The sequence below is a fragment of the Streptomyces sp. NPDC003011 genome (assembly GCF_053591515.1).
Map to the genome: position 1 here is coordinate 56,664 of NZ_JBSFTY010000002.1, position 56,532 is coordinate 113,195.

Consider the following 56,532-nt stretch of genomic DNA (forward strand, 5'->3'; position numbering starts at 1 on the left):
GCCCGCCGGCACCCCCATCCGGCTCGTCCGGAAGCACAGACAGACCGCCGCGAGACCGACCAGCCACACCAGGTACTGCGGGCTGATCACCCGGCTGGTGGTGGTGAACATCAGCACCGCCACGAACGCGGCGTCGGCCGTGGTGTGCGCCTCGAACCGGGTCGCCAGCAGCCGCCACAGCAGCAGCCAGCCGAAGGCCATGCCGGTCAGCGCGAGCGCGGCCGTGCTCACGATGTCCACCCACGGGCCGAGGAACTCGACCGAGCCGTAGTTCAGCAGCACCTCCCCGCTCCAGCCGTGGTGCCGGGCCACGTGGAAGACCAGGGCGCCGAGCGACTCCACCTCGGTGCCCCGGTCCCGCTGGAAGGTCAGGAAGGCGAAGGCGCCGGGCATGGTGACCGCGAACAGCGCGGCCAGGGCGGAGCCGGTCACCGCCGCCGCGGCCCAGCCGCGGCGCCCGCGGACGCCCAGGAGCAGCAGCGCCGGCCAGACCTTCAGCATCGCCCCGAAGCCCGCGAGGGCGCCCATCAGCCGGGGGTGCCGGGACCCGGCGAGCAGGGCGGCGACCGCGACCGCGGTGACCATCACGTCGTAGCGGGCGTACACGGTCGGGCCGAGCAGCGGGACGCCCGCCGCCCACACCCAGGCGCCGCGCAGCCGCTTGCCCGGGCGCCGGCCCGCGTACACCAGCAGGGCGAGGGCGGCCAGGTCGGCGAGGAACGCCAGGACGAAGAACGCCGACGCGTAGTCCAGGCCGGGCAGCAGCGCGGGGGAGAGGATGGCGAGGGCGGCGGCGGGCGGGTACTGCCAGGTGACGTCGTCCAGCGGGAAGGTGCCGGTGCGCAGCACGTCGTACCAGCCCTGGTAGATGACGGACACGTCACTGGTGACGTCCGGGCCGGGGAAGACGTACACCTTGAACACGAAGAGCAGCAGCAGCAGCCTGGTCACGCCCCAGGTGAGCAGCAGGCACGTCAGTGACCGCCTCGCGCCCGTCGTCTCCACGTGAACCCCTGCCGTTCGATTTCCGTCTTGAGGGGAACATGATGTACCGCCCTCCTGTGAGCGTGCCACACACGCGGCCGGGGGGCCGCTGTGAGCAGGCGGTTCGGTAGGGTCGGCGGCGATGCACAAGACCCTGATCGTGACGAACGACTTCCCGCCCCGGCCGGGCGGGATCCAGGCCTTCCTGCACAACATGGCACTGCGGTTCGACCCGGACCGGCTGGTCGTCTACGCCTCCACCTGGAAGCGCGGCCGGGAGGGCGCCGAGGCGACCGCCGCGTTCGACGCCGAGCAGCCCTTCACCGTCGTACGGGACTCCACGACGATGCTGCTGCCGACGCCCGCGGCGACCCGGCGGGCCGTCGGGCTGCTGCGGGAGCACGGGTGCACGTCGGTGTGGTTCGGGGCGGCGGCGCCGCTCGGGCTGATGGCGCCGGCGCTGCGGAGGGCGGGCGCCGAGCGGCTGGTGGCCACCACCCACGGGCACGAGGCCGGATGGGCGCAACTGCCCGCCGCGCGGCAGCTGCTGCGGCGGATCGGGGAGTCCACCGACACGATCACCTACCTCGGCGAGTACACCCGCGCGCGGATCGCCGCCGCGCTGACGCCGGAGGCGGCCGGGCGGATGACGCAGCTGCCGCCGGGGGTCGACGAGAAGACCTTTCACCCCGGGTCCGGAGGCGACGTGGTCCGGGCGCGGCTCGGGCTGACCGAGCGTCCCGTGATCGTGTGCGTGTCACGGCTGGTCCCGCGCAAGGGGCAGGACACGCTGATCCTGGCCATGCCCCGGATCCTGGCGGCCGAGCCGGACGCCGTCCTGCTGATCGTGGGCGGCGGGCCGTACGAGAAGGAGCTGCGCAGGCTGGCGCACGAGACCCGGGTCACCGGTTCCGTCCGCTTCACCGGCTCGGTGCCCTGGTCCGAGCTGCCCGCCCACTACGGCGCCGGGGACGTGTTCGCGATGCCGTGCCGGACCCGTCGGGGCGGACTCGACGTCGAGGGGCTCGGGATCGTGTACCTGGAGGCGTCGGCGACCGGGCTGCCCGTCGTCGCCGGTGACTCGGGCGGCGCCCCGGACGCGGTGCTGGACGGCGAGACCGGCTGGGTGGTGCGCGGGGGCTCGGTGGAGGAGAGCGCCGAGCGGATCGTCGTCCTCCTCGGGGACGCCGCGCTGCGCCGCCGGATGGGGGAGCGGGGGCGTGCGTGGGTGGAGGAGAAGTGGCGGTGGGACCTGCTGGCGGAGAAGGCGAAGACGCTGCTGTAGCGGAGTCTTTTCGCTCCGTGCCCTAGGCGGAGGGAGATAATCCGCCGATGCTGCGCGCATGACAGCAAAACTGATACAGCGTCAGCTGACCAGACGCAGAATCCTCGGTATGGCCGCCCTCCAGACGGCCGCCGCGGCCGGTTTCACCCGGATCGGCCTCCAGTCGGCCACGGCCGTCGAACCGGCCGCCGTCGAAACCGCCCCCGCCATCGTCGTCGGTTCCGGCTACGGCGCCGCCGTCGCCGCCCTCCGCCTCGGCCAGGCCGGCATCCGCACTCTCATGATCGAGATGGGCCGCCTGTGGAACACCCCCGGCTCCGACGGCCAGGTCTTCTGCTCCACCGCCGCCCCGGACGAGCGGTCCATGTGGTTCCGCGCCCGCACCGAGGCGCCGCTGGCCACCTTCCTGTGGCTGGACGTCGTCAACCGGGACATCGGCCGGTATCCCGGAGTCCTGGACCGCGTGCACTTCGACCACATGTCCGTGTACGTCGGCCGGGGCGTCGGCGGCGGCTCCCTGGTCAACGGGGGGATGGCGGTGACGCCGCCGAAGGCGTACTTCGCCGAGCAGTTCCCCGCCGTGGACGCCGACGAGATGTACGGCACGTACTTCCCGCGGGCCCGGTCCGTGCTCGGCGTCAACACCGTCGACCCGGCCTGGTTCGAGTCGACCGCGTGGTACCGGTTCGCCCGGATCTCCCGGGCCCACGCCCAGAAGGCCGGCCTGCGGACCACCTTCGTGCCGAACGTCTACGACTTCGGCCACATGGAGCGCGAGGCGGCCGGTACGGCCGCGAAGTCCGCGCTCGGCGGCGAGGTCATCTACGGCAACAACCACGGCAAGCGCAGCCTCGACAAGACGTATCTCGCCTCCGCGCTCGGCACCGGGAACGTCACGATCCACACCCTGGAGAAGGTCACGGCGGTCAGCCGGGCCGCCGACGGCACGTACGTCCTGACCGCCGACCGGATCGACCTCACCGGCCGGGTCGTGGAGACCAAGCAGTACGGCTGCGGGTATCTCTTCCTCGGCGGCGGCAGCCTCGGCACCACCGAACTCCTCGTCCGCGCCCGGGAGACGGGCACCCTCCCGGCGCTGAACGCGAGCGTCGGGGCGGGCTGGGGGACCAACGGGAACGTGATGCTGGGCCGCGCCAACCACCTGTGGGACACGGTCGGCGCCGACCAGTCCACCATGCCCGTCCTGGGCATCGACGACTGGGCCAACACCGCCAACCCCGTCTTCGCCGAGATCGCCCCGCTGCCGACCGGCCTGGAGCACTGGGTCAGTCTGTATCTGGCGATCACCAAGAACCCGCGGCGGGCGTCGTTCTCGTACGACGCCTCCACCCGCACGGTGAAGCTCGGCTGGACCGCCGCCCACAGCGCGGTGTCGGTGGGCATGGCCAAGAAGCTGTTCGACCGGATCAACGCGGCGAACTCGACCATCTACCGGTACGACCTGTTCGGCGCGGCCGACAAGGTCTTCGCCGACGACTTCACGTACCACCCGCTCGGCGGCTGCGTACTGGGGAAGGCGACCGACGACTACGGCCGGGTGAAGGGGTATCCGAAGCTGTACGTCACCGACGGCTCGCTCGTGCCGGGCTCGATCGGGGTGAACCCGTTCGTGACGATCACCGCGCTCGCCGAACGCACGATGGCGCGGGTCCTCGTCGAGGACACCGCGCCATGACGCACCGTCAGGGGCCGCTCTACTTCTGGTAGATGGCCTCGATCTCGGCCGCGTAGTCCTTCGCGACCACGTTGCGCTTCAGCTTCAGGGACGGCGTGAGGTGGCCCGAGTCCTCCGTGAATTGGGAGGGGAGAATGCGGAACTTCCGCACCGATTCCGCCTTCGACACCGCGGCGTTGCCGTCGTCGACCGCGGCCTGGATCGCCGCGTTCAGGTCCGCGTCATCGCGCAGCGACGCCGCGGTGGAGCCCGCCGGCTTGCCGTGCTCGGCGGCCCAGCGGCCGAGGAACTCCTCGTCGACGGTGACCAGCGCGCCCACGAACGGCCGCCCGTCGCCGACCACCATGCACTCCGCGACCAGCGCGTGCGCCCGGATCCGGTCCTCGATCACGGCCGGGGCCACGTTCTTGCCGCCCGCGGTGACGATGATCTCCTTCTTGCGGCCGGTGATCCGGAGGTAGCCGTCCTCGTCGAGGGTGCCGATGTCACCGGTGTGGAACCAGCCGTCGGCCAGCGCCTCGGCGGTCGCGGCCTCGTTGTTCCAGTACCCCGTGAACAGGTGCTCGCCGTGCAGCAGCACCTCGCCGTCGTCCGCGATCCGCACGACCGAGCCGGGCAGCGGCTGGCCGACCGTGCCGATCTTCTGCCGGTCCCAGGGGTTGAAGGCGGTCGCGGCGCACGACTCGGTCAGGCCGTAGCCCTCCAGGACGGTGAAGCCGATACCGCGGAAGAAGTGCCCCAGGCGCTCGCCCAGCGGGGCGCCGCCGGAGATGGCGTACTCGCCCTTGCCGCCGAGCACCGCGCGCAGCTTGCTGTAGACGAGTTTGTCGAAGGTCCGGTGTTTGATCCGCAGGCCCAGGGACGGGCCCGACGGGGTGTCCAGCGCCTTGCTGTACGCGATCGCGGTGTCCGCGGCCTTGTCGAAGATCCTGCCCTTGCCGTCCGCCTGGGCCTTGGCCCGCGCCGAGTTGTAGACCTTCTCGAAGACGCGCGGCACGCCCAGGATCAGCGTCGGCCGGAACGAGGCCAGCTCGTCGGTGAGGTTCTTGATGTCCGGGACGGTGCCCAGCTTGATCGGCGCCATCATCGGCGCGACCTGGACGAGGCGGCCGAAGACGTGCGCGAGCGGCAGGAAGAGCAGCACGGAACACTCGCCGGTGCGGAACAGCGGCCGCAGCCGTTCGACGACGTTGCCGCACTCGGCGAAGAAGCTGCGGTGGGTGAGCACACAGCCCTTGGGGCGCCCGGTGGTGCCGCTGGTGTACACGATGGTCGCCGGGTCGTCGGCCTTGGCGAGCGAACCGCGCTCCTCCAGGGCCTCGTCGGTGACGTCCTGCCCCAGGCGCCCCAGCTCCTCCACCCCGCCGGCCTCGATCTGCCAGACGTGCTTGAGGGCGGGCAGACCGTCGCGCACCGACTCGACGGCCGCCGCGTGGCCGTCCAGTTCGACGACGCAGGCGGTGGCGCCCGAGTCGCCGAGGATCCACTGGACCTGCTCGGCCGAACTGGTCTCGTACACCGGCACGGTGACCGCGCCCGCGCACCAGATCGCGAAGTCCAGCAGGGTCCACTCGTAGCGGGTGCGGGACATCAGGCCGACCCGGTCGCCCGGCTGCACACCGGAGGCGATGAGGCCCTTCGCGGCGGCCTGCACCTCGGCCAGGAACGCGGTGGCCGTCACGTCCTGCCAGGCACCGCCCACCTTGCGGGCGATGACGGCGACGTCCGGGTGCTGCGCGGCGTTTCTGCGGACGATGTCGGTGAGGTTGCCGTCCGCAGGGACCTCGTACAAAGCCGGAAGGCTGAACTCGCGCAAGACTGCTGCTCCTCATAGGGCGCCGGCGCCACGACGTGGTGTGATGCGACGGTCGGTCCACGGCTCGGGCAGGTGCTCAAGGGCTTCACCCCCGGGCCTCGGACCCGGTGGTTGAATCCTGAGCACGACTGGACTGCCCGGACGTTACCCGCCGGTATGGGTTCTTCGACAGGGGGGTCCGGCGAGATGTTCGCTGCGTCACACGGATGGGACTTTCTTCGCGCACAGTAGTCCACGGGCTAAGTGACTGGCCAGTAACCGCAAGTCCGGCCGCCACTGTTCACGTATGCCGCACACCCCTACGCTTGATCGTCATGGCACCCACACCGGCCGGTGACGGCAGGACCCGCGTACATGTGGTCAGCGACGTGCACGGCAACGCCCGTGACCTGGCCAGAGCCGGCGAGGGCGCGGACGCCCTGATCTGCCTGGGCGACCTCGTCCTCTTCCTCGACTACGCCGATCACTCGCGGGGGATCTTCCCCGACCTCTTCGGGGCCGAGAACGCCCACCGCATCGTCGCACTGCGCACCGCCCGCCGTTTCGAGGAGGCCCGCGCGTTCGGGACCCAGCTGTGGGCGGGGATCGGCGGCGACCGGGCGAAGGTGATCGAGAAGGCGGTGCGCAAGCAGTACGCCGAGCTGTTCGCGGCGTTCCCCACCCCGACGTACGCCACCTACGGCAACGTCGACATCCCCGCGCTCTGGCCGGAGTACGCCGGTCCCGGCACGACCGTGCTCGACGGGCAGCGGGCGGAGATCGGCGGCCGGGTCTTCGGCTTCGTCGGCGGCGGACTGCGGACGCCGATGCGGACGCCGTACGAGATCAGCGACGAGGAGTACGCGGCGAAGATCGAGGCGGTGGGCGAGGTCGACGTGCTGTGCACGCACATCCCGCCGGAGGTGCCCGAGCTGGTCTACGACACCGTGGCGCGCCGCTTCGAGCGGGGCAGCCGGGCGCTGCTGGAGGCCGTTCGCCGGACCCGGCCCCGGTACGCGCTCTTCGGCCACGTCCACCAGCCGCTGGTGCGGCGGATGCGGATCGGGTCGACCGAATGCGTGAACGTGGGGCACTTCGCCGGCAGCGGGAAGCCCTGGGCGCTGGAATGGTGAGTGTTTCCCGGCGGTGGCCGGACGGCGGTGAACTCGGCTGGTCGGGCGCGCGGTAGCCTTCACGCTGCACACACCTGCACACACCTGCGCAGGCCGGCCTGCGCACGGGACCTGAGTACCGGCCCGCTTCTGGAGGAGCCACGGCGATGGCGGAACACACCAGTTCGAGCATCACGATCGAGGCGGCACCGGCCGAGGTCATGGGGGTGATCGCCGACTTCGCCCGCTACCCGGACTGGACCGGCGAGGTGAAGGAGGCGGAGGTCCTGGCGACGGACGGCCAGGGGCGCGCCGAGCAGGTCCGGCTGGTCATGGACGCCGGGGCGATCAAGGACGACCAGGTCCTCGCCTACACCTGGACCGGCGCCCACGAGGTCTCCTGGACCCTGGTCAAGTCCCAGATGCTGCGCTCGCTCGACGGTTCCTACCTCCTCAGGCCGGCGGGCGCGGGAGCGACCGAGGTCACCTACCGGCTCACGGTCGACGTCAAGATCCCGATGCTCGGCATGATCAAGCGCAAGGCGGAGAAGGTCATCATCGACCGGGCCCTGGCGGGACTGAAGAAGCGCGTCGAGTCCGGAGAGAAGTAGGGACCGGAGCGGGGACAGAAGAAGCAGGGACGGCAGAAGCAGGGACGGAAGCAGGGGCCCGCTGCGCCCGGTGTCCGGCAGTACGCGTCGGTGCCCCCGCCTCGGTTACGGTTCACCCCCATGCGCACCATCCTGATCACGGGCCCCGGCGGCAGCGGTCGTACCACCGTCGCCGCCGCCACCGCACTCGCCGCCGCCCGCGCGGGCACCCGCACCCTCGTCCTCGGTGCCGACCGCACCGACACGCTCGGCGCGGCCCTGGGTACGGCGACGGGCCCGGCTCCCCGGCAGGTCGCGCCCCACCTCACGGCCTGGCGCCCGGACGCGGCCGCCCGCTTCCGGGACGACCTGACCGCGTTCCAGTCCCGCGCCACCGCCGCCCTCGACCTGCTCGGCGCCTCCCGACTGGACCCCGAAGAGGTCACCCCCCTGCCCGGCGCCGAGGAACTCTCGCTGCTCCGCGCCCTGCGCGACGCCGCCCTCGCCGAGTCCCACGACCTCGTCGTCGTCGACCTTCCGCCCAGCCCGCACGCGCTCGCCCTCCTCACCCTCCCGGAGGAACTGCGCCGCTACCTGCGCCGGCTGCTCCCGCCCGAGCGGCAGGCGGCCCGCGCCCTGCGTCCCGTCCTCGGCCGGCTGGCCGGCGTGCCCATGCCCGCGGAGTGGCTGTACGAGACCGCCGCCCGCTGGGACGTGGAGCTCGCGGCCGTCGAGGCGGTCCTCGCCGACCGCGACACCGTCGTACGGCTGGTCGCCGCACCCGGTCCGGCCGGCGCCGACGCGGTCCGCGAGGCCGGCCTCGCCCTCGCCCTGCGCGGCCTGCGCCCCGACGTGCTGGTCGCCAGCCGGATCCTGCCCGAGGCCGCGCGGGACACCTGGTCGGCCGGCCTGATCGCGCAGCAGCGCAAGACCCTGGACGAGTGGCGGGGGTCGTACGACGTGCGGACCGTCGCTCATCTCGGCCACGACCCGCGCGGCACCGACGACCTCACCGCGCTGGCCGTCCCCGCGGTCGACGGCACCACCTCCACCGTCGAGTGGCCCGTCACCGACCGGCTCGCCGAGGACGGGGTGCTGGTCTGGCACATCCCGCTGCCCGGCGCCCTGCGGGACGAACTGGACCTCGTCCGGCGCGGCGACGAACTCGTCGTCGGCGCCGGCCGGTTCCGCCGGATCGTCCCGCTGCCGTCCGCCCTGCGCCGCTGCACCGTCGCGGGCGCCGCCTTGCGCGAGGACGAACTGCGCGTCCGGTTCGCGCCGGACCCGGATCTCTGGCCGCGGACACGATGAACCCGGTGCGCCCGTTCGGGTAACGTCGTAGGGACGAACCGTAGTCAGGAGTCCGTCATGAGCGAAGAGCTCCCTCCGTCCGAGGCCGGCGAGCAGGAGGCCGGCGACGAGGTGCGGGCGACCGACGCCGACGCCTGGGCGACGGCGTGCGCCGAGGACCTCGCGGCGGAGAAGGCCCGCCGCCGCACCGAGCAGGGCTCGCCGCCGGGCTCGGCGGCCGAGGAACTGCGCAGGCTCGTCGACACCGTCGCGGACAGGCTGTCCGGTTTCCAGTCCCCGCTGCTCGGGGCGGTCGCCGGGCCGGCCGCCCAGCAGGTGGTGAAGCAGGTCGTCCAGCAGGCCAAGGCCGCCGTCGAACCGGTGATCGAGCGCAATCCGGACATCTTCGACCATCTGGCCGCCGCGGGCAACGAGCTGCTGGCCGCGTACCGGTCGGCCGTCCAGGCGCAGGAGCGACGCTGGACCAGCCGGGAGAAGGACCTGCGTGACCTGGACGAACGCCCCGACGACAAGGGCGACGAGCCCGGCCCGGGGGAACGCATCGACGTGGACTGACGGCCCCCTCGGGTACGGTTGGCCGTAGCGGGGCTCGACCGAAACTGAGGGATTCATGGGACTCACCATCGGCGTCGATATCGGCGGCACGAAGATCGCGGCCGGTGTGGTCGATGAGGAAGGCAACATCCTCTCGACCCACAAGGTGCCGACCCCGGGCACGCCGGAGGGCATCGTGGACGCCATCGCCTCGGCGGTGGAGGGCGCGCGCGCCGGGCACGAGATCGTCGGCGTGGGCATCGGTGCCGCCGGATACGTCGACCGTCAGCGCTCCACGGTCTACTTCGCGCCGAACATCGACTGGCGCCAGGAGCCGCTCAAGGAGAAGGTCCAGGCCCGCGTGGGCCTCCCGGTGGTCGTGGAGAACGACGCCAACGCCGCCGCGTGGGGCGAGTACCGCTTCGGCGGCGGCAAGGGCCACCGCAACGTCATCTGCATCACGCTCGGCACCGGCCTCGGCGGCGGCATCATCATCGGCAACAAGCTGCGCCGCGGCCACTTCGGCGTGGCCGCCGAGTTCGGCCACATCCGCATGGTGCCGGACGGGCTGCTGTGCGGCTGCGGCTCACAGGGCTGCTGGGAGCAGTACGCCTCCGGGCGCGCCCTCGTCCGGTACGCCAAGCAGCGCGCCAACGCCACCCCCGAGAACGCGGAGACGCTCCTCGGCCTGGGCGACGGCACCCCCGACGGCATCGAGGGCAAGCACATCTCCATGGCCGCCCGCCAGGGCGACCCGGTCGCCGTCGACTCCTACCGCGAGCTCGCCCGCTGGGCCGGCGCCGGCCTCGCGGACCTGGCCTCCCTGTTCGACCCGTCCGCCTTCATCGTCGGTGGCGGCCTCTCGGACGAGGGCGAACTGGTCCTCGACCCGATCCGCAAGTCGTACAAGCGGTGGCTGGTCGGCGGGAACTGGCGCCCGGTGGCGGATGTCATCGCCGCCCAGCTGGGCAACAAGGCGGGCCTGGTCGGCGCGGCCGACCTGGCCCGCGAGCCCGACCCGGTCATGTAACGGCACCTTCGCGAGATACGCGGGTTCCCCGCGCCCGAAAGGGCGCGGGGAACGGCGCGCGCGACCACGACGCACTCGCACGCGCAGCCGCAAACGGACAATTGCCCCCGTGCCGTCGGCGTACATTGATCCACATGACGCCGCTCCCCAACTCCCGTACCGAGCCAGACGGTTCGGCCGTCCTCCGCGTCCTCAGCTACAACATCCGCTCGATGCGCGACGACACCGACGCCCTCGCCCGGGTCATCACCGCCTGCGAGCCCGACCTGGTCCTGGTCCAGGAAGCCCCCCGTTTCTTCCGCTGGCGCAAGAAGCTGGCCCGGCTCGCCGCTGCGTCCGGCCAGGTGGTCCTCTCCGGGGGCGGCACGGCCGCGGGACCGGCGCTCCTGTGCACGCTCCGGGCCACCGTCGAACGCGCCGAGGACGTGCTGCTGCCGCTCACCCCCGGCCAGCACCGACGCGGTTTCGCGACCGCCGTCGTCCGGTTCGGCGGCGTCCGGGTCGGCGTGCTGAGCTGCCACCTCTCGCTGCGGAAGGACGAGCGGTACGCCCAGGGCGGCATGCTCCTGGACCGGCTCGCCGGGATGGGCGTGGAACACGCCGTCGCGGGCGGCGACCTGAACGAGCCGCCCGGCGGTCCCACCTTCGCCCGGCTCGCCGAGAGCCTCCAGGACTGCTGGGCCACCGCCCCCTGGGGCAGTGAACACACCTGGCCCGCCGAACCCCGCCGCCGCATCGACGCGATCTTCGCGACGAAGGGCGTCGAGGTGCTGGGGTGCGGGGTGCCGCTGGGCCACCCCGGGGTCACGGAGACCGACCTGAGGGCGGCCACGGACCACCTTCCGGTGCTGGCCGCCCTCAGGATTCCGGCGCTCTGAGCCGACCCGGGCGGCGGTCCATACGACCGACCCGGGCGACGGTCTATACGACGGCTCCGCGTCCCGGGTCGTCGTCCTCGTCGTCCGGGCGCATCCGCATCACCAGCGTGGCGAAGCCGCCCAGGAAGCCGCCGATGCTGACCGTGGTCAGCCACCAGGTCATCTCCCAGCCGAGCAGGACCGCCAGCAGGAGCAGCACCGGCCCGCCGAGCACCCCGAGCCAGGCGAACTTCGCGGTGGTGTCGCCGGTGGGCAGCGGTGGCGGCTCCGGCGGGACGAAGTGCCCCTCGTCGTCGTCCTCGGCGTCCTCGTCGTCCTGGGCGCCCTGGGCGTCCCCGTCGGCCGGCTCCGGCAAGCTGTAGTCCCGCGGGCCGACGCCGGGCGCGAAGGAGACGGAACCGCCCAGCGGCTTCGCGGGCCTCTCCTCCCCGGGCCCCTCGGACTCGGGCTCCTTCGGCCCGGGCTCCTTCGGTCCGGACCCCGTCGCCTCGGACGCCGTGGCCTCCTTGGACTCTCTGGTCTCCGTGGCCTCCAGGGTGTCCCCGGCCCCCCGGGGACCGCTGTCGTTGGTCTCGGTCTCCAGCAGGGCCAGGTCCTCGACCGACTTGAAGGGCTTGGCACCCGGCGGGTCGGGCGGTTCCTCGCCGTATCCGGCGACGATGGCCGCCCACGCGGCGTCCTCGTCGAACGGGACGTTCTGCTCCTCGGGCTCGCGCTCCTCGCGCTCCTCGCGGTCGGAGTCGTGCTCAGCCACGTGCGACCGTCCCTTCGTTGGCGCTGCTGGGGGCGAGCCGGCCGATGAACGCGTAGCTCTCCTCGAAGATCCGGTCCGCCTCGTGGTCCAACGTCGCGACGTGGTAACTCTGTTCCAGCACGATCTCCTGTACGTCCGTGGACGAGACGCGGCTCAGCACCCGGGCGGAGTCGGCCCCCGGCACCACGTGGTCCTGGGCGCTGCGCAGGAGCAGCAGCGGCTGGGTGACCTGCGGAAGCTCGCCGTCGACCAGCCGGAAGAAGGTCCGCAGGGAGTGCGCGGCGTGCAGCGGCACCCGGTCGTACCCCAGCTCGGTGCTGCCCTGCTTGGCGATGTCGCTCGCGATGCCCCTCGTCGTGCGGACGAGGTGGCGGACCACCGGGAGGGAGTGCGCGGCCAGGCCGTGCATCCGGTTCGCCGGATTGACGACCACGACACCGCTGACCGCGTCCCCGTGCCGGGCGGCCAGCCGGAGCGCCAGCGTGGCGCCCATCGACAGGCCCGCCACGAAGACCCGCGGGCAGCGCTCGCGCAGGGCGCGCAGCTCGCGGTCCACCTCGGCGTACCAGTCCTGCCAGCCGGTGAGCTGCATGTCCTCCCACCGGGTGCCGTGGCCGGGCAGCAGGGGCAGCGAGACGGTCAGACCGCGCTCGGCCAGATACTCCGCCCAGGGGCGCAGCGACTGGGGGGAACCGGTGAAGCCGTGACAGAGGAGGACCCCCGTCTCCCCGCCCTCGTGGCGGAACGGCTCGGCTCCAGGGAGGACCGGCACCTTCGGTCTCCTGTTCATGAGAAGGGCGTGAACGAGTCCAGGTGTGCTTCACCGTACGCGACCGCACTGACACCGACCAGGGCCGTCGGAGCCTTTGACAGTGCCCCGGGTTAAGGTCTGACCGACATACACAGGAGGCACTCGGTTGTTGTACGGCACGATGAAGGTCGCCATCGGAGGGCCGCTGAAGGTCGCCTTCAGGCCCTGGGTGGAAGGCCTGGAGAACATTCCCGCCGAGGGCCCCGCCATCCTGGCGAGCAACCACCTGTCGTTCTCCGACTCGTTCTTCCTGCCCGCGGTCCTCGACCGCAAGGTCACCTTCATCGCGAAGGCCGAGTACTTCACCACGCCCGGCGTCAAGGGGCGGCTGACGGCCGCGTTCTTCAAGGGCATGGGGCAGCTCCCGGTGGACCGCTCCGGCGCGCGCGGCGCCGGTGAGGCGGCCATCAGGAGCGGCATGGAGGTGCTGGAGCGCGGTGAGCTGTTCGGGATCTACCCGGAGGGCACCCGCTCGCCCGACGGGCGTCTGTACCGGGGCAAGCCCGGCGGCCTGGCGCGGGTGGCGCTGGCCAGCGGCGCGCCGGTGATACCGGTCGCCATGATCGACACGGAGAAGATCCAGCCGCCCGGCCAGGTCGTGCCGAAGCTGATGCGGCCGGGCATCCGCATCGGCGAGCCACTGGACTTCAGCCGCTACCAGGGCATGGAGCACGACCGCTTCGTGCTGCGCGCCCTGACCGACGAGGTCATGTACGAGATCATGAAGCTCTCCGGCCAGGAGTACGTCGACATCTACGCGACCGCCGCCAAGCGGCGGATCGCGGACGCGGCGAAGGCGGCGAAGGCGGCCCGGGCCGCACTGGCGCAGGCGGAGAAGGAACGGGCGGAGAAGGAGCGGTCCGAGCCCTAGGGTGGGGCCGGACCGGGGGGTGGGGGAGTTGGCCGAGCGCGAGCGGGTCATGAGGATGTCGGTCGAGCTGCCGCTGTGGCGCGCGCTCACGGCGTACCGGGTGCTCACGATGCTGTACGCGGTCGGCCTGTTCGCCACCGCGTACGACGAGTTCACCCGCCCCGAGGTGGCCATCGCGTACTACGTCGTGCTGTGCGGCTGGACCCTGGCCACCCTGCCCCGGCTCGCGAACGCGCAGGCGTGCACCAAGCGGTTCCTCGCCGCCGACCTCACCGTGGCGCTCACCGGGATCCTGCTCACGCCCCTCGCCGACGCCCCCGCGCGGATCGAGGAGGGCGGCCCCACCCTGCCGTCGATATGGACCGCGGGCGCCGTGCTGGCCTTCGCCGTCAAGGGCGGCTGGCGCTGGGCGGCCGTCGCCTCCACCGCGGTCGCCGTCGCCAACCTGATCGAACGCGGCGCCCCCGCCCGCGACACCGTCCACAACGTGATCCTCGTCTGGGTCGCCTCCATCGCGATCGGATACGTCGTCGAGGTCGCCCGCGCCTCCGAGCGCACCCTCGCCCGCGCCCTGGAGATCGAGGCCACGACGCGGGAGCGGGAGCGGCTGGCCCGGGACATCCACGACAGCGTGCTCCAGGTGCTGGCGATGGTGCAGCGGCGCGGCGCCGTCATCGGCGGCGAGGCGGCCGAGCTGGGCCGGATGGCCGGCGAGCAGGAGGTCGCCCTGCGCACCCTGGTCTCCGGCGGGCTGGTTCCCCCCTCCCGGGTGTCGGAGGACCAGGCCCAGGGAGCCGTCGTCCGCACGGTCGAGGAGCCCGACGACGACGGGCCGGTCGACCTGCGTTCCCTGCTGGCCCGGTACGCCGCCGCGAGGGTGAGCCTCGCCGAGCCCGGCGCCCCCGTGCCGCTGCCCCCGGCCGCGGCGAGGGAGCTGGCCGCCGCGGTCGGCGCCGCCCTGGACAACGTACGCAGACACGCGGGCGAGCAGGCGCGCGCCTGGATCCTCGTCGAGGACGAGCCGGACGAGGTGATCGTGACCGTGCGGGACGACGGACCCGGCATCCCCGAGGGCCGGCTCGCCCAGGCCGAGGGCGAGGGCCGGCTCGGCGTGGCCCTGTCGATCCGGGGCCGGCTGCGTGAACTCGGCGGCAGCGCCGAACTGATCTCGGTGCCCGGTCAGGGCACGGAGGTCGAACTGAAAGTACCGAAGGAGACACGCTCCTCACGGGGGAAGGCGGAGCAGCGATGACGGACGGCAACGAGGGCCGGCGGGGACCGATCAGGGTCATGGTGGTCGACGACCACCCCATGTGGCGCGACGCCGTCGCCCGCGACCTGGGCGAGTCGGGCTTCGACGTGGTCGCCACCGCGGGCGACGGCGAGCAGGCGGTCCGCCGCGCCAAGGCCGTCGCGCCCGACGTGCTGGTGCTCGACCTGAACCTGCCCGCGAAGCCCGGCGTCCAGGTGTGCAAGGAACTCGTCGCGGCCAACCCGGCACTGCGGGTCCTGGTGCTGTCGGCGAGCGGCGAGCACGCCGACGTACTGGAGGCCGTGAAGTCGGGCGCGACCGGCTATCTGCTGAAGTCGGCCTCCACGGAGGAACTGCTCGACGCGGTCCGCCGTACGGCCGTCGGCGATCCGGTCTTCACGCCGGGCCTGGCCGGACTGGTCCTCGGCGAGTACCGGCGCCTGGCGTCCGAGCCCGCCCCCGCCCCCACGGACACCGACCGGCCCAAGGCCCCGCAGCTCACCGAGCGCGAGACCGAGGTGCTGCGCCTGGTCGCCAAGGGCCTGAGCTACAAGCAGATCGCCGAACGCCTGGTCATCTCCCACCGCACGGTCCAGAACCACGTCCAGAACACCCTCGGCAAGCTCCAGCTGCACAACCGGGTGGAGCTCGTGCGGTACGCCATAGAACGCGGACTCGACGACGAGTAGATCAACCCCCCGATGTTTCAACGGAATTGACCGTCCCACCCATGCCGAAGTGACCTGCGTCACCATTAGCGTGACCTGCGGCAGGCAACCCTGGCGAAGGGACAATTCCATGCGCGTCGGAGTACTGACCGGAGGCGGCGACTGCCCCGGGCTCAACGCCGTCATCCGGGCCATCGTCCGCAAGGGCGTGCAGGAGTACGGCTACGGCTTCGTCGGCTTCCGGGACGGCTGGCGGGGGCCGCTCAAGAACGACACCGTGCGCCTCGACATCCCCGCGGTGCGCGGCATCCTGCCGCGCGGCGGCACCATCCTCGGCTCCTCGCGCACCAATCCGCTCAAGCAGGAGGGCGGCATCCGCCGGATCAAGGAGACCCTCGCCGAGCAGCAGGTCGAGGCGCTCATCGTGATCGGCGGCGAGGACACCCTCGGCGTCGCCGGCCGGCTGTCCGACGAGTACGGCGTGCCCTGCGTGGGTGTGCCGAAGACGATCGACAACGACCTGTCCGCCACCGACTACACCTTCGGCTTCGACACCGCCGTCGGCATCGCGACCGAGGCAATCGACCGGCTGCACACCACCGCCGAATCGCACATGCGGGTCCTGGTGTGCGAGGTGATGGGCCGGCACGCGGGCTGGATCGCCCTCCACTCGGGCCTGGCCGGCGGCGCGAACGTCATCCTCATCCCCGAGCAGCGCTTCGACGTGGACCAGGTCTGCGCCTGGGTGACGTCCCGCTTCAGGGCGTCCTACGCCCCCATCGTGGTCGTCGCCGAGGGCGCGATGCCGAGGGACGGCGACATGGTCCTCAAGGACGGGTCGCTGGACTCCTTCGGGCATGTCCGGCTGTCCGGCGTCGGCGAGTGGCTGGCCAAGGAGATCGAGCGCCGCACCGGCAAGGAGGCCCGCACCACGGTCCTCGGACACGTCCAGCGCGGCGGCACCCCCAGTGCCTTCGACCGCTGGCTCGCCACCCGCTTCGGCCTGCATGCCATCGACGCCGTCCGGGACGGCGATTTCGGCATGATGGTCGCCCTGCGCGGCACGGACATCGTGCGCGTCCCGATCGCGGAGGCCACGGCCCGGCTGAAGACGGTCGACCCGAAGCTGTACGAGGAGGCCGGGGTGTTCTTCGGCTGAGCCCTCGCGGACCGGGCGGACCCGACGGACCGGACGGACCGGACGGACCCGGCGGACCCGGCGGACCGGCCCCGACCGGCCGGGCCCTGGGCCGGACACACCGTGTGTTCGGCCCAGGGCCCGTACACACGACGGGCAGCGACCTCGCTACAGGCGCTACAGGGACGGCCGCCGCGGCGAGAGCGCGCCGCTGCCGCGGAGCCCGCCCATCAGCTCCCGTACGGTCGCCGCGCCGTTCAGGGTGAGCACCGACTCCGGGTGGAACTGGACCGACGCGAAGCCGGGGCCGCGCAGCGCGTGGACCTCGTGCGAGGGACTCCGGCTCACCTCCACGCCGCGCGCGGCCAGCTCCGCCGCGTTCTCGTCGTCGCAGCGCGCCACGAAGCTGTTGTAGAAGCCGACGGTCTCCCGCCGCCCGAACAGGTCGATCTCCGTCTGCGCGCCCTGGTGGGGGACCGCCTTCCGTACGATCTCCAGGCCCAGCTCGGCCGCGAGCAGCTCGTGCCCGAGGCAGACGCCGAGGACGCCGTGCCGTCGCTCCCGGATCACCTCGGCGGTCAGGGCGCGCAGGAACCGCATCCTGGCATCGGCGGTGTCGGACGGGTCGCCCGGACCGGGGCCCAGCACCACGGGCCCCTCGTGCGCGAGCGCCGTCTCCCGCAGCCCCGGCTCGTCGTAGCGCCGTACGGACACCTCCAGGCCGCTCGACCGCAGCACGTGCGCGAGCATCGCCGTGAAGGTGTCCTCCCCGTCGACGACCAGGGCGTGGCCGGTCAGCTCCCCGGAGCGCTCCTGCATCCGCAGCCAGAACGGGGCCAGCGAGGCCCGGCGCCCGTCGAGCGCCGCCCGGACCCGGGGATCGTCGGCCAGCCGGGGGCGCCCGTGCTCCGCACGCGGCCGTGCCGGACGGACCCCCAGCGCCGCCAGTACTCCCGCCGCCTTCGCGTGGGTCTCCGCCACCTCGCCCGCCGGGTCCGAGCCGCGCACCAGCGTGGCGCCGACCGGCACCCGCAGCCGTCCGCCGGCGTCGATGTCGGCGGTGCGGATGAGGATGGGGGAGTCCAGGGTCTGGGCGCCGCCCGGGTCCCGGCCCAGCAGGGCCAGCGCTCCGGCGTAGTAGCCGCGCCCGCCGGCCTCGTGCCGCTCGATGACCCGGCAGGCGTTCTGCGCCGGCGACCCGGTGACGGTCGCCGCGAACATGGTCTCCTTCAGCACCTCCCGCACGTCCAGCGAGGACTTCCCGCGCAGCTCGTACTCGGTGTGCGCGAGGTGGGCCATCTCCTTCAGCCGGGGCCCGATCACCACCCCGCCCATGTCACCGACGGTGCACATCATCTTGAGCTCCTCGTCGACGACCATCGACAGCTCCTCGACCTCCTTGCCGTCGGCGAGGAAGTCCAGCAGGTGCTCGGGCGTCGGCCCCTCGGCGGGATAGCGGTACGTCCCGCTGATCGGGTTCATGACGACCGTGCCGCCGGACATCCGCACGTGCACCTCGGGACTGGCACCGACGAGTGTCCGCTCCCCGGTGTGCACGACGAACGTCCAGTACGCGCCTCGCTCGCCCACCAGCAGCCGGCGGAACAGGGCCAGGGCGTCGGCCCTTCCGAACCCGGGGATCGCGCCCTCGTACGTGCGCCGGATCACGAAGTTGGCGCCCTCGCCGGCGCCGATCTCCTCCCGCAGCACCCGCCCGACGATCTCCGCGTACTCCTCGTCGGCCACGTCGAAGCCGCTGTCCTCGACGCGGACGTCGTGCGCGGGCAGTTCCGCCAGAGCGAGGTCCAAGGGCAGTTCGTACCTCTCCTCGGGCGTGAGCACGGCCAGCGGTGTCCCGTCGTCCCGGACGTCGAAACCGCGCTCGCGGATCTGCCGGAAGGGGACGAGCGCGAGGCCCTCGTCAGGCAGGTCGGCCAGGAGGTCGTACGGGGTGACCGGGCCGATCAGCAGCTCGACCGTGTTCTCGTCGTGGCCGGGGGTGCGCCTGCGGAGCAGGGCGAACGGGCGGGGGTCGGCCAGTAGATCGCGCAGATGCATGGTCCGTTTCCTTCTCGTGGAGAGAGGAACGACCCCCGGACACACCGAAGGCCGCCCCTCGGGCGGCCTTCGCGACGTCTTGGGTACGCGCAGTCAGTGGGCCGCCGGATGAGCGGTCCACCACCAGTTCCTGGTCGAGTGCGCGAACATGCGGCGTACCATACACGCCCGCCGGGGGTCGCGCACGGTGACGACGTACGAGCGGAATGCGTCTCACTTGATGAGCAGACGGAGGAACGCGCGACACGACCCCGTAATGTTGGACGCGTGACCGTGAACGCTAAGACCAGCGCGAGCGCTGGCAACACCTGGCGAGACCTGCCCGCGGCGCAGCAGCCCGAGTACCCCGACCCCGAGGCTCTGCGCGCAGTGATCGCGGACCTCGAGTCGTATCCGCCACTCGTCTTCGCGGGCGAGTGCGACCAGCTGCGCGCCCGGATGGCGGCCGTCGCCAAGGGACAGGCGTTCCTGCTCCAGGGCGGCGACTGCGCCGAAGCCTTCGACGGGGTGTCCGCCGACCAGATCCGCAACAAGCTCAAGACGCTGCTCCAGATGGGCGCCGTGCTGACGTACGCCGCGTCCGTGCCCGTGGTGAAGGTGGGCCGGATCGCCGGCCAGTACTCCAAGCCGCGCTCCAAGAGCACCGAGACCCGCGACGGCGTCACCCTGCCGACGTACCGAGGTGACTCGGTCAACGGCTTCGACTTCAACGAGGCCGCCCGGATCCCGGACCCCGAGCGGCTGAAGCGGATGTACAACGCCTCCGCCTCCACGCTCAACCTGGTCCGCGCCTTCACCACCGGCGGCTACGCCGACCTGCGCCAGGTGCACGCCTGGAACCAGGACTTCGTGAAGTCGTCCCCGTCCGGCCAGCGCTACGAGCAGCTCGCCCGCGAGATCGACCAGGCACTCAACTTCATGCACGCCTGCGGGGCCGACCCGGAGGAGTTCAAGACCGTCGAGTTCTTCTCCTCGCACGAGGCGCTGCTGCTCGACTACGAGGGTGCCCTGACCCGGGTCGACTCCCGCACCGGGCAGCTGTACGACGTGTCGGCGCACATGGTGTGGATCGGTGAGCGCACCCGGCAGCTGGACCACGCGCACATCGAGTTCGCCTCGCGGATCCGCAACCCGATCGGCATCAAGCTCGGCCCGACCACCACGGCCGAGGAGGCGCTGCAGTACATCGAGCGCCTCGACCCGGACCGTGAGCCGGGCCGGCTGACGTTCATCGTCCGCATGGGCGCCGACAAGGTCCGCGACAAGCTGCCCGAGCTGGTGGAGAAGGTCACCGCCTCCGGCGCGACCGTCGCCTGGATCACCGACCCGATGCACGGCAACACCTACGAGGCGGCCTCCGGTCACAAGACCCGCCGCTTCGACGACGTGCTCGACGAGGTCAAGGGCTTCTTCGAGGTCCACAAGGCCCTCGGCACCCACCCCGGCGGCATCCACGTCGAGCTCACCGGCGACGACGTCACCGAGTGCGTCGGCGGCGGCGACGAGATCTTCGTCGACGACCTGCACCAGCGCTACGAGACGGCCTGCGACCCGCGTCTGAACCGCAGCCAGTCCCTCGACCTGGCGTTCCTCGTCGCGGAGATGTACCGCGACCAGTAGCAGGCCAGTAGCAGGCAATTGAGCGGTTCGCCTGTTACCGGGGCATGGAGTGGGGCGTGGATCACATACGATCCACGCCCCACTCCACTTTTGCGGGTCCTGTGCGACGGGTAAGGTTAGGTTAGCCTCACCGACCAGGGTCGGGATGGCGCGACCACGAATCCCGTCCGGAGGTGCACCGCGTGTACGTCTGCAACTGCTTCGGTGTGACCGAGGCGCAGGTCAAGCACCACGCGGACAACGGTGCCTGTACCCCCCGCCAGATCGCCTCGGCCTGCAAGGCGGGCACGGACTGCGGGTCGTGCGTACGGCGCATCCAGGCGATTCTGGGCAGGGGCGCGTGCCCGAGCCGCGACCTCGCCGACCAGGGGAAGTCCGTGCTCTCCGACCTCAAGGAAGCCGCTTAGCCCTCCGGGTTGCGATCAGCCCTCCGGCTGCTCGATCAGCTGGGCGATGTAGAGCGCGTCACCGAGCTTCTCCAGGAGCTCCAGCTGGGTGTCGAGGTAGTCGATGTGGTGCTCCTCGTCCTCCAGGATCGACTCGAAGATGTTCGCGGACGTGATGTCGCCCTTCTCCCGCATCACCTGGATGCCGCGCTTGAGCCGGTCGATCGCCTCGACCTCGATCTGCCGGTCGGCCTCGAACATCTCCCGGACCGTCTGTCCCACGCGCACATGGAAGAGGCGCTGGTAGTTCGGCAGCCCGTCCAGGAAGAGGATCCGGTCGGTGAGCACTTCCGCGTGCTTCATCTCGTCGAACGACTCGTGCCGCGTGTACTTCGCGAGCTTCGTCCAGCCGAAGTTCTCCTGCATCTTGGCGTGCAGGAAGTACTGGTTGATCGCGGTGAGCTCGGCGGTGAGCTGCTCGTTGAGGAATTCGATGACCTCGGGGTCGCCCTGCATCGCAGAGGCTCCTTCCAACCGGGGGAAACTGGCGGGTTGCGCCGCATGATTGCATCGGCGACGAAGATCGTCCAGTAAGTCTTCACTTAGTAAGTAAGGGCATGCTTAGTTCGCATTGCCCGATTTGGGCAGGGGTTGGTCCTGTGCACAGGCCCGGGTCTGTCAGGATGGAGTCATGGGTCAGCCGGTGGAACGCGAGTCAGGAGAACGCGATTCTTCAGCAGCCGCGCACTCCGCGCTTCCGCCGGGGCAGCGAGTGCAGCGCGGCTGGCCGGTCACGCACTACGGCCCGGTCCCCAAGTTCCGGCCCGAGCGCTGGGAGTTCCGGGTCTTCGGCGCCACCGCGGACGGCGACAAGCACTGCTGGAACCACGAGGAGTTCACGGCCCTGCCGTACACCAGCGTCATGGGTGACCTGCACTGCGTCACGAAGTTCAGCATGCTCGGCGCCGAGTGGGGCGGCATCCCCGCCCGGACGATCCTGGAGATCGCCCCGCCCGCGCCCGCGGTCACCCATGTGATGGTGTGGGCGGAGTACGGCTTCAGCTCCAACCTGCGTCTCGCGGACTTCGCGGCCGAGCGCACGATCTTCGCCACCCACAAGGACGGCGAACTGCTGACGGCGGAACACGGCTTCCCGCTCCGCCTCGTCGTCCCCCACCTGTACGCGTGGAAGGGCCCCAAGTGGGTCCGCGGCATCGAGTACATGACCGCCGACCGCCGCGGCTTCTGGGAGGAGCGCGGCTACCACAACGTCGGCGATCCGTGGCGGGAGCAGCGCTACTCCTACCAGGAAGGCCCGGGGGAGGGCCCCGAGCTCTGAGGGCCCGGTCCCTCGGCGCGCGACGGACCCTCCGGCGTGTGAACCCTTCGGGGCACGACGAAGCCTTTGGCGCGTGCCGCAGACCGATCCGGCGTCCGGTGCGTCCGGTGCTAGGCGTCCCGGAGCTTCTTCAGCCGCTCCACGTCCGCCGCGTGCCCCTCCTTGCCGCCGGGCGTCTCGATGATCAGCGGTACGCCCTCGGTGGCGGGGTGGGTCATCAGCGCGCGGAACGGGTCCTCACCGATGTGACCGGAGCCTATGTTCTCGTGCCGGTCCTTGTGCGCGCCGACCACGTCCTTGGAGTCGTTGGCGTGGATCAGCTTCAGCCGGCCCTCGCCGACCGTCTCCACCAGCAGGTCCAGCGTCTGGTGCATGCCGGCGGGGCCGGTCAGGTCGTGGCCGGCCGCGTAGACGTGGCAGGTGTCCAGGCACACGCCGAGCTTCGGATGGGCGTCCAGCGCCTCGAAGTAGGGCCCGAAGTCCCAGGTCCGCGAGCACAGCGAGGCGCCCTGCCCGGCGGTCGACTCCAGCAGCAGGTACGGGTCGTCGTCATGGGTCAGCTCGTCGAGCAGCGGCAGCAGGTGCTCCCGCACCTGCCGCAGGGCCACCGACCGGTCCCGGCCGCCGGTCGCGCTGCCGGTGTGCACGACCACACCCGACGCCCCGATCTCCCGTCCGCGCCGCAGCGAGTGCCGCAGCGACTCCACCGACCTTTCCACCGTCGCCTCGGTGTGCGAGCCGAAGTTGATCAGATACGGGGCATGGACGTACGCCGGGATCGACTCGGCCGCGCACACCGCGCGGAACTCCTCGTCCTGCCGCGGGTTCCCGGCGGGCGTGGCCCAGCCGCGCGGGTTGGCGACGAAGACCTGCACGGCCTCGGCCTTCAGGTCATGGGCGTACGTCAGACCCACGGAGTGCAGACCGCCGGCCACGGGGACATGGCTGCCGACGGGATTGCGCACCGGGCCGGGGATCCCAAGGGCTTCTGGGGCTCCGGTGGTGGTGCCGGGCTGTTGACTCTTCACCCGTCAAGGGTGTCATGCGGAACGGGCCCGCCCGCCCGGGAATCCGGTGGTGAGCGTCACCATCGCCGTCACCGCCGTCAGCGGATCGTGACCGTGATCGTCGACCCCTTGGGCGCGCTCTCCCCGCCCCGCACGGACTGGCTCTTGACGGTGTCGCCGAACAGCCCCAGCAGCCCGCGGTCCTCGTCGACCTCGAAACCGGCGCCCTCCAGCGCGGCCTTCGCGTCGTCGACGCTGTCGCCGACCACGTCCGGGACCTCGACCATCTCCGGGCCCTTGGAGAGCGTCAGCGTCACGGTGTCGCCCTCGGCGGCGGTGCTGCCGTTCCGCGGGGTCTGCCGGGCGACCTGGCCCTTGCCGAACTCGGCGGAGGTGACCTCCTGGGAGGCGACCTTCACGTTCAGTCCCGCCTCCTCCAGGTCCGCCTTCGCCTCGTCCAGGGACTCGCCGGTGACGTCCGGGACGTCGATCGGGCTGCCCTTGCTGACGACGAGCGCGATCGCCGACCCCGCGCGCCGCTCGGTGCCGCCCGCCGGGTCGGTGGAGATCACGAAGCCCTTGTCCACGTCGTCGCTGAACTCCCGGGTGACCATGCCCGGCTGCAACCCGTCCTGCTTCAGCACGGTCCTGGCCCGGTCCAGCCGGTAGCCCCGCACATCGGGCACCTTCACGGTCTGAGGGCCGTCGGAGACGACCAGCCGCACCGAGTCGTTGTCCCGGATCCGGGTGCCCGGTGCCGGGTCGGAGGTGATGACGGCGCCCCGCTTCACGGTGTCGCTGTAGGCGTGCTCGACGGTGCCGACCTCCAGCCCGGCCGCCTCCAGCCGGTCCTTGGCCTGTGCCTCGGTCTTCTCGATCAGCAGCGGGACCTTGGTGAACTGGCCGGAGTTGATGTACCAGACGCCCGCGCCGACCCCGAGGACCAGCAGCACGGCGGCCACGATCGTGACCAGCCGGCGCGGCGGGCGGGTGCGGCTGCGCGGGGGCAGTGGCGGCCCGGACTCCAGACGGCTGGTGCGGTGGACGCCGGCCTCGGCGTCCCCGGCGGCCTCGTCCCCGTCGACCGGCAGCGACCGCGGCACCGTGAGCGAGCGCGGGATCACACTCGTGCGGTCGTCGGCGTTGTCGTGCGCCGCGGAGACCGCCTGCGGCGGCACCGCGTCCAGCTGGTCCAGGCTCAGCCGGGCGCGCGCCTCCCGCGCCTGGGCGAGCAGCGCGACCGCGTCGTAGGGCCGGATCCCGGGGTTGCGGGCGGTCGCGGAGGCGACCAGTTCGTCCAGTTCGTACGCCATGCCCGGGACGATCGCCGAGGGCGGCGGGACGTCCTCGTGGAGGTGCTTGTAGAGCACCACCGCGGGGGAGTCCCCGTCGTGCGGCTTCTCGCCGGTGAGCATCTCGTAGAGGACGACACCGCACGCGTACACGTCGACGCGGGGATCGGCGGTGCCGCTCTCGATCTGCTCGGGCGCGAGGTACGACACCGTGCCGAGCACGGTTCCGGAGGTGTTGGTGACCGTGTCCACGGACCGTACGAGCCCGAAGTCGGCGACCTTGACCCGGCCGTCGTCCCCTATCAGCACGTTCTCCGGCTTCATGTCCCGGTGCACGAACCCGGCGCGGTGCGCGGCGCCGAGCGCGGCCAGCACGGGCTCCAGGATGTCGAGCGCGGCCCTCGGCTGCAGCGCGCCGCGGTCGCGCAGCACGTCACGCAGGGTGCAGCCGGAGACGTACTCCATGGCGAGGTAGACGTACGACCCGTCGGTGCCCTGGTCGAAGACCTGTACGACGTTCGGGTGCGCGAGGCGGGCGACGGACTTCGCCTCCCGGATGAACCGCTCGACGAACGACCCGTCCACCGCGAGCGCCGGGTGCATCACCTTGAGCGCGAGTACGCGGTCCAGGCGGGTGTCCACGGCCCGGTAGACCGTGGCCATCCCGCCGACGGCGATCCGCGCGTCGACGCGATAGCGGCCGTCGAGCACCTGCCCGACGAGAGGGTCCTGAAGGGTCGTATCCACGCAGGTGAGTGTACGAGCCGCCACCGACACGGCCTCCGGTTCGGCCAGGATCGGGGCGGGACTGAAGCGGACCTGTGACGCAACCCACAAGGCGGCACCCGCCGACGCCGGACGCGTGCCGGCTCAGAACGCGGGGCGCTCCGGGTCCAGCGCGGCCAGCCCCTCCCCGGGAGACGACGCCTGCGCGAAGTGCCGTCGCGGAATCCGCCCCGCCAGCCGGGCCAGCCGCCCCGCCTCCACCGCGTGCCGCATGGCCGCGGCCATCCGCTCCGGGTCCTGCGCCCGCGTCACGGCGGACGCGAGCATCACCCCGGCACACCCCAGCTCCATCGCCAGCGCCGCGTCCGACGCCGTACCGGCCCCCGCGTCCAGGATCACCGGCACGCGCGCGTGCTCGACGATCAGCTGGAAGTTGTGCGGGTTGCGGATGCCCAGCCCCGACCCGATCGGCGAGCCCAGCGGCATGATCGCCGCACATCCCACGTCCTCCAGCTTCCGCGCGAGCACGGGGTCGTCGTTCGTGTACGGCAGCACCGTGAACCCGTCGTCCACCAGCGTCTCGGCGGCGTCCAGCAGCTCGATCGGATCCGGCAGGAGGGTCCGCTCGTCGGCGATGACCTCCAGCTTGACCAGGTCCGTGCTGAGCGCCTCGCGCGCGAGACGGGCGGTGAGGACGGCCTCCCCGGCGGTGAAGCAGCCGGCGGTGTTCGGCAGCACCCGGATCCCGAGCTTTCCCAGCACCGACAGGACCGAACCGTGCACGTCCGGAGCGACCCGCCGCATCGCGACCGTGGTCAGTTCCGTGCCGGAGGCGACCAGCGCCCGCTCCAGCACCTCCAGGCTGGGCGCACCGCCCGTGCCCATGATCAGACGGGACGTGAAGGACGTACCGGCGATGACAAAGGGATCGTCGGCCATGGTTCAGCCTCCTTGGACGGCGGTGAGGACTTCGACGCGGTCCCCCTCGGAGAGGGACGTCGACGGCCACTGCGCGCGCGGGACGACGGTTTCGTTGAGGGCGGCGGCCACTCCGGAGGGCGCCGCGGTGAGGGAGCGGACGAGCGTGTCGAGGGCGGTGCCGGGGTCGACCTGCCGCCGCTCGCCGTTGACCGAGATGTTCATACGGGCTGCTCCGTGCGGACGGCGCCGAAGCGCCTGGGGGTGAAGGGGCGTGCTTCCTCCGGGAGTTCACCGGTGACGAGGGCGTGCGCCAGGGCGTCGCCGGTGACCGGTGTGAGCAGCACGCCGTTGCGGTGGTGGCCGGTGGCCAGCAGCAGCCCGTCCAGTCCGGCCGGGCCGAGCAGCGGCGCGTTGTCGGGGGAGGCGGGACGCAGCCCGGCCCGCGTCTCCGTGAGCGGCAGCTCGGTGATCCCGGGGACCAGCTCGTGCGCGTCCCGCAGCAGCTCGTACACCCCGCCCGCGGTCACCGTGGTGTCCCAGCCCAGTTCCTCGCTGGTCGCGCCGACGACGAGTTCGCCGTTCACGCGCGGCACCAGGTAGACCTGGCTGCCGCGGACCACGGCCCGCACGGTCCGGCTCAGGAACGGCGCGTACCGCTCGGGCACGGTCAGCCGCAGCACCTGCCCCTTCACGGGCCGTACGGGCGGCACTACGTCGTCCGGGACGCCCGCGAGCCGCCCGCTGAGGCTGCCCGCGGCGAGCACCACCTGCCCGGCGCCCAGGGCGGCCCCCTCCCGCGTGACGACACCGGCCGCCCGCTCCCGTACCACCGACAGCCGCTGGGCCCAGGACCGGTGGAAGACCACGCCGGTGCGCTCGCACGCGGTGACCAGCGCGGCGGCCAGGCGGCGCGGGTCGATCTGGTGGTCCCCGTCGACTCTGAGCCCTCCGCGCACGCCCGGCGCGAGCATCGGCTCCAGGCGCCGGCACTCCCGTCCGGACAGCCACTCGGAGTCCAGGCCCGACTGCCGCTGCAAGGCGTGCAGTTCGCGCAGATGGGCGCGGTCGTCGGCGTCCAGTGCGACGGCGAGCGTGCCGCTGCGGCGGTAGCCGAGGTCCTGGCCGGTGAGGTCGGTGAGTTCGGCCACGAAGTGCGGGTAGCGGCGGGCCGACTCCAGGTTCAGGCCGAGCAGGGTCTGCTCGCCGTAGTGCAGCTCGGTGACGGCGGCCAGCATCCCGGCCGCCACCTGGGCGGCCCCGCCGCCCGGCTCGGGGTCCACGACGGCGGTGGCGAACCCGCGTTGAGCGGCCCGCCACGCCGTGACCAGGCCGATGATCCCGCCCCCGACGACCAGGACGTCGAAGGTGTCGGGCAGATCCGACGTACGCGACATGGGTGTCCAGCTCCTCCCTTCGCCGGCATGACCCGGATCAGGTTCGTACGGTCGGAGGCCGCCAGCCTCCCTCTCAGCCCGGTGCGCCCGGGCTCCCGCGAGTGCTCTACGTTGGCCACCCTAGCCCGATGCCGCACGTCTCAGTAAGGGAGCCTCCGCCCGTGGCCCGTTCACTCGACGGACTCGTCCTCGCCCCGGTCGCCGATCAGGCACCCGGCCAGGTCGGGACGCGCACCCGGTTCGCGTACCACGAGGACAACGGCGAGATCTGGGCCGAGTACGCGGGCGGCGACGTGGTCCGCGGGCACCTGGTGGGCACCCGCGAGGGCGACCGGCTGGACTTCCGGTACGTACAGCTCAAGCATGACGGGACGACGTCCTCGGGGCACTGCGTGTCGACGGTCGTCGACCTGCCCGACGGTCGCGTGCGGCTGGAGGAGCGGTGGGCGTGGGAGTCGCAGCCGGGCAGCGGGACGAGCGTCGTCGAGCAGGTCACCGAGCGGGACGGCTGACTGACTGATGGTCAGGTGTCTATGGTGATCAGGTGAGCGAGCAGACGCGGGAACGGGGAGACTCCACGCCACGGCGTGTCGTCGTGGTGGGCGCGGGCATGGCCGGGGTGCAGACCGCGGTCGCCCTGCGGGAACAGGGCTTCACCGGCACCGTGACGCTGATCGGCGCGGAGCCGCACCAGCCCTACGACCGGCCGCCGCTGTCGAAGGCCGTGCTGCTCGGCACGGCGGAGGGCTCCGCCTTCGACGTGGACTTCGAGGCCCTCTCCATCGAACTGCGGCTCGGCCGCGAGGTCCTGGGCGTGCGCCCCGGGGAACACCAGCTGGACACCGCCGAGGGGCCGGTGCCGTACGACGTCCTGGTCCTGGCGACCGGCGCCGAACCGATCCGGCTGCCGGGCGCGCAGGGCGTGCCAGGCGTGCATCTGCTGCGCACCCTGGACGACGCCGAGCGGCTGCGCCCGGTGCTCGCCCGGCAGCACGACATCGTGGTCGTCGGCGCGGGCTGGATCGGCGCCGAGTTCGCCACGGCGGCCCGCGAGGCCGGCTGCGCGGTGACGGTCGTCGAGGCCGCGGACCGGCCGCTCGCCGGCGCGCTGCCCGCGGAGGTGGCCGCCCCGATGGCCGCCTGGTACGCCGACGCCGGCGCCGTCCTGCGCACGCACGCGCGCGTGGAACGCGTCGAGCCCTCGGCCGTGCTCCTCGACGACGGTTCGCGGCTGCCCGCGGACGCGGTGGTCGTGGGCATCGGCGCCCGGCCCGCCACGGGCCTGCTCACCGGATCCGGCATCGCCCTCGGCACCCACGGCGAGATCGTCGCCGACGACCGCCTGCGCACCTCCGCGCCCAACGTCTACGCGGTCGGCGACTGCGCCTCCTTCCCCTCGCGCAGATACGGCGAGCGCCTCCTGGTCCACCACTGGGACAACGCCCTCCAGGGCCCGCGCACGGTGGCCGCGAACATCATCGGCGAGGCCACCGGCGAGGCCCCCGCGGTCTACGACCCGGTTCCGTACTTCTGGTCGGAGCAGTTCGGGCGCTTCGTCCAGTACGCCGGCCACCACGCCTCGGCCGACACCACCCTGTGGCGCGGCGAGCCGTCCGGACCGGCCTGGACGGTGTGCTGGCTGCGGGAGGGCCGGCTGGTCGCCCTGCTGGCGGTGGGGCGGCCCCGGGACCTGGCGCAGGGGCGGCGGCTGATCGAGGCGGGCACGCTCATGGACCCCGCTGTGCTGGCCGATGCGGCGAGGCCCTTGAAGGCGGCCACGGCGTAGCGCGGAACACCAGGTCGGCCGGTCCTGGCTTCCGACTGTCAGTGCGGGATGGCAGGCTTGTCCTGTGACCGAGATTGACGCAAAGATCGATGCTCTCGTCCCCGGCTGGCTGACGCTCCCCGACATCGCCGAGATGCTCGGTGTCGAGGTGACCCGCGTGCGGCAGCTGGTCAGGGAGGGCCAGCTCATCGCCGTACGCCGTGGTGAGAACCGCGCGCTGCACGTCCCCGCCGCCTTCATCGACGGGGCCGAGCAGAAGGTCGTCAAGGGCCTGACGGGCACCCTGACGCTCCTGCGGGACGACGGCTTCACCGACGAAGAGATGCTGGAGTGGCTCTTCACCCCCGACGAGAGCCTGCCGGGCACCCCGGCGCAGGCCCTCAGCGAGAATCGCGGCACGGAGGTGAAGCGCCGGGCCCAGGCGCTCGCCGTCTGATCCGAGCAGGCCGAACCGAACACCGTCCGGCGCACGGGCCGTGACCGCCTCAGCCACGGCCGTGGTCCACCACGGCCCGCCGCGGCCCGTGCGCCCTCCACCTCGGGGGGACACCCGTATGCCCGACAGCACCGTCCGTGACCGCTTCGCCGACGCCCGGCTCTACCTCTGCACGGACGCCCGCAGGCGCCAGGGCGACCTCGCCGAGTTCCTGGACGCGGTCCTGGCGGGCGGCGTCGACATCGTGCAGCTGCGGGACAAGGGCATGGAGGCGGCCGAGGAACTGGAGCACCTGAAGGTCGTCGCCGAGGCCTGCGCCCGGCACGGCCGGCTCCTCGCGGTCAACGACCGGGCGGACGTGGCCCACGCGGCCGGTGCCGACGTGCTCCACCTCGGCCAGGGCGACCTCCCGGTCCCCGCGGCCCGCGCGATCCTCGGCGACGACATCCTCGTCGGCCGCTCCACGCACGCCGGCTCCGAGGCCGCCGCGGCCGCCGTCCAGGAGGGCGTCGACTACTTCTGCACCGGCCCGTGCTGGCCGACCCCCACCAAGCCCGGCCGTCACGCGCCCGGCCTCGACCTGGTCCGGTATGCCGCCTCCCTCGGCACCGACCGCCCCTGGTTCGCCATCGGGGGCATCGACCTCGGCAACCTCGACGAGGTGCTGGAGGCGGGCGCCCGCCGGGTCGTGGTGGTCCGGGCGATCACCGAGGCCGACGACCCGGGAGCGGCGGCGGCCGAGTTCGCCAAGCGGCTGCGGCAGGGGTAGCAGGCCCTCGCCCGCCTCACCCGTTTGCCTCATATCGGTCCTACCGTCTGTCCAAGGAGTGGACAGGAAATAGACAAATCGGGCAAAAATCCGTGATCCGGTTGGGGGACCGGCGCACCCTGGCTAACCTGCGCGTATGGCCCTCGGCACCGCATCCACCAGGTCGGACCACGCCCGCACCGTGCGTGACATGCTCGCGACCGGCAAGACGACGTACTCGTTCGAGTTCTACGCCCCGAAGACCCCGAAGGGCGAGCGGAACCTGTGGAACGCCCTGCGCCGGGTCGAGGGCGTGGGCCCCGACTTCGTCTCCGTGACCTACGGCGCGGGCGGCTCCACCCGCGCGGGCACGGTCAAGGCGACCGAGGCCATCGCCTCCAACACCACGCTCACCCCCATCGCCCATCTCACCGCCGTCGACCACTCGGTGGCCGACCTGCGCAACATCATCGGGCAGTACGCCGACGCGGGGATCCGCAACATGCTGGCCCTGCGCGGCGATCCGCCCGGCGACCCGATGGGCGAGTGGGTGCCGCATCCCCGCGGCCTCACCTACGCCTCCGAACTCGTCGAACTCATCAAGGCGTCCGGCGACTTCTGCGTCGGCGTCGCGGCCTTCCCCGCGATGCACCCGCGCTCGGCCGACTGGGACACCGACGTGCGCCACTTCGTCGACAAGTGCCGGGCCGGCGCGGACTACGCGATCACGCAGATGTTCTTCCAGCCGGAGGACTACCTGCGCCTGCGCGACCGGGTCGCCGCCGCCGGCTGCGAGACCCCGATCATTCCCGAGGTCATGCCGATCGGCAGCGTGAAGACGCTGGCACGGGTTCCGTCCCTCACCAACGCGGCCCTCCCGCCCGCCCTGAAAGAGCGGATCCTCACAGCCAAGGACGATCCGGCGGCTGTACGCTCCATCGGTATCGAGTTCGCCACGGAGTTCTGCGCACGGCTGCTGGCCGAGGGAGTGCCCGGACTGCACTTCATCACGCTCAACAACTCCACGGCGACGCTGGAGATCTACGAGAACCTGGGCCCGCACGACCCACCGCAGGCCTAGACCGGCCGCACCGGTATACGACACACTGCGTAACGGCCACTGGGAGAGGGGCGTACATGGGCTGGACGGTCCTCTACATCGCGTTCGGCGTCGTCGCGCTGTGGCTGCTCGGCGAGGTGCTGCTGCAGTACAAGGCACGCCTGCGCTGGCGGTTGCTCGCCTTCGGCGGCTTCCTCGGCGTCGTCCTCGGCGTGCTCATCCCGTCCGTGATCGTCATCGCGCTGGGTGCGATCGCGTTCGCGGTCGGCCAGACCTACGTCACGCTCTCCTTCCGCCGCGGCTTCGCGGCCGGCTGGGCGGTCAGCCGCCCCGGCACCGACGGCACCAAGCGGCGCCGCGGCAGGGCGGACCGCCAGGACCCGACCCTGGAGGTCACCGACCTCGAAGCGGCCGGGACGGATTACGGCGACGACGCCTCGCAGGGCCGGAACACCGGCGCCTTCGGGCACGACGACTACGACCGCGACGACGTGTTCACGCCGGCCCGTCCCGTGGGACCCCCGGCCGAGGGGAGTACCGCGGTGTTCGAGCCGCAGCCCCTGCCCGACGACACCGGTTCGTACGGCGTCTACGGCGACTCCGGTTACGCGGCCGCCGGCGCTCCCTTCGCCGCCGACCAGCCCCAGGACCAGTACGCGACCGCCGCCGCCGACCCGTCGTACTCCTACGACGGCTACTCCGGCTACGACCAGCAGCAGTACGGCTACGGCATGGCCGGACAGCAGCAGTACGCCGCCTACTCCGACCCGTACATCGGCACCCAGGCCTATGACGGTGCCGCGTACGACGCCTCCTACGGCGGTCAGCAGCAGTTCGGCCAGCAGGGCTACGGCCAGGACCAGTACGCCTCCGGCTCGTACGGCGAGACGCCGGCGGGCGGGGTGTGGGTGCCGCAGCAGCGCAGCACCGACGACCCGTACGGCGACCTGCCTCCGGAGCAGCAGCAGTACGGCCAGCAGGGCTACGACCAGAACCAGGGCAACGGGTTCGACGAGCAGTACCGCTTCTGACCGGCTCTCACCGGGAACCCCGGAACTGCGGCCCCTCCACGATCAGTCCGGCGACCAGCGCGCCCGACATACCGGCGTGCGGGAGACCGCCGCCGGGATGCGACCAGCCGCCGACGGTGAACAGGCCCGGCAGGGCGGTGCTGTTGGCGGGGTGCAGCAGGGAGCCGTTCCCGGCGGCGAGGGCCGGGGCGGGGACGGCACCGCCCTCCGCGCCGGTCGCTTCCGCGAGGTCGGCCGGGGTGCGGACCTCCTGCCACAGGACGCGGTCGCGAAGACCGGGCAGGGCCCGTGCGGCGGCCTCGGTCACGGCGTGGACGTACCGGTCGACGGCCTCCGGGGCGGGGCGGCCCGCCGGGACGACGGCGGTGAGCGTGACCGCCTCGTGGTCCGCGTCCGGAACCAGCCCAGGGTCGTCCGGCCGCAGCACCGTGACCGTCGGCGCGCTCGTCCCGGGAGCCGCGCCGAACAGGCCGTCCAGCTCGCCGTCCCGGTCCCGCGCGTGCACCACCGTCCGATGCGGCGTCCCCTGCGGACGCCCACCGCGCAGCGCCAGCAGCACCGTCAGACGGCTCGGCAGCCCGCGCTGCGGCACGACCTCGCCCGCGCCCCGCAGGGCCGTGCCCCGGACGACGCGGCTCAGCACCCCGGGCGCGACACCGGCGACGACGAAGTCCGCTTCCGCCACGGTCCCGTCCGTGAACTCCACTCCGGCCGCCCGGCCGTCCTTCTCCAGCACCCCCGTGACCTCGGCGCCGAAGACGAACTCCACCTTCCTGGCCAGGCACCGCTCGTACACCGCGCGCGCCAGCTCCCGCAGGCCGCCGCGGACGTACCAGACGCCGAAGGCGTGCTCCATGTACGGCAGCACGGCCGCGCTCGCCGGGGCGGTCCGTGGGTCCAGGCCGTATGCCAGGGCGTGGCTCTCCAGGAGGGCGGTGAGGCGGGGGTCGCGCAGCTCCCAGGCGCCGACCTCGGCGAGGGTGGTGGCCCGGCGGGTGCGCAGCAGACGCTTGTGGGGGACCGCCGGATAGGGCTCGCGCTCGGCCAGCACCGACCAGTTGGGCCACAGGGGCTCCTCCAGGAGCGGCCGGCGGGTGCGGTCCCAGGCCTCGCGGGCCCGCACCAGGAAGTCGCCCCAGCGCTGTCCGGCGCCCGGCCCGAGCGCCTCCTCCAGGGCCGCGACGACGCCCGCGCGCGAGGCGTTCGGCAGCGACACCTCGGTGCCGTCCGCGAAGACGTGCCGTGCCGACGGGTCGACCTGGACCAGCTCGACACACGCCTCGAGCGGCTCCTTGCCGGTCTTGACGAACAGGTCGCGGTAGACCGCGGGCAGGGTGAGGAGTCCCGGGCCCGTGTCGAAGGAGAAGCCGTCCCGCTCGAAGCGGCGCACCGCTCCGCCGTACGTCTCGGTACGCTCGTACACCACCACCCGGTGGCCCGCGACGGCCAGCCGGGCGGCGGCCGCCATCGCGCCCGTCCCGGCGCCGATCACCGCAATCCGTGCCATGCCTGCGACTTTATCGGCCGCCACCGACAATCCGGCCGCGGGCCCGTGACCAGCGGTGACCGCCCGCTGCCGGGCCCGTCCCCGCAGCCCGGTCCAGCCCGGTCCAGCCGGGCGGCGGCCCGGCCCGCGCCGCGAGCCGCCGCTCCTCCCGTCGCCGGGCCCCGCGCCGCCGCAACCGGCGGATCCGGGAGACCAGGAAGAAGAGCACGACCTGCCCGGTGACCAGCAGCCCACCCGCGACGATCGCCGCCGCTTCTGGGTGGAACATCGCGCACGTGACGATCCCGCCGACCCCGAGATCCTCGGCCGGACTCACGGTGACGTTGCTGAACGGCTCCGGCGAGGAGCTGACCGCCATCCGCGTGCCGGCCTTCGCCGCGTGGCTGGCCGGCGCCGTCGAACCGCCGACCAGGCCCGCCGCCACATCGGCGAGCGGGCGCTCTGTCCGGCCGGCAGCGCTCCGACCCACGCGCCCGGGGCCGGCCGGACCACGGTGTGCACCGCGTCCCATGCCGAGTCGAGGGGGAGTACGGACACGGGCGCGATCGTCACCAGCCGGCGGCACGGCGTCTGGGGCCGCGTGCGCAGGACTGAGTACATGTACCTAGGGGGTGAGTTGAGTACGCGCGCGGATGGGGGCCGACCCGCGTGAACGAGAGAGTGGGGGCACGGAGAAGGGGACCGGCTCCGGCACCGGCGACACGGGGCGCCGGAACGGAGCCGCCCCCGATCCGCTCCTTCCGCCGGCGGACGCCGGCGGGAGCGAGGCACGGGGGGACCGGGGAACCGGGGGACGACCGAACGGGGGCCCTACGGGGGAACGGGGGAACGGGGGAACGGGGGAACGGGGGAGCACAAGGAAGCGCCGGTTCGAGGTGGCCCGCGGGGGACGCGGCCACATCGGACCGGCGTTTTCGTGCGTCTGCGTCTGCGTCTGCGTCTGCGTCTGCGTTTTCGTGCGTCTGCGCTACGTCTGCCCCTGCGTCCGTGTCGGTGTCCGTGTCTGCGGGCGTTCGCGGGGGCCGTCCTCAGCGGCGCCCGCTCACCCGCCCCTGGAGCAGCCGGGACAGCGCCGCGTGCACGTCGTCCAGGGAACGCTCCGGCTGGAAGGCCTGCCAGTCCAGGGCGGCCACCAGCACCATGCCGACCAGCGCGGCCGCGGTCAGCGGGATGTCGATCTCGTCGCTGAACTCGCCGCGGTCGACGCCCTCGCGCAGTACGTCCTCGACCACCGCGACCGCCTGCTGCCGCACCACCATGAGGGTGGACTGCCAGGCGCGGTTGGTACGCCACAGCTCCGCCACGTACAGCTGCGTGAAGGCCGGGTAGCGGTCGATGAAGACGAGCCCCGCGCGGATCATCGCGTCCAGGGCGTCCACCTTGGTGCCGCCCTCCTCGGCGGTCCGCTCGGCCGCCTCCCGCAGGGAGGCGGTGAGGAGTCCCACTCCGTGCCGCAGCAACTCCTCGAAGAGCACCGACTTGCTCGCGAAGTTGTAGTAGACGGTGCCCTTGGCGACCCCGGCCCGCTCGGCGATCTCGTCCACGGTGGTGGCGGAGAACCCCTGCTCGGCGATGAGCGTGACGGCCGCCTCGTAGAGCTTCTGCCGGGTGGCCTCGCGGCGCGTGCTGACCCCCGGCGTGGCGCTGCTGCTTTCCATGGTCCTGATTGTCACAGGAGCCGTGGGTCCAGGTGTCACCGAAGGGCTCACAGGGTCAGCTCCGGGTGCAGCCGGTCGAGCGTCCACACCTGACGGCGGCGGGCCGACAGGGCGGTCAGCGCGAGGGCGCCCGCGGTGAACGCCGCCAGCACGGCACACGCCTGCCACACCGGGCCCAGACCGCCGCCGGTGATGAGCCTGCGCAGGGCCTCGACGACATAGCTCATCGGCAGGAAGGGGTGGAGCGCGTTGAAGAAGCCCGGACTGGTCTGCACCGGGTAGGTGCCGCCCGCGGACGTCAGCTGCAGCATCAGCAGGGCCAGGACGAGGATCCGGCCCGCCGCTCCGAAGCGTGCGTTCAGCCACTGCACGATCGCCGCGAAGCACGCCGTCACCAGGAACAGGAAGCCCACCGTGCCGGCCGCCCGTGCCATCTCCAGGCCGACCGCCCAGTGCAGTACGGACATCAGGGCCACCGTCTGCAGCACCCCGATCGCCACCACCGGCAGCCAGCCCGCCAGCGCGATCCGCCAGGCGGAGGCGCCCGCTGCCAGGGCGCGCCGGTTCATCGGGGTGATCAGCATGTAGGCCACCATCGCGCCCACCCACAGGGACAGCGGGATGAAGTACGGGGCGAAACCGGTGCCGTAGTTGGGCGCCTTGTGCAGGTCCTCGGAGACGAGCCGGACCGGGTCCGCCATCACCCCGGTGCGCTGGTCGCGGGCCTTCTCGTCATAGTCGGGGATCTGCCCTGCGCCGTCGTGCAGACCGTCGGACAGCTTCCCGGAGCCGTCGACGAGCTTGTACATGCCGCCGTTCAGGGTCTCGGCCCCCGTCTTCAGGTCACCGACGCCCTCGTCCAGGTCCGACGCGCCGGTCTCGGCCGTGCCGAGCCCGGTGTGCAGCTGCTTGGCGCCCGCGGCGACCTTCCCGGCGCCCGTGTTCAGCTCGTTGATCTTCGACACGGCGTCGTCCAGGTCCTCGGAGAGACGCGGGGCCCGGTCGGCGAGCGCCTGGGCCTGCTTCTGCAGCGTCCCCAGGTGGCCGTCGAGCTTCGTCAGGTCGCCGTCCTGGTCCGCGACCAGCGTGTTGACGTCATCGGCGACCTTCGCCACGTCGGCGGCGGCCTGCCGGGCCCTCTTCAGATCGGCGCAGGCGGCGTCCGGCAGGACGGGTTCCTCGCAGCGCGTCCGGTAGACGTCGTTCAGCGTGCCGGAGGCCGCGTGCGCCCCCTTGGCGGCCGTCGGGGCGGTCTCCACCAGGGTGTCGAGGTTGCGCCGGATCGTCCCGGCCGAGTCGGCGACCAGCTGGGCCGTGTCGCCGATGGTCTTCTCGTTGTCCTTCAGGAAGGGGCCCACCTTGTCCGCGACCCCGTTGACCTTGTCGGCGAGGGTCTGTGTGCCCTCCGCGACCCGCTGCGAGCCGCTCTCCAGGTCACCCGCGCCCTTGTCGAGCTTCGTCAGCCCCGTGGACAGCTTGCCGCTGCCCTTCTTGGCGTCCTTCAGGCCGTCGGCCAGATCCTTGGAACCCTTCTCCGCCTTGCCGATGCCGCCTTCGAGGTCGTCGGCGCCCTTCGCGGCCTTCACCGTCTCGCCGTGGATGTCGGAGAACGAGATGAAGATCCGGTCCAGGAAGGACCGCGACGCCTTGGTGGACGCGGCCGTGCGCACCTCGCTGAACACCGTCCGCGAGATCTGCCCGACGATGTAGTTGTTGGCGTCGTTCGTACGGACCTGGAGCGCGCCCGTCTGCGGGGAGTCGCCCGAGCTGGACGCGATGCGCCTGCTGAAGTCGGCCGGCATGGTCAGCGACAGGTAGTAGGTGCCGTCCTCCACGCCCGCGCGTGCCTCGTCGGAGCCCACCTCGTGCCACTCGAAGGTGTCACTGTCCCGCAGGCCCTCGGCGATGTCGTCGCCCGCCATGAGCTTCCCGCCGTCGGCGGTCGCGCCCTGGTCGTCGTTCACCAGGGCGACGGGGACGCGGTCGAGACGGCCGTACGGGTCCCAGAAGGACCACAGGTACAGGGCGCCGTACAGCAGGGGCAGCACCAGCAGTGCCACCAGCGCGGCGCGCGGCAGCTTTCCCCTGCCGAAGCGGCGCAGCTCAAGCGCGGCCAGTTGCGGCGAGCGCATCGGCCTTCTCCTCCCCTTGGTTCCGCTGCGGCTGCCGGCTCTCCTGGGGCTGCCCGGTGGACACCCGCACGGTGTCCTCGGGTGCCTCGCCGCACACCGCCACGACCGTCGTCCCGGTCTCGGTGAGGGACCTGAGCAGCGCCCAGACCTCGGTCCGCTCGGCCGCGGACAGCTTCAGATCGGCGTCGTCGACCCCCAGCAGGCCCGGACGCCCGATCAGCGCCAGGGCGACCGACAGGCGCAGCGCCTCCAGCCGCTCCAGATCGCGTACGGCGGTCCGCGCGCCCTTGGGCAGCGCCTCCGGGTCCAGGCCGGCGGCGGTCAGCGCGGTGTCCATCCGGAGCTTCGCCTCAGCCGTGCGCTCGGCCCGCGGTCGCAGCAGACCGCGCAGCGAACCCCCGAACCGCCGTTGCAGCAACGCCCGTTCGCGCAGGTGCTCCCCGACGGTCAGGGCCGGGTCGAGGTCCGTCACCCCGGCCACGTTGGCCAGGGCGCTGATGCGCCGCACCGCCGCCGACTGCTTCGGCAACCGCGCGTCCCCCACGGCCGCCGTGCCCTCCGTCGCCCTCATCCGTCCGGTGAGGGCGAGCAGCAGACACGTACGGCCGGACCCCGACGGCCCCTGCACGGCGATCAGCGACCCGGGCTCCGCGGTGACCTCGACGCCGCGGAACGCCCAGCCGCGAGGGCCCTCAAGACCAAAGCCCTCGGCGGTGATTCCGACTCCGGCCACGGCTCATCCACCCCCTGACATGTCGGGCACTTTTTGAACTGACTGGTCAGTGCAAAAACTAACCCGAACTTTCGTTTGAAGCAAAAGTGCAGGTCAGGGCGGATTGTCAGTGCCATACCTCACGATGGGTACATACGGCCACAGTGCCGTCACACAGACGACAGGAGGATCGTCATGGCCACCTACCACGCAGCAGCCGCCCGTCGGCGCCGCGCAACCGGCCCTGCCCCCTCACTGACCGGCCCGGCGAGCGACGTGCATCCCGTGCTCCGCCGGGCGACAGCCCCGCCCGCCGCCCTCGACCTGCTCGCCCAGGCCCGCGCCGGACTGGACGAGGCCGCCGCCCTGGAAACGCCGAACGAGCGCTACGCGACAGCCCACCTCGCCGCCCTGCGCACCGCCGCGGCCGTGCTCGCCGCCCGGGGGCGCCCGGAGGCCACACCCCGACGCCGGGCCCGCATCCGCAGCGCTTGGGAAGTGCTCCCCGAGATCGCGCCGGAGCTCGCCGAGTGGAGCGCGCTGTTCGCCTCCGGGGCCCGGCGCCGCGCCCGGGCCGAGGCGGGCATCCAGGGCGCGGCCAGCCGTCGGGACGCCGACGACCTGATACGCGACGTGGCGATGTTCCTGCGCCTCGTCGAGCGCACGCTGGTGCTTCAGCCGGTCCTGCCCCAGCCGCGCCAGGACACGGACCAGCCGGAGGACCGGCGCTCCGCCGGCCGTGACTTCCCGGACGCGGGATGACCGGGCGGGCCGCGCGGACAGGGGCGGCCGGGACGGCCAGACCGACCGGGGCGGACCGGTCAGGGCGGACCGGTCAGGGCGGCCGGATCAGCGGAGTCGGTCGGGTTGGCGGGCCGGAGTCGCTCTGGCCGGCGGAAGCGCCCCGCCCGGTCGGGTGCCGTCGTGCGGCCGACGGACGCCCTCCTGGCCGGTCGGCGCGAGCAGGCAGGCGGGGGGTGACGGGCCAGGCCGGCCGGGGGGTGACGGGGCAGGCCGGCCGGGGGATGACGGGCGGGGTGGGCACGGCCATGACCGACCGCCCGAGAGGCGCTGGCGCCCGCCGTCCGGCGGACCAGGTCCACCGTGCGAAGGCCCGTGCCCGAGACGGTCCACGGGGCACGCCACCGCGGTGACCGGCCGCGGCGCGGGAGGCAATAGGGTGGGAAGCGCCTGAAGCCTCTCCCGATCCGCGTCCGCGGCGGGGAGGCGCCCGTTCGCTCCGCCGCGCAAGAGGCGGTGCCGCGCCGAGGAGTCAACTGCCGTGTCGGATCCGATGCGCCCGCCCGTCTCCCCCCGCCCTCACGCGACGTCGCCGCACTCCGACCCCTCCCGCCCCCGCGCCTCCCTCCGTACCGCCGTGGTCTGGGAGGTCCTCCGGGACGCCCTGGACCGCCGGGTCAAGGCGACGGGCCGGGAGTCGCTGGACATCCTCGACACCGGGGGCGGCAGCGGCAACTTCGCGGTGCCCGTCGCCCGCCTCGGCCACCGGGTCACCGTTGTCGACCCCAGCCCGAACGCGCTGTTCGCCCTGGAGCGCCGCGCCGCCGAGGCCGGTGTCGCGGACCGGGTGCAGGGCGTCCAGGGTGATGCCCACGGCCTCTTCGACGTGGTCGAGCGCGGCGGCTACGACGTGGTGTTGTGCCACGGCGTCCTGGAGTACGTGGACGACCCCGCCGAAGGCGTCCGCAACGTGGTGGCCGCGCTGCGGGCCGAGGGTGTCCTCAGCCTGCTCGCCGCCGGGCTGGGCGGCGCCGTGCTCGCCCGCGCCCTCGCGGGCCACTTCACGGAGGCCAAGCAGGCCCTCGATGACCCGAACGGCCGCTGGGGCGCCGGCGACCCCGTCCCGCACCGCTTCACCACCGAGCAGCTCACCGGGCTGGTCGAGGGCGCCGGCCTGCGGGTCGGCGCGGTGCACGGCGTACGGGTCTTCGCCGACCTCGTCCCCGGTGTGCTGGTGGACACCGAGCCCGGCGCCGTGGAAGCCCTGCTGAGGCTGGAGGAGGCCGCGGCCGAACTGCCCGCGTTCCACTCCATCGCCACTCAGCTGCATGTGCTCGGTGAGACCCCGGGGGACAGAGAGGGCTGAGCCGCCTCCCGGGATCGGGCCGCGGGGGCGCGTCGCTGATCAGGGACTTGGGTGTACATGGAGTACGCCACAGGCCCCCCGATCGGGCGCCCTGCGCCGTATGATCGAGGGAGACCGCCCGGCATGACGGGACGGCTGCTGGGGAATGGAAGACTCAGCGGGCCGCGACGTTCATGGCGGAATCCGGTTGGCCAATTGGCGTAGAGGGGCGGGTTTCACGGGGGCGATTCCCTGCCTATCCTGAAGGGACCCCCTAGTCGCCCCGGCGACTGCACGATGAGGAGGACTCCGTGCCGCTCTCGGAGCACGAGCAGCGAATGCTCGAGCAGATGGAGCGAGCGCTGTACGCCGAAGATCCCAAGTTCGCGTCGGCGCTCGAGGGAAGCGGGCTGCGTACGTACACCCGGCGGCGGGTCTACCAGGCGGTCGCGGGCTTCCTCGTGGGTATCGCGCTCCTCATGGCAGGTATGGTCGCCAAGCAGGTGTGGCTCAGCGTGGTGGGCTTCCTGGTCATGCTGGGATGTGCGGTGCTCGCGGTGACCGGCTGGCGCAAGGCCCCCAAGCCGGGTGAACAGCCCGCCGGTGGCCCACAGGCACCACGCCAGGGACGGCAGCGGCGCTCCATGATGGACCGGATCGAGCAGCGCTGGCAGCGGCGCCGCGACGAACAGGGCCATTAGCTCGACGAACAGCTGTCACCAGTACGTGAGGGGGTGACCACCCGGCGGGTGGTCACCCCCTCACGTATGCCCGCGCCACGGTCCCGCGCCACCGCCATGCGCCCTGTCCCGAGTCTCAGCGTCGGACCGGGCCGTACCGCACGCACGCACGCACGCGCAAGGGGGCCTCGGGGCGGTATCGCCCCCGGGGCCCCCTTGCCGGCGGCGGAGAAGCCTTGCCGGCGGCGGAACGGCCTGGCGCAACGGACCTGACCGCCGGACAGCCTCCGGACACCCTGAGGAGCGCCCTCAGCCCCGCTGACCCGACGGTCTGCGCAGCGTCGGCCGAGCCGCCGCCACGCGGGCCGCGAGGCCGGTCCACCACTCCGACAGTGCCCACGCCACCCGCTCGGTGGAACGCGGGGCGACCACCGCACGCAGCCTGGCCCCCCTGCCGGCGGTGGTCCGCAGCCCGCCCACGGCCCGGCGGACGTCGTCCGCGAGACCGGCCGTGGGCCGCGGCCGGGGCGCGTAGAGCACCTGTTCCACGGCGTCCGCCACCCGGTGCACCGAAGCCGCCGCCGCCGGGTCGAGATGCCCGAGCCGGACGATCCGGGCCGCCGCCTTGCGCGGCGTCTGCGAGTCGTCCGGCGCGATCCCGAAGTCCCACGCCGAGTCGGTCAGCTCCTGCCACACCGCCAGGGTGGCCGGTGCCGCGTCCGCCTCGCCGCGGCCGTGCCCGCCCAGCCGTACTCCACGGATCCGCAGCCGCCACAGCATCGGCGCCGCGGGGATCGCCAGCACGGCGAGTCCGGCGAGGACCCAGCCCAGCAGCTTGACGTACCACCACGGGCCCGCCACGGCCCACCACGGGGCGTCGTCGTCACCGCCCGGCGCCGCTGCCGGGGACTCGCTCGCGCAGCCGTCCAGCTTCCGCTGCTCCGGCGTGCAGGTGTCGCTCACCGAGGGCGCGGCGGAAGGCGCCGTGCTCGCCGACTGGGACGGCTCCGACGGGTCCGGGAGCGTGCTGCCGGACGCGTCCGGCACGGTGTACGACGGCACGGTGCCCCGGTTCGGGGTCGGCTCGAAGCGGGTCCAGCCCACGCCCTCGAAGTAGAGCTCGGGCCAGGCGTGGGCGTCCTTCAGCCCGACCGACACCGAGCCGTCCGCCTGCGGGGTACCGGGCGCGAAGCCCACCGCGACCCGGGCCGGTATCCCCAGGGAGCGGGCCATCGCCGCCATCGCGAAGGAGAAGTGGACGCAGAAGCCCTGCTTGTCCCGCAGGAACCGGGCGATCGCCTGCGAACCACTGCCCGCCTGCACCGAGGTGTCGTACTCGAAGCCGCCGGTCACGGCGAAGTAGTCCTGGAGCGCGACCGCCTGCTCGTACGGGTCCGCCGTCCCCGCGGTGACCTGGCGGGCCGTCTCGCCCACCACCGGCGGCAGCGAGCCCGGCAGGTCGGTGTACTCGCGGGTCAGGTCCTCGGGCGGGGGCGGTGCCGAGGCGAGCTGCTCGGCCGTCGGCTGCACTTCCAGGCTCCGCACGGTGTAGGTCACCCCGCGCGTGTTCTGGCCGTGGTCGCCGACGAGGGTCATGCCCTCGGGCTCGTAGCGCCAGTTGCCGTCGATCCGCACGCCGCTGGGCGGGTACGGCATCGGCAGCCAGTCCTGGGCGTACCAGTCGGCCGCCGAGACCGCCGTGTCGAACTCCGTGCGCTTGACGTCGGGGCCGAGGCCGACGGGGGTCGGGAACTCGCTCCGGGGCACGGCGGTGATGGACCGCTTGGACGGCTTCCAGGTGGTGCCGTCGAAGTCGTCAAGGGACACGATCCGCAGGTAGAGGCTGGAGGTGTCCGCCTCGGAGCCGGGCCTGAGGGACAGCACCTGACGGTCCTCGTCCACGTTCAGACTGTCGCGCAGGGACACCAGCGGGTTGACCGCGGAGATCGTGCCGCCGCTCCCGGTGCCGGAGCCGACGCCCGTGCCCGCGCCGTCCAGCAGGCCGCCGTTCATCGAGGGCAGGGCGAGCGGCACCACGAGGGCGACGCCGAGGGCGACCACGCCGATGCGCCGCCCGCTGCGGACCGGGGCCACCGCCCCGGACTCCTCGCCGGGAGCGTGCGCCGCCCCGCCGAAGACCCGGCCCCACTGCGACAGCCGCTCCCGCCCCTCGGCCAGGAGCAGCAGCAGATAGCCGGCCGCCGCGACCAGGAACCACAGCCAGTCCGCGCCGCCGTCGGCCAGCCCGGCCGCGACGGAGTACAGCGCGAGCAGCGGCAGACCGGCCGGGGCCGCGCTGCGGAAGGTCACCGCCAGGGTGTCCACCGCGAGCCCGATGACCAGCACGCCGCCGATGAGCATCAGCCGGATGCCGTCGGACTCCAGGGGCGCCGGGATCGCGTACCGCGCGATGTCGTCGGAGCCCCGTCCGAGCAGGTCGGCGAAGCGCAGGAAGGCGTCAGGACCGGGGATCAGCCCGACGAACGCCTGCTCGCGGGCGAAGGTCAGGGTCAGCAGGATCAAGGTGACCAGGGCCTGCGCGGCCACGGTCAGCGGCCGGGCCAGCGGCACCCGCCGGGTCGCCGCGCCGACGCCCGACTGCACCGCCAGCAGGAAGGCGGCCTGCAGGATCCAGGTGGCCGGTTCGACCAGCGGCAGCAGGGCGCACGCGGCCATCAGCGTGGCCGCCCAGGCGCACAGCGCCAGTCGTACCCGCCCGCTCATGACCACCCCTCCCCGCCGCCCGGCGCACCGACGCCGCTGCGCTCCCGCTCCGCCTGGCGCCACAGTTCCTCCAGCGAGGCGCCCCGCGGCACGCTCAGCGCCGTCCAGCCCGCCTCGCGCAGCATCCGCAGCCGTTCCCCGCTCCTGTGCAACGGGCCGGGCACATCGCCCGGTTCCCGCGTCCAGCTGTCACCGTCCAGCAGGAAGGCGACCGCTCCACCGCTGCGCTGCCGCATCCGGGCGGCGATCGCGGCCTGTTCCTCGTCGAGGTCGCCGAAGAAGGCCACCAGCAGCCCCTCGTTGCCGCCGCGCAGCACGTCGTACGCCCGGGACAGGCCCGCGCCGTCCGAGTGGTCGATCACCGCGAGGGTGTCCATCAGCATCCCGGCCGCGTCCGCCGTCTCCTGGCTCGCGCCCGCGAACCCGTCGGCGTTCTCGCTGGGCACCGAGGTGCCGGTGTCCGTCAACAGGCGTACCGAGAAGCCCCGTTCGAGCATGTGCACCAGGGCCGACGCGGTCGCCGACACGGCCCATTCGAAGGCGGAGTCGGGGCCCGCGCCCCGGAAGGCGAGGCCCCGGGTGTCGAGCAGCACCGTGCAGCGGGCGCGCTGCGGCTGCTCCTCGCGGCGCACCATCAGCTCGCCGTAGCGCGCGGTGGAGCGCCAGTGCACCCGGCGCAGGTCGTCGCCGTGGCGGTACCCGCGCGGGATCATGTCGTCCTCGCCGGCCAGCGCCAGCGAGCGCTGCCGTCCCTCGCCGTACCCCTGCGCCTCACCGCTGAGGCGCACCGGCGACAGCGGCTCCACGCGCGGGATCACCGTCAGGGTGTCGTACGTCGAGAACGACCGGGTCAGCTCGCACATGCCGAACGGGTCGGTCAGGCGCAGCTGGAGCGGGCCCAGCGGATAGCGGCCGCGCAGGTCCGAGCGGACGCGGTAGGACACCTCGCGGCGGCCGCCCGGTTCCACCCGGTCGAGCACGAAGCGCGGGCGCGGTCCCAGGACGTACGGCACCCGGTCCTGCAGCATGAGCAGGCCGGTGGGCAGCCGCGAGACGTTGTCCATCCGCAGATGGACGCGGGCCTCGCTGCCGGCCGGCACGCGCGCGGGGGAGAGCCGGCGGCTGCCGGCCACCCGGTAGCGGGTGCGGAAGAGCACGGCCGCGCAGAGCAGGGGCAGCACGGCCAGCAGCAGGCCGACCCGCAGCAGGTCGCTCTGCCCGAGGACGTACGCGCAGACGGCCGCGGCGACACCGGCCGCCAGGAAGGAGCGGCCGCGGGTGGTGAGACCGGCCAGGGCCGTGCGCACCGCGCCCTTGTCGCCCGGGTCGGCCTCCGCGTGCGCCGCCCCGGCGACCGTCATCACAGCCTCCGCGGCGGCTGCTGGCCCAACGCCGTCGCGCCACGGCCCAGACCGATGCCGCCCTGCTGGGGTGCCGCGGGCACCGGGGTGCGCTGCAGGATCTCCTGCACCACCTGCTCGGCCGTGCGCCGGTTCAGCTGGGCCTGGGCGGTCGGCAGCAGACGGTGGGCCAGGACCGCGACGGCGAGTGCCTGCACGTCGTCCGGCAGGGCGTACTCCCGGCCGCTGAGGGCCGCCGACGCCTTCGCCGCGCGCAACAGGTGCAGCGTCGCACGCGGGGAGGCGCCGAGTCTCAGGTCGGGGTGGGTGCGGGTGGCGGAGACCAGGTCCACCGCGTACCGCCGGACCGGGTCGGCGACGTGCACACCGCGGACGGCGTCGATCAGCTTCACGATCTCGTGCGCGTGCGCCACCGGCTGGAGGTCGTCCAGGGGGTTCACCCCGCCGTGGATGTCGAGCATCTGTAGCTCGGCCTCCGCGCTGGGGTAGCCGATGGAGACGCGGGCCATGAAGCGGTCGCGCTGGGCCTCCGGCAGCGGGTAGGTGCCCTCCATCTCGACCGGGTTCTGCGTGGCCACGACCATGAAGGGGCTGGGCAGCTCGTAGGTCTGCCCGTCGATGGTGACCTGGCGCTCCTCCATCGACTCCAGGAGCGCCGACTGCGTCTTCGGCGAGGCGCGGTTGATCTCGTCGCCGATCACGATCTGCGCGAAGATCGCGCCCGGCTTGAACTCGAAGTCCCGGCGCTGCTGGTCCCAGATGGACACACCCGTGATGTCCGAGGGCAGCAGGTCGGGCGTGAACTGGATCCGCCGCACCGAGCAGTCGATGGACCGCGCCAGTGCCTTGGCGAGCATGGTCTTGCCGACGCCGGGAACGTCCTCGATCAGAAGATGTCCCTCGGCGAGCAGTACGGTCAGCGAAAGCCGTACGACCTCGGGCTTGCCCTCGATCACACCCTCCACGGAACTGCGGACACGCTCCACAGTGGCGGTCAGATCAGTGAGGCTCGCTCGATCGTCATAGGTCGTCACCCGGCCCTCCTCGGCCCGTTTTCCGAGCCGGCGCACGCGATGTGCGACCGGCCCACCTCGAAACACGGACACCACGCGTGGAAAGTTCCGCGTGACGCCACCCCAGCATTCTTGCTGCCGTTACCGATTCGTGTCACTCGCCTGTGGACAACTGCCCGCACTATGTCGGGTCTTACGGTGTTTTGGGCGTCCCGAGGCCGGAAATCAACAGCGAAACGACAGGTGTGGAGGACGGTTACGCGGGTTCAGGCAGGGTCGATCTCGCGCAGCAGGCCGGTCTTCACGTCGAAGACGAAGCCCCGTACGTCGTCGGTGTGCAGCAGGAACGGCGAGGTGCGCACGCGCTGCATCGACTGCCGTACGTCCTGGTCGACGTCCCGGAAGGACTCCACCGCCCAGGCGGGACGCTGTCCGATCTCCATCTCCAGCTCGGTGCGGAAGTCCTCGGTGATCGACTCCAGGCCGCAGCCCGTGTGATGGATGAGGACGACGCTGCGGGTGCCGAGCTTGCGCTGGCTGATGGTGAGCGAGCGGATCACGTCGTCGGTGACGACACCGCCCGCGTTGCGGATGGTGTGACAGTCGCCGAGTTCCAGGCCGAGCGCGGCGTGCAGGTCGAGCCGGGCGTCCATGCAGGCCACGACGGCTACGCGCAGCACGGGACGGGCGTCCATGCCGGGGTCGGCGAAGGCGGCGGCGTAGCGCTCGTTCGCCTCGACGAGACGGTCGGTGACGGTGCCGCCGGTGGCTATGGCGGCTTCGGGACCTGCGGGGACCGATGCGGAAGTCGTCATACCCATGACGGTACTGGTCACGCCCGGAGCGGGCCTGTTGTGAGAGTGGACAAAGAACGTCATTGAGTCTTGTTGTGAGCTAACCCACACGGGTGACGAGACAGCGGCCGCACGGGTGATTCTTCCGGATACGTCGTATCGATCGCACCCCGGGCCGCGACGCGCAGGCCGGTTGATTGACCGCGCCACACCGTGGACTAAAGTGGCGCGAAGCGGGAGGCGAGACCTCCCTGCGGACTGATTTTCCCTGGAGATCCCGGCGATGTCTCCGGCGATCCCCCCACGTGCGCGGCGCGTACGTACGGCTCGGCCTCCTCCCGCTCCCGGCCGGCTGACGCTTTTGGCGCCGGCAGGCCTCCCCTTCACCGGGGGTCCCCCAGCTTGCCGGGGGAGGGCGGGGACCCGGCGGTGCGTGCGGCACCGCGCCGGACCTGAGAGGGCCCCTTGAGCCAGAGTCGACACGTCCCGGTGATGCTCCAGCGGTGCCTGGACCTGCTGGCGCCCGCTCTGGAACAGCCGGGAGCGGTGGTCGTCGACTGCACGCTCGGCCTCGGCGGGCACAGCGAGGCCCTGCTGGCGCGGTTCCCCGAGGCCCGGCTCGTCGCCCTGGACCGGGACAAGGAGGCCCTGCGCCTGTCCGGCGAGCGCCTCGCGCCCTACGGGGAGCGCGCCTTCCTCGTCCACGCCGTGTACGACGAGCTGCCGGAGGTCCTGGACCGGCTCGGCATCCGGCGCGTCCAGGGCGTCCTGTTCGACCTCGGCGTCTCCTCCATGCAGCTCGACGAGGCCGACCGCGGCTTCGCCTACGCCCAGGACGCCCCGCTCGACATGCGCATGGACCAGACGACCGGCGTGAGCGCAGCCGAGGTCCTCAACACCTATCCGGCCGGCGAACTCGTCCGGATCCTGCGCGCGTACGGCGAGGAGAAGCAGGCCAAGCGGATCGTGTCCGCGGTCGTGCGCGAGCGCGAGAAGGAGCCGTTCAGCAACAGCGCGCGGCTCGTGGAGCTGATCCGGGACTCCCTGCCGCAGGCGGCCAAGCGCACCGGCGGCAACCCGGCCAAGCGCACCTTCCAGGCCCTGCGCATCGAGGTCAACGGCGAACTCTCCGTCCTGGAGCGGGCGATCCCGGCCGCGGTGAAGGCGCTCGACGTCGGCGGGCGGATCGCCGTCCTGTCGTACCACTCGCTGGAGGACCGGCTGGTCAAGCAGGTCCTCGCGGCCGGCGCCGCCACCACCGCCCCGCCCGGCCTGCCCGTCGTCCCCGAGCGTTACCAGCCGCGGCTCAAGCTGCTCACGCGCGGTGCCGAACTTCCCACCGAGGAAGAGGTCGCCGAGAACCGGCGGGCGGCTCCGGCGCGACTGCGCGGGGCCGAGCGCATCAGGGAGGACGTCGGGTGAGGCAGGCCAAGGGGCGGGCAGTCAGGTCGGCGACGCGAACCCGGGGGAGGGCCAGTGAGTAGGAAACCTCAGCTCAGGGGGCGGGCGGCCCGGCTCGCGCGGCTCTTCCCGACGGCGACGGGCCCGGCACAGGCGGCCCGTACCCCCTTCGTCCTGCTGGTCGTCCTGCTCCTCGGTGGCGGACTGATCGGGCTTCTGGTGCTGAACTCCGCGCTCAGTGAGGGCTCCTTCAAACTGGACGACCTCCAGAAGGAGACCAAGAGCCTCACCGACGAGGAGCAGGCACTCCAACGGGACATCGACGCCTACTCGGCCCCCGAAGCCCTCCAGCGCCGCGCCCGCGAGCTCGGCATGGTGCCCGGCGGCGACCCGGCCTTCCTCGGCCCGGACGGCACCGTCAAGGGGGTCCCCTCACCGGCGAGCGGCGTCCAGCCGGCCTTCGCGCGCGCCCCGCTGGTGCTCGCCCCTGAGGCGATGGTCGACGGGGCCGGTCCGCCCGCGGTGCCCAGCCCGACGCCGACCCCCAGCGCACCGGTCGCCGCGCCCACCCCGTCGGCCCCCGAACCATCCGCCCCGTCCGCCTCTCAGCCCTCCACCACCACGACCTTCGGCAGGTGACGGAAGTGTCCGACAGGGAACCGCCGCGGCGCCGCGTGCCCGGGCCCGCACGCCCCGAGCGCTCCGCGCGCCCCGAGGGCCGGCGGCGTCCGGGTCCCGGTGCCCGGCCGGCCCGCCGCCCCGCACCGGCCCGCCCCCCGGCTCCTCCCGCCCTCCGGCTCGGCAGCCCCCGCCCCCGGCTGCGCCTGGTCGGCGTGGCGCTGACCCTGGTCCTGATCGCCTTCGTCGTACGGCTGCTCCAGGTGCAGGCCGTCGACGCGAGCACGTACGCCGCCAAGGCCGAGCGGAACCGGTACGTCGGCTACACCCTGGCCGCCGAGCGCGGCGGGATCACCGACCGGGACGGCGTGGCCCTGGCGACCAGCGTGGACGCGTACACCATCACGGCCGACCCCACGCTGTTCACCCGCAAGGAGCTGAAGGTCGACGACGGGCCCGAGCAGGCGGCCGCCCTCCTCGCGCCGATCCTCGGCGAGGACCAGGACACGATCGTCGAGAAGCTCAGGCCCGCCGACAGGAATCTGCGCTACGTCGTGCTCGCCCACCGTCAGACCCCGCAGGTCTGGAAGCAGATCAAGGACCTCAAGACCGCGCTGGCCACCAAGGCCGAGACCGACCCGGGCACGGTCAACGCCCTCGGGGGTGTCCTGGCCGTTCCGACCACCAAGCGCGTGTACCCGAACGGCGATCTCGCCGCCGGGATACTCGGCTGGGTCAACGCCGAGGGCAAGGGCGGCGGCGGGGTCGAGCAGAAGCTGAACGGCCTGCTGTCCGGCAAGGACGGCAAGATCCGGTACGCCCAGTCCGGTGGCCGCCAGGTGCCGACCGTGGGGTCCACCGAGACACCCGCCGTGCCCGGCAGCGACGTCGAGCTCACCATCGACCGCGACATCCAGTGGGCCGCCCAGAACGCCATCACCGACCAGGTGGAGCAGTCCAAGGCGGACCGCGGCTATGTGATCGTGCAGGACACGCGGACCGGCCAGATCCTCGCCATGGCCAACTCGCCCGGCTTCGACCCGAACGACCTGTCCAAGGCCAGCTCGGTGAACATGGGCAACGCCGCGCTCCAGGACGCCTTCGAGCCCGGCTCCACCGCCAAGGTCATGTCGATGGCCGCCGTACTGGAGGAGAACGTGGCCACCCCGGCCACCCACGTCGTGGTGCCCAACCGGCTGCACCGCGGCGACCGGCTGTTCAAGGACGACATCGACCACCCGACCTGGTACCTCACGCTCAACGGCGTGCTCGCCAAGTCCAGCAACATCGGCACCATCCTGGCGACCGGCCAGCTCGGCAAGACCCAGCGGCAGGCCAACCAGGTCCTGTACTCGTACCTGCGCAAGTTCGGCATCGGCGGCTACACCGGGCTCGGCTTCCCCGGCGAGACGAAGGGCATCCTCGCGGCGCCCGGCGACTGGTCGACCTCGCAGCAGTACACGATCCCTTTCGGCCAGGGTGTGTCTCTCAACGCGATGCAGGCGGCCTCCGTCTACTCGACCATCGCCAACGGCGGCGTACGCGTCGAGCCCTCGCTCGTGCGCGGCACCAAGGGGCCGGACGGACGCTTCACCCCCGCCGCCAAGCCCAAGGAGACCAGAGTCGTCAGCCCGAAGACGGCCAGGACCCTCGCCCAGATGCTGGAGTCCGTCGTGGACGACCGGGAGGGCACCGGCACCAAGGCGCGCATCCCCGGCTACCGGGTCGCGGGCAAGACGGGTACGGCCAACCGCGTGGATCCGGCCACCGGCAAGTACCAGGGCTACACCTCCTCCTTCGCGGGCTTCGCGCCCGCCGACAAGCCCCGGATCACGGTCTACTGCGCCATTCAGAACGCCACCGAGGGCAGCTACTTCGGCGGCCAGATCTGCGGACCCGTCTACAAGCAGGTCATGGAGTTCGCCCTGAAGACCCTCCAGGTCCCGCCCACCGGAGCCAAGGCCGCCAGCCTCCCGGTCACCTACAAACCCTGACCAGCAGGGACCCCGCCCTGATCAGCACCGAGCACCCAGGAACCACCTCGTGACAACGACCACCCCCGATCCCGGGAACCAGGGAACGCCCAGCCCCTCACTTCGCTCCCAGGCGGGTGGGCCCGGTACGCTCACCGCCGTGCCACACGCTGATCAGTCCCAATCCACCCAGAAGGGCGCACCCGTGACATATCCCGGGCCGCCCCGGCCGGTCCAGGTCTCCGCCACACCCCTCGCGGAGCTCGCCGATCAGCTGGGTGTCACCGCACCGCAGAGCGCCGCCGAGATCACGGGCATCACCCACGACTCGCGTGCCGTCCGCCCCGGTGACCTGTACGCCGCCCTCCCGGGCGCCCGCCTGCACGGCGCCGACTTCGCCACCCAGGCCGCCGGCCTCGGCGCGGTCGCCGTGCTGACCGACCCGACCGGCGCCGAGCGCGCCGCGGCGACCGGTCTTCCGGTCCTGGTCGTCGACGACCCGCGCGCGGAGATGGGCGAGGTGGCGGCCACCATCTACGGCCACCCGGGTCCCGATCTGCTCCAGATCGGCATCACCGGCACCTCCGGCAAGACCACCACCGCCTATCTCGTCGAGGGCGGCCTGCGGACGGCCAGGTCCACCGGGCTGATCGGCACGGTGGAGACGCGCATCGGCGACGAGCGCATCAAGTCCGAGCGCACCACCCCCGAAGCCACCGACCTCCAGGCCCTGTTCGCCGTCATGCGCGAGCGCGGCGTCGAGGCGGTCGCCATGGAGGTCTCCAGCCACGCCCTCGTCCTCGGGCGGGTCGACGGCTGCGTGTTCGACATCGGCGTCTTCACCAACCTCAGCCCGGAGCACATGGAGTTCCACTCCGGGATGGAGGACTACTTCCAGGCCAAGGCGCAGCTGTTCACGCCGCGCCGCAGCCGGCTCGGTGTCGTCAACTTCGACGACGAGTACGGGCGCAGGCTGGTCAAGGAAGCCACCGTCCCCGTCGTCACCTTCTCCGCCGAGGGCCACCCGGACGCCGACTGGCGTGCCGAGGACGTCGAAGTGGGTCCGCTGGACTCGACGTTCACCGTGATCGGCCCCAAGGAGGAGCGGATCGCGGCCAGGTCGCCGCTCGCCGGGCCGTTCAACGTGGCCAACACCCTCGCCGCGATCGTCGCCCTGGCCGCCGCCGGCCTCGACCCGCAGGCCGCCGCCGACGGCATCGCCGCCGTGCCGGGCGTGCCCGGCCGTCTGGAGCGGGTGGACGCCGGACAGCCGTATCTCGCGGTCGTCGACTACGCCCACAAGACGGACGCCGTCGAATCGGTCCTGCGCGCCCTGCGCAAGGTCACCGAGGGCCGCCTGCACGTCGTGCTCGGCTGCGGCGGCGACCGGGACAGGACCAAGCGGATGCCGATGGGGGCCGCCGTGGCCCGGCTCGCCGACACGGCCGTCCTGACCTCCGACAACCCCCGCTCCGAGGACCCCCTCGCGATCCTCGCCACGATGCTCCAGGGCGCGGCGTCCGTACCGGCCCACGACCGCGGCGAGGTGCAGGTCTTCGAGGACCGGGCCGCCGCGATCGCCGCCGCCGTGGCCCGCGCCCGGCCCGGGGACACCGTGCTGGTCGCGGGCAAGGGCCACGAGCAGGGCCAGGACATCGCCGGGGTGGTGCGTCCCTTCGACGACCGCCAGGTGCTTCGCGAAGCTATCCAGAAGACCCAGGGATGAACTTGTGATCGCCCTCTCTCTCGCCGAGATCGCAGCAGTCGTCGGCGGGCAGACGCACGACATACCGGATCCGTCCGTCCAGGTCACCGGACCGGTCGTCCGGGACTCCCGGGAGGCCGGGCCCGGCACCCTCTTCGTCGCCTTCGTCGGCGAGCGCGTGGACGGCCACGACTTCGCACCGGCGGTCGTGGCGGCGGGCGCGGTGGCCGTACTGGCCTCGCGTCCCGTCGGCGTGCCCGCGATCGTCGTCGACGACGTCCAGACGGCTCTCGGTGCCCTCGCGCGTCATGTCGTACGACGGCTCGGCGCGACCCTGGTCGCCCTGACCGGCTCGGCCGGCAAGACCAGCACCAAGGACCTGATCGCGCAGGTGCTCCAGCGCAAGGCGCCGACGGTGTGGACGCCGGGCTCGCTCAACAACGAGATCGGGCTGCCGCTGACCGCGCTCAGCGCCACCGACCAGACACGGTTCCTCGTGCTGGAGATGGGCGCCCGCGGCATCGGCCACATCCGCTACCTCGCCGGTCTGACGCCCCCGAAGATCGGTCTCGTCCTCAACGTCGGCACCGCCCACATCGGCGAGTTCGGCGGACGCGAGCAGATCGCGCAGGCCAAGGGCGAGCTCGTGGAGGCCCTCCCTCCGGCGAGCGAGGGGGGTGCCGCGATCCTCAACGCGGACGATCCCCTCGTACGGGCCATGGCCTCCCGTACGAAGGCGAAGGTGATCCTTTTTGGAGAGTCCGGCGAAGCGGACGTACGCGCCGAGAACGTGAGACTCACGGACAGCGGACAGCCCGCCTTCCTGCTTCACACACCCTCCGGTGCAAGCGAAGTGACCATGCGCCTGTACGGTGAGCACCACGTGTCGAACGCGCTCGCCGCGGCCGCCGTCGCCCACGAGCTGGGCATGTCCGCGGAAGAGATCGCCACCGCGCTCTCCGAGGCGGGCTCCCTCTCCCGCTGGCGTATGGAGGTCACCGAGCGCCCGGACGGCGTGACGGTCGTCAACGACGCCTACAACGCGAACCCCGAGTCCATGCGAGCGGCTTTGCGCGCGCTCGCGGCCATGGGCAAGGGGCGCCGTACGTGGGCGGTGCTCGGCAAGATGGCCGAGCTCGGGGACGAGGCGCTCGCCGAGCACGACGCGGTCGGACGGCTCGCCGTCCGGCTCAACGTCAGCAAGCTCGTCGCGGTCGGGGGCAGGGAAGCGTCCTGGCTCCAACTGGGCGCATATAACGAGGGTTCGTGGGGTGAGGAGTCGGTGCACGTGTCCGACGCACAGGCGGCGGTCGACCTGTTGCGCAGCGAGTTGCGCCCGGGAGACGTCGTACTCGTGAAGGCGTCCCGGTCGGTCGGGCTCGAGAGCGTGGCGCAGGCGCTCGTCGGGACCGGGACCGAGGGTGAGGTCGCAGCCCGATGATGAAGCAGATCCTGTTCGCGGGAGTCATTGGCCTCTTCCTGACCCTGGTCGGCACTCCGCTGCTGATCAAGCTGCTGGCCCGCAAGGGCTACGGCCAGTACATCCGCGACGACGGCCCGCGCACGCACGGCAGCAAGCGCGGTACGCCGACCATGGGCGGTATCGCCTTCATCCTGGCGACGGTCGCCGCGTACTTCCTGTCGAAGGTCATCACCGGGTACACCCCGACCTACTCGGGTCTGCTGGTGCTCGGCCTGATGGTCGGCATGGGCATGGTCGGTTTCCTCGACGACTACATCAAGATCGTCAAGCGGCGTTCGCTCGGTCTGCGGGCCAAGGCGAAGATGGCCGGCCAGCTGACCGTCGGCATCGCCTTCGCGGTGCTCTCACTTCAGTTCGCGGACGCCCGGGGGCAGACGCCGGCCTCCACGAAGCTGTCGTTCATCACCGACTTCGGCTGGACGATCGGCCCGGTGCTGTTCGTCGTCTGGGCGCTGTTCATGATCCTCGCGATGTCGAACGGCGTGAACCTGACGGACGGTCTGGACGGCCTCGCCACCGGCGCCTCCGTCCTGGTCTTCGGCGCCTACACCTTCATCGGCGTCTGGCAGTTCCAGGAGTCCTGCGCCAACGGCGAGACCCTGACCAACCCCAACGCCTGCTACGAGGTCCGGGATCCGCTCGACCTCGCGGTCATCGCCTCGGCGCTGATGGGCGCCTGCCTCGGCTTCCTGTGGTGGAACACCTCGCCCGCCAAGATCTTCATGGGTGACACCGGTTCGCTCGCGCTCGGCGGTGTGCTCGCCGGCCTCGCGATCTGCTCCCGCACCGAGCTGCTGCTCGCGCTGCTGGGCGGCCTGTTCGTGCTCATCACCATGTCGGTCGTCATCCAGGTCGGCTCCTTCCGGATGACCGGCAAGCGGGTCTTCCGCATGGCACCGCTCCAGCACCACTTCGAACTCAAGGGGTGGTCGGAAGTCCTGGTGGTGGTCCGCTTCTGGATCATCCAGGGCATCTGTGTGATCGTCGGACTGGGGCTCTTCTACGCGGGATGGGCGGCGGAGAAGTGACCGACTGGCAGGGCAAGCACGTCACCGTCGCCGGGCTCGGCGTCTCCGGCGTCCCGGCGGCCAAGGCGTTGCGCGCACGCGGCGCACACGTCACGGTCGTCAACGACGGCGACGACGAACGGGCCCGCGCCCAGGCCGCCGAACTGGAGGCCCTCGGCGTCACCGTGCGCCTCGGCGACGGCGCCACCCTGCCGGAGGGCACCGCACTCGTCGTCACCGCACCCGGCTGGAAGCCGGACAAGCCGCTGTTCGCCGCCGCCGAGCAGGCCGGCGTCCCCGTCTGGGGCGACGTCGAGCTGGCCTGGCGGCTGCGCGGCCCCGACGCGGCCCCCTGGCTGGCCGTCACGGGCACCAACGGCAAGACCACGACCGTGCAGATGCTCGCCTCCATCCTCAAGGCGGCGGGCCTGCGCACCGCCGCCGTCGGCAACATCGGCGTCTCGCTGCTGGACGCGGTGCTCGGCGACGAGCGGTACGACGTCCTGGCCGTGGAGCTGTCGAGCTATCAGCTCCACTGGGCGCCCTCCCTGCGCGCCCACTCCGCCGTCGTGCTGAACCTGGCGCCCGACCATCTCGACTGGCACGGCTCCATGGAGGCGTACGCCGCCGACAAGGGCCGCGTCTACGAGGGCAATCGGGTCGCCTGCGTCTACAACGTCGCCGACAAGGCCACCGAGAACCTGGTGCGGGCGGCCGATGTCGAGGAGGGCTGCCGGGCGGTCGGCTTCACCCTCGGTACGCCCGGACCGTCCCAACTCGGCGTGGTGGAGGGCATCCTGGTCGACCGCGCCTTCGTGGCGGACCGGCAGAGGAACGCCCAGGAACTGGCGGAGGTCTCCGACGTCCGTCCGCCGGCCCCGCACAACATCGCCAACGCCCTTGCGGCGGCGGCCCTCGCGCGCGCCTTCGGGGTGCCCGCGACGGCCGTCCGGGACGGCCTGCGGGCCTTCACCCCGGACGCCCACCGCATCGCACACGTCGCCGACGTGGACGGGGTCGCCTATGTCGACGACTCCAAGGCCACCAACACCCACGCGGCCGAGGCCTCGTTGGCGGCGTACGAGTCGATCGTGTGGATCGCGGGCGGTCTGGCGAAGGGCGCGACCTTCGACGAGCTGGTCGCCAAGTCGGCGAAGCGGCTTCG

51 protein-coding genes, 1 pseudogene and 1 riboswitch (2 of these 53 running past the window's edge) are annotated in these 56,532 nt (G+C 72.4%); of the genes and pseudogenes, 31 read left to right on the forward strand and 21 right to left on the reverse strand.

Annotated elements, in window-relative coordinates:
- On the reverse strand, positions 1-1,005 hold the 5' portion of the coding sequence (locus tag ACWD0J_RS01620) for a glycosyltransferase 87 family protein (protein WP_451493691.1). Its footprint begins 231 nt before the window's first position; only the first 1,005 of its 1,236 coding nucleotides appear in the window; it begins with the start codon at positions 1,003-1,005; its stop codon lies off the left edge, out of view.
- A gap of 121 nt (positions 1,006-1,126) precedes the next feature.
- Between ACWD0J_RS01620 and ACWD0J_RS01625 the strand changes: the two genes are divergently transcribed.
- Entirely contained in the window at positions 1,127-2,269 is a 1,143-nt protein-coding gene (locus tag ACWD0J_RS01625) for a glycosyltransferase family 4 protein (RefSeq protein ID WP_451493692.1), read from the forward strand.
- A gap of 58 nt (positions 2,270-2,327) precedes the next feature.
- Positions 2,328-3,965, forward strand: a complete 1,638-nt coding sequence (locus ACWD0J_RS01630) for a GMC oxidoreductase (RefSeq protein ID WP_451493693.1) — start codon at positions 2,328-2,330, stop codon at positions 3,963-3,965.
- 19 nt (positions 3,966-3,984) lie between these two features.
- Here ACWD0J_RS01630 and ACWD0J_RS01635 read toward each other — a convergent pair whose 3' ends face one another.
- Positions 3,985-5,781, reverse strand: coding sequence for an AMP-dependent synthetase/ligase (locus ACWD0J_RS01635; RefSeq protein ID WP_451493694.1), 1,797 nt, complete (start codon positions 5,779-5,781; stop codon positions 3,985-3,987).
- Positions 5,782-6,095: 314 nt separating this feature from the next.
- On the opposite strand from ACWD0J_RS01635, the gene ACWD0J_RS01640 reads away from it, so the two are divergent.
- The 6 genes from ACWD0J_RS01640 (at position 6,096) to ACWD0J_RS01665 (ending at position 11,215) form a co-directional block, all read left to right on the forward strand.
- The gene (locus tag ACWD0J_RS01640; RefSeq protein ID WP_451493695.1) at positions 6,096-6,893 is read left to right on the forward strand and encodes a metallophosphoesterase family protein; all 798 of its coding nucleotides are present in this window, start codon (positions 6,096-6,098) and stop codon (positions 6,891-6,893) included.
- A gap of 146 nt (positions 6,894-7,039) precedes the next feature.
- A complete protein-coding gene (locus ACWD0J_RS01645) occupies positions 7,040-7,483 on the forward strand; it encodes an SRPBCC family protein (RefSeq protein ID WP_451493696.1) in 444 nt (147 codons plus the stop codon).
- Between the two features lie 120 nt (positions 7,484-7,603).
- Positions 7,604-8,773 (forward strand): ArsA family ATPase, encoded by a 1,170-nt coding sequence (locus ACWD0J_RS01650; protein ID WP_451493697.1) that lies wholly within the window; start codon positions 7,604-7,606, stop codon positions 8,771-8,773.
- Between the two features lie 57 nt (positions 8,774-8,830).
- Positions 8,831-9,328 carry a DUF5304 domain-containing protein gene (locus tag ACWD0J_RS01655; RefSeq protein ID WP_451493698.1) on the forward strand — a complete coding sequence of 166 codons (498 nt, stop codon included), beginning with the start codon at positions 8,831-8,833 and terminating at the stop codon, positions 9,326-9,328.
- Between the two features lie 55 nt (positions 9,329-9,383).
- A complete protein-coding gene (locus ACWD0J_RS01660) occupies positions 9,384-10,337 on the forward strand; it encodes an ROK family glucokinase (protein ID WP_451493699.1) in 954 nt (317 codons plus the stop codon).
- A 134-nt stretch (positions 10,338-10,471) separates the two neighbouring features.
- Positions 10,472-11,215, forward strand: a complete 744-nt coding sequence (locus ACWD0J_RS01665; protein WP_451493700.1) for an endonuclease/exonuclease/phosphatase family protein — start codon at positions 10,472-10,474, stop codon at positions 11,213-11,215.
- Between the two features lie 43 nt (positions 11,216-11,258).
- Here ACWD0J_RS01665 and ACWD0J_RS01670 read toward each other — a convergent pair whose 3' ends face one another.
- The gene (locus ACWD0J_RS01670; RefSeq protein WP_451493701.1) at positions 11,259-11,969 is read right to left on the reverse strand and encodes a hypothetical protein; all 711 of its coding nucleotides are present in this window, start codon (positions 11,967-11,969) and stop codon (positions 11,259-11,261) included.
- The gene (locus ACWD0J_RS01675; protein WP_451493848.1) at positions 11,962-12,741 is read right to left on the reverse strand and encodes an alpha/beta hydrolase; all 780 of its coding nucleotides are present in this window, start codon (positions 12,739-12,741) and stop codon (positions 11,962-11,964) included. The genes ACWD0J_RS01670 and ACWD0J_RS01675 overlap by 8 nt, the downstream gene beginning before the upstream one ends.
- A 160-nt stretch (positions 12,742-12,901) precedes the next feature.
- Here ACWD0J_RS01675 and ACWD0J_RS01680 point away from each other — a divergent pair, with 160 nt between their 5' ends.
- The 4 genes from ACWD0J_RS01680 to ACWD0J_RS01695 all read left to right on the forward strand — a co-directional run bounded on the left by ACWD0J_RS01680 (position 12,902) and on the right by ACWD0J_RS01695 (position 16,730).
- A complete protein-coding gene (locus ACWD0J_RS01680) occupies positions 12,902-13,651 on the forward strand; it encodes a lysophospholipid acyltransferase family protein (protein ID WP_451493849.1) in 750 nt (249 codons plus the stop codon).
- 28 nt (positions 13,652-13,679) lie between these two features.
- Complete coding sequence (gene macS / locus ACWD0J_RS01685) at positions 13,680-14,903, forward strand: MacS family sensor histidine kinase (protein ID WP_451493850.1); 1,224 nt, start codon at positions 13,680-13,682, stop codon at positions 14,901-14,903.
- Positions 14,900-15,592 (forward strand): response regulator, encoded by a 693-nt coding sequence (locus tag ACWD0J_RS01690; RefSeq protein WP_451493702.1) that lies wholly within the window; start codon positions 14,900-14,902, stop codon positions 15,590-15,592. The genes macS and ACWD0J_RS01690 overlap by 4 nt, the downstream gene beginning before the upstream one ends.
- Positions 15,593-15,701: 109 nt before the next feature.
- Complete coding sequence (locus tag ACWD0J_RS01695; RefSeq protein WP_451493703.1) at positions 15,702-16,730, forward strand: 6-phosphofructokinase; 1,029 nt, start codon at positions 15,702-15,704, stop codon at positions 16,728-16,730.
- A gap of 156 nt (positions 16,731-16,886) precedes the next feature.
- Here ACWD0J_RS01695 and ACWD0J_RS01700 read toward each other — a convergent pair whose 3' ends face one another.
- Positions 16,887-18,767 carry an anthranilate synthase family protein gene (locus tag ACWD0J_RS01700; protein ID WP_451493704.1) on the reverse strand — a complete coding sequence of 627 codons (1,881 nt, stop codon included), beginning with the start codon at positions 18,765-18,767 and terminating at the stop codon, positions 16,887-16,889.
- Positions 18,768-18,860: 93 nt separating this feature from the next.
- Positions 18,861-18,929, reverse strand: coding sequence for a trp operon leader peptide (locus tag ACWD0J_RS01705; protein ID WP_451493851.1), 69 nt, complete (start codon positions 18,927-18,929; stop codon positions 18,861-18,863).
- A 105-nt stretch (positions 18,930-19,034) separates the two neighbouring features.
- Here ACWD0J_RS01705 and ACWD0J_RS01710 point away from each other — a divergent pair, with 105 nt between their 5' ends.
- Together ACWD0J_RS01710 and ACWD0J_RS01715 are read left to right on the forward strand one after the other, a co-directional pair.
- Positions 19,035-20,387, forward strand: a complete 1,353-nt coding sequence (locus tag ACWD0J_RS01710; protein WP_451493705.1) for a class II 3-deoxy-7-phosphoheptulonate synthase — start codon at positions 19,035-19,037, stop codon at positions 20,385-20,387.
- 182 nt (positions 20,388-20,569) lie between these two features.
- On the forward strand, positions 20,570-20,794 hold the full coding sequence (locus ACWD0J_RS01715) for a (2Fe-2S)-binding protein (protein WP_451493706.1): 225 nt from the start codon (positions 20,570-20,572) through the stop codon (positions 20,792-20,794).
- Between the two features lie 15 nt (positions 20,795-20,809).
- Here ACWD0J_RS01715 and bfr read toward each other — a convergent pair whose 3' ends face one another.
- Positions 20,810-21,289: a bacterioferritin gene (bfr, locus tag ACWD0J_RS01720; RefSeq protein ID WP_451493707.1), complete on the reverse strand. Its 480-nt coding sequence runs from the start codon at positions 21,287-21,289 to the stop codon at positions 20,810-20,812.
- A gap of 175 nt (positions 21,290-21,464) precedes the next feature.
- Here bfr and ACWD0J_RS01725 point away from each other — a divergent pair, with 175 nt between their 5' ends.
- On the forward strand, positions 21,465-22,112 hold the full coding sequence (locus ACWD0J_RS01725; RefSeq protein ID WP_451493708.1) for a sulfite oxidase-like oxidoreductase: 648 nt from the start codon (positions 21,465-21,467) through the stop codon (positions 22,110-22,112).
- 110 nt (positions 22,113-22,222) lie between these two features.
- On the opposite strand, the gene ACWD0J_RS01730 is transcribed toward ACWD0J_RS01725, so the two are convergent.
- The 5 genes from ACWD0J_RS01730 to thiO form a co-directional block, all read right to left on the reverse strand.
- Positions 22,223-23,140 (reverse strand): deoxyribonuclease IV, encoded by a 918-nt coding sequence (locus ACWD0J_RS01730; protein ID WP_451493709.1) that lies wholly within the window; start codon positions 23,138-23,140, stop codon positions 22,223-22,225.
- 77 nt (positions 23,141-23,217) lie between these two features.
- Positions 23,218-25,158 (reverse strand): Stk1 family PASTA domain-containing Ser/Thr kinase, encoded by a 1,941-nt coding sequence (gene pknB / locus ACWD0J_RS01735; RefSeq protein ID WP_451493710.1) that lies wholly within the window; start codon positions 25,156-25,158, stop codon positions 23,218-23,220.
- A 123-nt stretch (positions 25,159-25,281) separates the two neighbouring features.
- Entirely contained in the window at positions 25,282-26,076 is a 795-nt protein-coding gene (locus ACWD0J_RS01740; RefSeq protein WP_451493711.1) for a thiazole synthase, read from the reverse strand.
- 3 nt (positions 26,077-26,079) lie between these two features.
- Positions 26,080-26,280 carry a sulfur carrier protein ThiS gene (thiS, locus tag ACWD0J_RS01745; protein WP_451493712.1) on the reverse strand — a complete coding sequence of 67 codons (201 nt, stop codon included), beginning with the start codon at positions 26,278-26,280 and terminating at the stop codon, positions 26,080-26,082.
- The gene (gene thiO, locus ACWD0J_RS01750) at positions 26,277-27,452 is read right to left on the reverse strand and encodes a glycine oxidase ThiO (RefSeq protein ID WP_451493713.1); all 1,176 of its coding nucleotides are present in this window, start codon (positions 27,450-27,452) and stop codon (positions 26,277-26,279) included. Before thiO ends, thiS begins: the two co-directional genes overlap by 4 nt.
- Positions 27,449-27,561: riboswitch (TPP riboswitch) on the reverse strand. Its footprint overlaps the gene before it by 4 nt.
- Before the next feature lie 52 nt (positions 27,562-27,613).
- Between thiO and ACWD0J_RS01755 the strand changes: the two genes are divergently transcribed.
- From ACWD0J_RS01755 to ACWD0J_RS01780, 6 genes are all read left to right on the forward strand, one after another.
- On the forward strand, positions 27,614-27,964 hold the full coding sequence (locus tag ACWD0J_RS01755; RefSeq protein ID WP_451493714.1) for a hypothetical protein: 351 nt from the start codon (positions 27,614-27,616) through the stop codon (positions 27,962-27,964).
- A gap of 32 nt (positions 27,965-27,996) precedes the next feature.
- Positions 27,997-29,238, forward strand: coding sequence for an NAD(P)/FAD-dependent oxidoreductase (locus ACWD0J_RS01760; RefSeq protein WP_451493715.1), 1,242 nt, complete (start codon positions 27,997-27,999; stop codon positions 29,236-29,238).
- 64 nt (positions 29,239-29,302) lie between these two features.
- Positions 29,303-29,674, forward strand: a complete 372-nt coding sequence (locus ACWD0J_RS01765; RefSeq protein ID WP_451493716.1) for an Rv2175c family DNA-binding protein — start codon at positions 29,303-29,305, stop codon at positions 29,672-29,674.
- A gap of 118 nt (positions 29,675-29,792) precedes the next feature.
- Positions 29,793-30,443, forward strand: coding sequence for a thiamine phosphate synthase (gene thiE, locus ACWD0J_RS01770; RefSeq protein ID WP_451493717.1), 651 nt, complete (start codon positions 29,793-29,795; stop codon positions 30,441-30,443).
- Between the two features lie 136 nt (positions 30,444-30,579).
- Positions 30,580-31,503 (forward strand): methylenetetrahydrofolate reductase [NAD(P)H], encoded by a 924-nt coding sequence (gene metF, locus ACWD0J_RS01775; RefSeq protein ID WP_451493718.1) that lies wholly within the window; start codon positions 30,580-30,582, stop codon positions 31,501-31,503.
- 56 nt (positions 31,504-31,559) lie between these two features.
- A complete protein-coding gene (locus ACWD0J_RS01780; RefSeq protein ID WP_451493719.1) occupies positions 31,560-32,513 on the forward strand; it encodes an SCO2102 family sporulation regulator in 954 nt (317 codons plus the stop codon).
- Positions 32,514-32,520: 7 nt separating this feature from the next.
- Here ACWD0J_RS01780 and ACWD0J_RS01785 read toward each other — a convergent pair whose 3' ends face one another.
- The 5 genes and pseudogenes from ACWD0J_RS01785 to ACWD0J_RS01805 form a co-directional block, all read right to left on the reverse strand.
- Positions 32,521-34,020, reverse strand: coding sequence for a phytoene desaturase family protein (locus tag ACWD0J_RS01785; protein WP_451493720.1), 1,500 nt, complete (start codon positions 34,018-34,020; stop codon positions 32,521-32,523).
- Positions 34,021-34,129: 109 nt separating this feature from the next.
- Positions 34,130-34,542, reverse strand: a pseudogene (locus ACWD0J_RS01790) (DUF4126 domain-containing protein); the annotation flags it as partial.
- 506 nt (positions 34,543-35,048) lie between these two features.
- Positions 35,049-35,678: a TetR/AcrR family transcriptional regulator gene (locus tag ACWD0J_RS01795; RefSeq protein ID WP_451493721.1), complete on the reverse strand. Its 630-nt coding sequence runs from the start codon at positions 35,676-35,678 to the stop codon at positions 35,049-35,051.
- Between the two features lie 47 nt (positions 35,679-35,725).
- Positions 35,726-37,810: a YhgE/Pip family protein gene (locus ACWD0J_RS01800; protein WP_451493722.1), complete on the reverse strand. Its 2,085-nt coding sequence runs from the start codon at positions 37,808-37,810 to the stop codon at positions 35,726-35,728.
- The gene (locus ACWD0J_RS01805; protein WP_451493723.1) at positions 37,782-38,543 is read right to left on the reverse strand and encodes an ATP-binding cassette domain-containing protein; all 762 of its coding nucleotides are present in this window, start codon (positions 38,541-38,543) and stop codon (positions 37,782-37,784) included. The genes ACWD0J_RS01800 and ACWD0J_RS01805 overlap by 29 nt, the downstream gene beginning before the upstream one ends.
- A gap of 174 nt (positions 38,544-38,717) precedes the next feature.
- Between ACWD0J_RS01805 and ACWD0J_RS01810 the strand changes: the two genes are divergently transcribed.
- The 3 genes from ACWD0J_RS01810 to ACWD0J_RS01820 all read left to right on the forward strand — a co-directional run bounded on the left by ACWD0J_RS01810 (position 38,718) and on the right by ACWD0J_RS01820 (position 41,309).
- The gene (locus ACWD0J_RS01810; RefSeq protein WP_451493724.1) at positions 38,718-39,284 is read left to right on the forward strand and encodes an SAV_6107 family HEPN domain-containing protein; all 567 of its coding nucleotides are present in this window, start codon (positions 38,718-38,720) and stop codon (positions 39,282-39,284) included.
- A gap of 520 nt (positions 39,285-39,804) precedes the next feature.
- A complete protein-coding gene (locus ACWD0J_RS01815; protein WP_451493725.1) occupies positions 39,805-40,629 on the forward strand; it encodes a methyltransferase in 825 nt (274 codons plus the stop codon).
- Between the two features lie 290 nt (positions 40,630-40,919).
- Positions 40,920-41,309, forward strand: a complete 390-nt coding sequence (locus tag ACWD0J_RS01820) for a DUF3040 domain-containing protein (RefSeq protein ID WP_286061858.1) — start codon at positions 40,920-40,922, stop codon at positions 41,307-41,309.
- Between the two features lie 288 nt (positions 41,310-41,597).
- Here the strand turns inward: ACWD0J_RS01820 and ACWD0J_RS01825 are convergent, their stop codons facing one another.
- The 4 genes from ACWD0J_RS01825 to ACWD0J_RS01840 all read right to left on the reverse strand — a co-directional run bounded on the left by ACWD0J_RS01825 (position 41,598) and on the right by ACWD0J_RS01840 (position 47,264).
- Entirely contained in the window at positions 41,598-44,012 is a 2,415-nt protein-coding gene (locus ACWD0J_RS01825; protein WP_451493726.1) for a transglutaminaseTgpA domain-containing protein, read from the reverse strand.
- Positions 44,009-45,373: a DUF58 domain-containing protein gene (locus tag ACWD0J_RS01830; protein ID WP_451493727.1), complete on the reverse strand. Its 1,365-nt coding sequence runs from the start codon at positions 45,371-45,373 to the stop codon at positions 44,009-44,011. The genes ACWD0J_RS01825 and ACWD0J_RS01830 overlap by 4 nt, the downstream gene beginning before the upstream one ends.
- Entirely contained in the window at positions 45,373-46,407 is a 1,035-nt protein-coding gene (locus ACWD0J_RS01835) for an AAA family ATPase (protein WP_451493728.1), read from the reverse strand. Before ACWD0J_RS01835 ends, ACWD0J_RS01830 begins: the two co-directional genes overlap by 1 nt.
- A 245-nt stretch (positions 46,408-46,652) precedes the next feature.
- On the reverse strand, positions 46,653-47,264 hold the full coding sequence (locus ACWD0J_RS01840) for a beta-class carbonic anhydrase (RefSeq protein WP_451493729.1): 612 nt from the start codon (positions 47,262-47,264) through the stop codon (positions 46,653-46,655).
- 381 nt (positions 47,265-47,645) lie between these two features.
- Between ACWD0J_RS01840 and rsmH the strand changes: the two genes are divergently transcribed.
- From rsmH to murD, 7 genes are all read left to right on the forward strand, one after another.
- Positions 47,646-48,602, forward strand: a complete 957-nt coding sequence (gene rsmH / locus ACWD0J_RS01845) for a 16S rRNA (cytosine(1402)-N(4))-methyltransferase RsmH (protein WP_451493730.1) — start codon at positions 47,646-47,648, stop codon at positions 48,600-48,602.
- Positions 48,603-48,656: 54 nt separating this feature from the next.
- Positions 48,657-49,220, forward strand: coding sequence for a septum formation initiator family protein (locus ACWD0J_RS01850; RefSeq protein ID WP_451493731.1), 564 nt, complete (start codon positions 48,657-48,659; stop codon positions 49,218-49,220).
- A gap of 5 nt (positions 49,221-49,225) precedes the next feature.
- The gene (locus ACWD0J_RS01855; protein ID WP_451493732.1) at positions 49,226-51,193 is read left to right on the forward strand and encodes a peptidoglycan D,D-transpeptidase FtsI family protein; all 1,968 of its coding nucleotides are present in this window, start codon (positions 49,226-49,228) and stop codon (positions 51,191-51,193) included.
- Between the two features lie 184 nt (positions 51,194-51,377).
- Positions 51,378-52,898, forward strand: a complete 1,521-nt coding sequence (locus ACWD0J_RS01860; protein WP_451493733.1) for a UDP-N-acetylmuramoyl-L-alanyl-D-glutamate--2,6-diaminopimelate ligase — start codon at positions 51,378-51,380, stop codon at positions 52,896-52,898.
- 4 nt (positions 52,899-52,902) lie between these two features.
- The gene (locus tag ACWD0J_RS01865; protein ID WP_451493734.1) at positions 52,903-54,318 is read left to right on the forward strand and encodes a UDP-N-acetylmuramoyl-tripeptide--D-alanyl-D-alanine ligase; all 1,416 of its coding nucleotides are present in this window, start codon (positions 52,903-52,905) and stop codon (positions 54,316-54,318) included.
- Entirely contained in the window at positions 54,315-55,388 is a 1,074-nt protein-coding gene (mraY, locus tag ACWD0J_RS01870; RefSeq protein WP_451493735.1) for a phospho-N-acetylmuramoyl-pentapeptide-transferase, read from the forward strand. The genes ACWD0J_RS01865 and mraY overlap by 4 nt, the downstream gene beginning before the upstream one ends.
- Positions 55,370-56,532, forward strand: partial view of a UDP-N-acetylmuramoyl-L-alanine--D-glutamate ligase gene (gene murD / locus ACWD0J_RS01875; RefSeq protein ID WP_451493736.1) — the 5' portion only. It continues 262 nt past the right edge of the window; the window shows 1,163 of its 1,425 coding nt (coding positions 1-1,163); the start codon lies at positions 55,370-55,372; its stop codon lies off the right edge, out of view. The genes mraY and murD overlap by 19 nt, the downstream gene beginning before the upstream one ends.

What these genes read in the sequence shown, in the direction of transcription:
- ACWD0J_RS01625 (WP_451493692.1), top strand. Translation starts at nt 1,127, where the DNA reads ATGCACAAGACCCTGATCGTGACGAACGACTTCCCGCCCCGGCCGGGC.
- ACWD0J_RS01630 (WP_451493693.1), top strand. Translation starts at nt 2,328, where the DNA reads ATGACAGCAAAACTGATACAGCGTCAGCTGACCAGACGCAGAATCCTC.
- ACWD0J_RS01640 (WP_451493695.1), top strand. Translation starts at nt 6,096, where the DNA reads ATGGCACCCACACCGGCCGGTGACGGCAGGACCCGCGTACATGTGGTC.
- ACWD0J_RS01645 (WP_451493696.1), top strand. Translation starts at nt 7,040, where the DNA reads ATGGCGGAACACACCAGTTCGAGCATCACGATCGAGGCGGCACCGGCC.
- ACWD0J_RS01650 (WP_451493697.1), top strand. Translation starts at nt 7,604, where the DNA reads ATGCGCACCATCCTGATCACGGGCCCCGGCGGCAGCGGTCGTACCACC.
- ACWD0J_RS01655 (WP_451493698.1), top strand. Translation starts at nt 8,831, where the DNA reads ATGAGCGAAGAGCTCCCTCCGTCCGAGGCCGGCGAGCAGGAGGCCGGC.
- ACWD0J_RS01660 (WP_451493699.1), top strand. Translation starts at nt 9,384, where the DNA reads ATGGGACTCACCATCGGCGTCGATATCGGCGGCACGAAGATCGCGGCC.
- ACWD0J_RS01665 (WP_451493700.1), top strand. Translation starts at nt 10,472, where the DNA reads ATGACGCCGCTCCCCAACTCCCGTACCGAGCCAGACGGTTCGGCCGTC.
- ACWD0J_RS01680 (WP_451493849.1), top strand. Translation starts at nt 12,902, where the DNA reads ATGAAGGTCGCCATCGGAGGGCCGCTGAAGGTCGCCTTCAGGCCCTGG.
- ACWD0J_RS01690 (WP_451493702.1), top strand. Translation starts at nt 14,900, where the DNA reads ATGACGGACGGCAACGAGGGCCGGCGGGGACCGATCAGGGTCATGGTG.
- ACWD0J_RS01695 (WP_451493703.1), top strand. Translation starts at nt 15,702, where the DNA reads ATGCGCGTCGGAGTACTGACCGGAGGCGGCGACTGCCCCGGGCTCAAC.
- ACWD0J_RS01700 (WP_451493704.1), bottom strand. Translation starts at nt 18,767, where the DNA reads ATGCATCTGCGCGATCTACTGGCCGACCCCCGCCCGTTCGCCCTGCTC.
- bfr (WP_451493707.1), bottom strand. Translation starts at nt 21,289, where the DNA reads ATGCAGGGCGACCCCGAGGTCATCGAATTCCTCAACGAGCAGCTCACC.
- ACWD0J_RS01725 (WP_451493708.1), top strand. Translation starts at nt 21,465, where the DNA reads ATGGGTCAGCCGGTGGAACGCGAGTCAGGAGAACGCGATTCTTCAGCA.
- ACWD0J_RS01740 (WP_451493711.1), bottom strand. Translation starts at nt 26,076, where the DNA reads ATGGCCGACGATCCCTTTGTCATCGCCGGTACGTCCTTCACGTCCCGT.
- thiS (WP_451493712.1), bottom strand. Translation starts at nt 26,280, where the DNA reads ATGAACATCTCGGTCAACGGCGAGCGGCGGCAGGTCGACCCCGGCACC.
- thiO (WP_451493713.1), bottom strand. Translation starts at nt 27,452, where the DNA reads ATGTCGCGTACGTCGGATCTGCCCGACACCTTCGACGTCCTGGTCGTC.
- thiE (WP_451493717.1), top strand. Translation starts at nt 29,793, where the DNA reads ATGCCCGACAGCACCGTCCGTGACCGCTTCGCCGACGCCCGGCTCTAC.
- metF (WP_451493718.1), top strand. Translation starts at nt 30,580, where the DNA reads ATGGCCCTCGGCACCGCATCCACCAGGTCGGACCACGCCCGCACCGTG.
- ACWD0J_RS01780 (WP_451493719.1), top strand. Translation starts at nt 31,560, where the DNA reads ATGGGCTGGACGGTCCTCTACATCGCGTTCGGCGTCGTCGCGCTGTGG.
- ACWD0J_RS01785 (WP_451493720.1), bottom strand. Translation starts at nt 34,020, where the DNA reads ATGGCACGGATTGCGGTGATCGGCGCCGGGACGGGCGCGATGGCGGCC.
- ACWD0J_RS01795 (WP_451493721.1), bottom strand. Translation starts at nt 35,678, where the DNA reads ATGGAAAGCAGCAGCGCCACGCCGGGGGTCAGCACGCGCCGCGAGGCC.
- ACWD0J_RS01800 (WP_451493722.1), bottom strand. Translation starts at nt 37,810, where the DNA reads ATGCGCTCGCCGCAACTGGCCGCGCTTGAGCTGCGCCGCTTCGGCAGG.
- ACWD0J_RS01810 (WP_451493724.1), top strand. Translation starts at nt 38,718, where the DNA reads ATGGCCACCTACCACGCAGCAGCCGCCCGTCGGCGCCGCGCAACCGGC.
- ACWD0J_RS01825 (WP_451493726.1), bottom strand. Translation starts at nt 44,012, where the DNA reads ATGAGCGGGCGGGTACGACTGGCGCTGTGCGCCTGGGCGGCCACGCTG.
- ACWD0J_RS01830 (WP_451493727.1), bottom strand. Translation starts at nt 45,373, where the DNA reads ATGACGGTCGCCGGGGCGGCGCACGCGGAGGCCGACCCGGGCGACAAG.
- ACWD0J_RS01840 (WP_451493729.1), bottom strand. Translation starts at nt 47,264, where the DNA reads ATGACGTTCTTTGTCCACTCTCACAACAGGCCCGCTCCGGGCGTGACC.
- mraY (WP_451493735.1), top strand. Translation starts at nt 54,315, where the DNA reads ATGATGAAGCAGATCCTGTTCGCGGGAGTCATTGGCCTCTTCCTGACC.